This window comes from Pseudomonas sp. MS19 (assembly GCF_013277615.1).
Taxonomy (GTDB): domain Bacteria; phylum Pseudomonadota; class Gammaproteobacteria; order Pseudomonadales; family Pseudomonadaceae; genus Aquipseudomonas; species Aquipseudomonas marincola.
Genome location: NZ_VBTO01000008.1, coordinates 455290 through 512960, shown reverse-complemented (window position 1 = coordinate 512960; position 57671 = coordinate 455290). Strand labels below are relative to the sequence as shown.

The window sequence follows — 57671 nt, the reverse complement described above, 5'->3', positions numbered from 1 at the left end:
CGCTGGCACTGGTTCCGCAGATTGTTGCCGCCGTCAGCATTCCGGTGATCGCTGCCGGCGGAATCAGCGATGCAGCCGGCGTAAGCGCAGCGATGCAACTAGGCGCCGCAGGCGTGCAGGTTGGCAGCGCCTACTTGCTCACGCCCGAGGCAACTATCAGCAGCGTGCATCGCGCGGCCCTGCAAAGCCCAGACAGCGCTAAAACAACACTGACCACCCTGTTCAGCGGTCGTCCGGCACGCGGAATCGTCAATCAACTTATCCGGACTTTAGGCGCGCAACCTGACCAGGCACCTGAATTTCCACTGGCCAGCGCGGCCATTGCACCGCTGCGCAGCGCAGCCGAGAAACTCGGACGTGGCGACTGCTCACCGCTCTGGGCCGGGCAAAACCTGATGGGTTGCAAGGCCGTGCCCGCCGCACAGATCACTGCGGCTTTGGCTGCAGGATTAAGCATGTGAAGCTTTATCACGCCAATTGATAATGCTGGGCAGAGCGGATGCGCCTGCCTAGACTCGGCCTCATTAACAGGAGGCCCCACCATGTCCGAGACGCTGCTTAACGCCCGCAACCTCGCTTTCGAGCTCTATGAAGTGCTGGATGCCGAGGCCCTTACCCAGCGCGAGCGCTTTGCCGAGCACAGCCGCGAAACGTTCAACGCGGCAATCGATACCGCGCGCAGCATCGCCGAAAACCTGTTCGCACCGCACAACCGCAAGAACGATGAAAACGAGCCCGAATACGTTGATGGCGCGGCGACGCTAATCCCGGAAGTGAAGCCGGCGGTCGATGCGTTCCTTGAGGCTGGTTTTCTGAATGCCACCCGCGAATTCGACGTCGGCGGCATGCAGTTGCCCAATCTACTGTCTCAGGCCTGCTTTGCGCACTTCCAGTCGGCCAACATTGCGACCTCGTCGTACGCCATGCTGACGATGGGCGCGGCCAATCTGATCGAGGCGTTCGGCAACGAAGACCAAAAGCAGCGCTACCTGCAACCGATGATCGACGGGCGCTTTTTCGGCACTATGGCGCTCACCGAGCCACACGCGGGCTCATCGCTGTCGGATATCCGCACGCGGGCCGAACCAGCAGCAGATGGCACTTACCGGCTCAAGGGCAACAAGATATTCATCTCCGGCGGTGACCATCCGCTGTCAGACAACATTGTGCACATGGTGCTGGCGAAACTGCCGGATGCACCGCCTGGCGTAAAAGGTATCTCGCTGTTTATCGTGCCCAAGTTTCTGGTCAACGATGACGGCTCGCTTGGCAAGCGCAACGACGTTCTGCTGGCAGGCCTGTTTCACAAGATGGGCTGGCGCGGAACCACCTCAACAGCGCTGAACTTCGGCGATAACGGCGAGTGTGTAGGCTACTTGGTAGGTAAGCCTCATCATGGCCTTGCCTACATGTTCCAGATGATGAACGAGGCGCGGATCGGCGTTGGCATGGGCGCGGTCATGCTCGGCTATGCCGGTTATCTGTACTCACTCGACTACGCCCGTCAACGTCCGCAAGGCCGACTGCCAGACGGCAAAGACCCGACCAGCAGCCAAGTTGCGATCATCGAGCACGCCGACGTGCGACGCATGCTGCTGACCCAGAAAGCTTATGTCGAAGGCGCTTTTGATCTGGGCCTGTACGCAGCCAGATTGTTTGACGACACGCAGACGCTTGAAACCGCAGAGGCCCGCAGCAGCGCCTTGGAACTGCTCGACCTGCTGACCCCAATCGTCAAATCCTGGCCTTCTGAGTTCTGCCTCAAGGCGAACGAACTGGCGATTCAGATTCTCGGCGGCCACGGTTATACCCGCGAGTATCCGGTGGAGCAGTATTACCGCGACAATCGCCTGAACCCGATTCACGAAGGCACTCACGGCATCCAGTCGCTCGACTTGCTGGGGCGCAAAATCTCGATGAACAACGGGGCCGCGCTCAAACAGCTGGTCAAGCTGATCCAACAATGCTGTGAGCAAGCCAAAGGCTTCACCTCGCTTGACGCAATGCGCCAGCCACTTGAGCAGTTACTGGCACGCCTGTCGGCAGTCACCCTGGCGTTGCTGGGTGATTTGATGAGCGGCAAGGTCAATCAGGGGCTGGCGAACTCGGCCTTGTACCTCAAGGTGTTCGGCCACTGCGTGATTGGCTGGCGCTGGCTGGAACAGGCAATTCGCGCTGAGCAAGGTCTGGCGCACGGCAACCCTGCCGACACCGACTTCTATCAGGGCAAGCTACAGGCTGCGCGCTACTTCCTGACATGGGAAGTGCCAGCCTGCCAGCACGACCTCGACCTTTTGGAAGCGCGTGACGACACCTGCCTGAACATGCAGGACAACTGGTTCTGAAACAGCCGGACGTGGTGCGCCGGTTGTGACTCGCAACCGGCGCATCGCAAGCATTAGGTACAGTTTTCAGGCAATTGTTTACGCCAATTGCTAACCCAATTGCGGGGCCACAGGTTAGAATCAGTGGCACGCGCAATGCATAGTTTCATGGCGCGACCTTCCTCTGCATATGGAGTACGTGCCCTTGGATGCCAGCACCATCAACAGCCTGTTCATGATTGGTGCATTGCTGGTTGCGTTGAGCATTCTGGTCAGCGCCTTCGGCTCGCGCTTCGGCATCCCGATCCTGGTTATCTTTCTCGCGGTCGGCATGCTCGCCGGCGTCGACGGTCCGGGCGGCATCGTCTTCAACAATTATCCGCTGGCCTATCTGGTAGGCAACCTGGCATTGGCCATCATCTTGCTCGACGGTGGTATGCGCACCCGCGTGTCGAGTTTCCGCGTGGCGCTCTGGCCCTCGTTATCACTGGCAACTGTCGGGGTAATGGTCACGGCTGGGCTCACCGGCGTCGCCGCCGCGTGGCTGTTTGATCTGAGTCTGATGGAAGGCCTGCTGATCGGCGCAATCGTCGGCTCAACAGACGCCGCCGCCGTATTCAGCCTGCTCGGTGGCAGCGGCCTCAACGAACGTGTCAGCGCCACCCTGGAAATCGAATCCGGCAGCAACGACCCGATGGCGGTATTCCTCACTGTCACCCTGATCAGCATGTTATCAAGCGGCCAGACCGGCTTTAGCTGGGACTTGCTGATGCAGTTGGTGTTGCAATTCGGCCTGGGCGGCATATTGGGTCTGGGCGGCGGCTGGCTGCTGCTCAATCTGGTCAATCGCATGGCGCTGGCCAACGGGCTCTACCCTCTGCTGGTAGTCAGTGGCGGCCTGATGATCTTTGCCATTACCACTGCATTCGGCGGCAGTGGCATTCTGGCGATTTACCTGTGCGGTCTGCTGCTGGGCAATCAACCGATTCGCTCGCGCCACGGCATTCTGCACATGCTCGACGGCCTGACCTGGCTGGCTCAGATTGGCATGTTCCTGGTACTTGGCTTGCTGATTACACCGCATGAGCTGCTGGCCATTGCGCTGCCTGCACTCGGTTTGGCGCTGTGGATGATTCTGTTTGCGCGGCCGCTGTCGATCTTCCTCGGCCTGATGCCATTTCGCGCGTTCCACGACCGCGAGCGAGTGTTTATCGCATGGGTCGGTTTGCGCGGCGCCGTGCCGATTATTCTCGCGGTGTTCCCGCTCATGGCCGGGCTGCCGAATGCGCAACTGTTCTTCAACGTGGCCTTCTTTATTGTTCTGGTCTCGCTGCTTCTGCAAGGCAGCAGTTTGCCGCTGGCCGCCAAGTTACTGCGCGTGACTGTACCGCCAGAGCCAGCTCCGGTATCGCGCACCGGCCTTGAAGTGCACCCGACGAGCCAATGGGAATTGTTCATCTATCGTCTGGGCGCCGAAAAATGGTGCATCGGCGCGGCGCTGCGCGAGCTGAAAATGCCGCAGGGAACGCGCATTGGCGCCTTGTTCCGCAATCAGCAATTGCTCCACCCGTCAGGCAGTACCCGGCTCGAGGCTGGCGACATGCTTTGCGTCATCGGTCACGAACATGATCTGCCGGCGCTGGGAAAACTGTTTAGTCAGGCACCGAAGCGCGGACAAGATCTACGCTTCTTTGGTGACTTCGTACTTGAAGGCGATGCCGAACTTTCCGCCGTGGCCGCGCTGTACGGTTTAAAGGTCACTGAAGCCGACAGCAACCAGCAGCTGGGCCGCTTTATCGCGCAGGAAATCGGCGGTGAACCTGTCGTAGGCGATCAGGTCGAATGGCAAGGTTTGACCTGGACGGTCGCCACCATGGAAGGCAATAAAATTCGCAAGGTCGGGGTCAAGTTTCCGGAAGGTAGCCGCCCCAGCCCGGGTTTGTTTCTCTAACTGTTTATCACTCTGAGTCGCCAGATAGCGCCCATGCCATCAATTCGTAGCGTTGCTTTATCTATTCTTCTTGGCCTTAGCGTGGCCATGCCCATGGCCCACGCGGCGCAAACGCCTAAAAGCGAAGATGTCCAGCGCAGCCTGGAAACCATCAACGAGCGTAATCTGCCGGAAGCGGATGCGGCCGAGCTGAAACAGGTTCTGGAAAAAACCCTGAGCCTGCTCAATGACCAGAAGGACAGCGTCAAGAAACTTGACGACCTCAAGGCCCGGCTCGATGAAGCACCACGCCTGATTGGTGAGGCCCAACGTGAGCTGGCCCGTTTGAAAGGCAGCACGCCGACGCCAGTTCAGGAACGCTACGCCAACAGCAAAGTGTCCGACCTTGAGCAACTGATCAACGAGCGCAGTAATCAGTTGGCTCAATGGCAGAAAGACATTATTGAAGCCAATAGCCTGATCATCACCGCACAAACCCGCCCGGAACGTGCACAAGCCGAAATCAGCAGCAATCAGGTTCGCGCCCGCGAAATTGCCGGCATCCTCAAAGCCGGCAAGATGGATGGCAAAGCCCTCAGCAGCGAAATGCGCGACCAGCTCAATGCTGAAGTCGATCAGCTCAATGCGCAAACCGAGTTGCGCCGCCAGGAGTTGAGCGGCAACAGCCTGCTACAGGACCTCGGCAGCAGCCAGCGCGACCTGCTCGAAGTGCGCATCAAGCGCCTTGAGCAAGAGCTGATAGACCTGCAAACGCTGATCAATGACAAACGCCGCGAACAGTCGCAACAAACCGTTAGCGAGCAGTCGCTGGAGGCCGAGAAAGCCGGTTCAGACAAACTGCTCAGCCTTGAGAGCAGCTTGAATCTGAAATATTCAGATTACCTGCTGCGTGCGACTGACCGGCTCAATCAGCTTACCCAGAAGAACCTGCAAACCAAGCAGAAGCTCGACTCGCTTAATCAGATTGATCAGGCGCTGGACGAACAGATCAACGTTTTGCAGGGCAGTCTGTTGCTGTCGAAAGTTCTATATCAGCAGAAAAAAGCCCTGCCCTCTCTCGAGATCGACGCCGGCCTGAGTGACGACATTGCCGATATTCGCCTGTACCAATTCGAACTCAACCAAGCCCGCGAGCAGATCAGCAACCCCGACACTTACGTTGAAGATAAACTCGCCAAGCAGCCTGCCGAAGAAGTCACGCCCGAAGTCAAAAAATCGCTGACGTCACTGATCCAGACCCGTCGTGACCTGCTGGACCGACTCAATCGTGAACTGAACGCGGTCCTCAACGAGTCGATTACCTTGCAGTTGAACCAGAAGCAACTGCAAACCAGCGTTAAAACCCTGCGTGAGACGCTCGACGAGCAATTGTTCTGGATCCCCAGTAACAAACCGCTCGATATTTCCTGGTTCGAGGAAATGCCTGCGCGTCTCCAGCACCAGATATCCGAACTGCCCTGGCGCTCGAGCTCTCAAGAGCTGGGCGCAGGGCTGGTCGAGCGACCGCTGCTGTTCCTGCCCTTGTTGCTGCTGATCAGCTTCCTGCTCTGGCGCCGGGGGATTATCTACAAGAAGCTCAAGGAACTGCACCACGACATTGGCCACTACAAGCGTGACGGTCAATTGCACACGCCAATGGCGTTGCTGCTGAATGTCCTGCTGGCTTTGCCGGGTGCCTTGTTCTTCGGACTCTGCGGCTTTGCCCTGCAAATGGATGCACGCGGACAGAACGCCAACCTGGGTTCGGCGCTCTACGGCATGGCATTCGCGTGGTTAGTGTTTTATACCTGCTACCGGATTCTCTCTCCGGGCGGCGTTGCAGAACTGCATTTCCGTTGGGGCAAGCCCAATGTCGCGTTCCTGCACCGGCAAATTCGCTACCTCGGCCTTGTGGTCATTGCGCTGGTGGCGGTGGTTACCGTGGCCGAACGCCAACCGGCTGAGTTAGCCAATGACGTTATTGGCATCGGCGTGGTTATTTCCTGCTACGCCCTTATGGCGTGGCTGCTGTACAAACTGCTGATCAGCGGGCCTGCCCGCGAAAACTCATCGACCTTCCGCACCCTCATCGGCTGCTTGTTCAGTCTGCTGCCACTGGCGCTGATCATCGCCGTTGGATTTGGCTATTACTACACCGCGCTGAGGCTGACTGACCGACTCATCTACACCATTTACCTGCTGATATTCTGGGTCATCATCGAAGCCACGCTGATCCGTGGTCTGGCAGTTGCGGCCCGGCGCCTTGCTTATCAACGCGCTCTGAGCAAACGCCAGGCGCAAGAAGACTCCGACGGCTCTGACGTTGTTGTAGAGGAGCCCACGCTCGACATCGACCAGATCAACCAGCAATCGCTACGCCTGATTCGACTCGCGCTGGTGGGTACCTTCGTGGTTGGGTTGTATCTGGTCTGGGCCGATTTGATTTCAGTGTTCTCCTACCTGGATAACGTCACGCTCTACGAATACAGCACGGGCTCGGGCGCCACGGCCAGCGTTGTACCGATCAGCCTCAGCGACGTTCTCAGCTCGCTGCTGATAATCGGTATTACCATCGCGCTGGGCCGTAACTTGCCGGGCCTGCTGGAAGTGCTGGTGTTGTCGCGGATGAAACTTGCGCAAGGCAGTGCTTATGCCACCACAACCTTGCTCTCTTACGTCATTGTCGGCCTCGGCTCGGTTATTACCCTCTCAACCCTGGGCTTGAGCTGGGACAAACTGCAGTGGCTGGTAGCAGCCCTGTCAGTCGGCTTGGGTTTCGGCTTGCAGGAAATTTTTGCCAACTTCATTTCCGGTCTGATCATCCTGTTCGAGCGTCCGGTGCGAATTGGCGACGTAGTCACCATCGGCAACCTGTCCGGCACGGTAAGCCGTATCCGCATTCGCGCCACCACGATTACCGACTTTGATCGCAAAGAAATCATCGTGCCGAATAAAACCTTCGTCACCGACCAACTGATCAACTGGTCGCTGAATGACACCATCACCCGCGTGATCATCACGATTGGCCTGGCGTATGAGGCGGATCTTGAGTTGGCACGCAAGCTGATGATGCAGGCAGCCATGGATAATCCGCGGGTACTGCGCGACCCGGAACCAGTGCTGTTCTTCCTCAGCATTGGCGCCAGCACCTTCAATTACGAGCTGCGCGTGCATGTGCGCGAACTGGCTGATCGCAACGCCGCCACCGACGAGTTGTTGACCAAAATCGCCATGAGCTTCCGCGAGAACAATGTCGAGATGGCATTCAATCAGCTCGATGTTTCAGTGAAGAGCTTGAAAGGTCTCGAACTCAATTTGAAAACCGGCAAGACCAGCTTCGTCAGTGACGAGCCGGAGCAAAAACAGCCCGATGATCTGAACAAGCAACCGCCAGCGGTCGACCCGAACTAAGCATGGCGTTATTGTCGGTGTTAACGCCGTCGGCCTTCTTGCCGGCGGCCACAGTTTTGCTGGAGCGTGGTTTTGAAGTTACTCACCGACCTGACATTCGATAATCGCTTTGCCCGCCTTGGCGATAGCTTTTCGACCGAGGTCAATCCCGAGCCGATCAGTGACCCCAAGCTGGTAGTCGCCAGCTTGGGCGCAGCCACGTTGCTCGACCTTGACCCAAAGGAGCTGGATAACCCGCTGTTCACTGAGATATTCGCGGGCCACAAGCTGTGGAGTGAAGCCGAGCCGCGGGCGATGGTTTACTCCGGCCACCAGTTCGGCGGCTACACGCCGCGCCTTGGCGACGGTCGGGGCCTGTTACTCGGTGAAGTGCTCAATGACAGCGGCGAACACTGGGACCTGCACCTGAAAGGCGCAGGCCCGACGCCGTATTCGCGCATGGCTGATGGCCGCGCGGTGTTGCGCAGTTCAATCCGCGAATTTCTCGCCAGCGAGCACCTGCATGCGCTGGGCATCGCCACATCGCGGGCGCTGTGCGTGACCAGTTCGAGCACGCCGGTGTGGCGCGAGAAGCGTGAAAATGCCGCCATGTTGTTACGCCTGGCCCGCAGCCATGTGCGCTTTGGCAGCTTCGAGTATTTCTATTACACCAAGCAGCACGAACTGCTGAAACAACTCGCCGACCACGTACTCGACGCGCATTACAGCGAATGCCGAAGCGAGCCCGAGCCGTATCTGGCGATGTTCAAGACCATCATCGAACGCAACGCCGAAATGATCGCTTACTGGCAAACTTACGGCTTTTGCCACGGCGTGATGAACACCGACAACATGTCGATTCTCGGCATCACTTTCGATTATGGCCCTTACGCCTTCCTCGATGATTTCGACGCCCGACACATCTGCAACCACTCGGATGACACCGGCCGTTATAGTTTCAGCAATCAGGTGCCAATCGCCCAATGGAATCTCGCGGCGCTGGGACAGGCGCTGACACCGCTGGTCAGCGTCGATCAACTGCGTGAAAGCCTGGAGCTGTTCCTGCCGCTGTACGAGGCCCACTATCTGAACCTGATGCGCAAACGTCTGGGCCTGCTCACGGCCGATGATAACGATGGCGATCGCATCCGCACCCTGCTGCAACTGATGCAAAGCAGCGCGATTGATTACACCCGGTTTTTCCGCGAACTCGGAGACAGCACGGCAGAGGCTGCCTGCGCACGCTTGCGTGAAGACTTCACCGACCTTACCGGCTTCGATGCCTGGTCAGCCGACTACATCGCAAGAAGCCAGCTTGAGGGCGACACACAAGAGCAACGCCGCACGCGGATGCACGCTGCCAATCCCAAATACATTCTGCGCAACTATTTGGCGCAAGAGGCTATCGAGGCTGCTGAGGCGGGCGATTACGCGCCTGTCCGCGAACTGCATGAGGTACTCAGCAAGCCATTCGATGAGCAGCCAGGCAAAGAGCGCTACGCCCAGCGCCCGCCGGACTGGGGCAAACACCTCGAGATCAGTTGCTCATCCTGACATTGGCCTGAAAACGCTGCCGGCGGGCTTTATTCAGTCGCCGGCCAGCATCCAGTCCAGCCCCATCTGCACGTGTAGCTCGGTGCTGTCGTACAACGGCAGCGGAGCCTCGACACCCTCAAGCAGCAGGCCGATCTCGGTGCAGCCCAGAATCCCCACTTCGCAGCCCTGCGCTCGCATGTCTTCAAGGCACGCGAGGTAAAAAGCGCGGGACTCGTCAGTGAATACACCACGGCACAGCTCGGCAAAAATCACCCGATCAATCTCGCCAATCTGCTCTTCGCTGGGTATCCGCACATCAATGTCGAAGCGTTCCGCCAGCCGCAACCGGTAGAAATCTTCCAGCATGGTGAAGCGCGTGCCCAGCAAGGCAGCCCGCTTGATACCGGCATTCTGTAAAGCAAGGCCCACCGCATCGCCGATGTGCAAAAGCGGGATCGACACGGCCGCCTCGATAACAGGCGCCACTTTGTGCATGGTGTTGGTGGCCAGCAACAAAGCTGTCGCGCCGGCCTGCTCAAGGCGCTGCGCACTGTCGGCCAACAACGCCCCCGCGGCCTTCCAGTCGCCACTGCTTTGCAACGCTGCGACCTGAGCGAAATCCAGTGAATGCAAAAGCAACGGCGCTGAATGCAAACCGCCGGCGCGCTCGCGAACGCCCTGATTCAGCAGCCGGTAATAGCTTGCCGTGGACTCCCAGCTCATGCCACCGATTACGCCTAGTTGCTGCATCGCATCACCTCCGGGTAAAAACTGAAACTAACACCCGGGCATAAATGGGCCTAGTGACAGTTGCCACATATATCCAAAGTACAGCAGTTTTGGTTAATCCAAAATCGCATATAAACCTGCCCAAACATTCTTAGACTATCTAAGCAAAGCCCACTATCTTGGCGACCTTGTGCCGGCTCTCATCGCCAGCTCACCACTTCCACGGTTCAAGGTTGGGACATCAATGCTCGGGGTTTCATTGCCGTTGCTGTTTGTCGGCGCACTGCTGGTCTGGGTGTTGTTCGCCTTTGTTCGTGAGAAGTGGAGCCCGGATATCGTCGCTGCAATCGCAGTGGCAGCCCTGCTGATCACCCAACTGCTGACGCCCGCTGAAGTTCTCAGCGTGCTGTCCAACTCCGCCCCGGTCACCATCGCCTGCATGTTCGTGCTCTCGGCAGCACTGGAGCGCACCGGCTGCGTTGATGCGCTGGGCAACTGGCTGGGCAATCTGGTCGGCACCAGCCCGATTCGCGTGCTCACCGGCTTAACCCTGACCGCACTGGTTATTTCCGCCTGCCTGAATAACACCCCGGTGGTGGCGATTCTCACTCCGGTTGCGATTTCCCTCGCCCGCCGCGCTGGCACCATGCCGTCCAAGCTGCTTATCCCGTTGTCTTACGCAACCATTCTGGGCGGCACGCTGACGATGATTGGCACCTCGACCAACATTCTGGTCGACGGCGTGGCACGCAAGGCCGGACTTGCGCCCTTCGGGATTTTCGAGATCACCGGAGCCGGTCTGATTCTGGCAACTGCGGGCATGGCATACCTGTTATTGGTTGGCCGCCACCTGCTGCCAGATCGCGACACTCTTTCGCGCCAACTGCGCCCTGATCTCGACCGCACCTTCATGACCGAATTACTGGTGCCGCACGAGTCGCCGGTTATCGGTAAAACCCTCAGCGAAGCCAACCTCAATGGCGGCAGCGGCCTGCAAGTGCTCAAACTGTTCCGTGAGGCGCTGGAAATAACCGAGCCGGGTCACGACACCGTACTGGAAATGGGCGACCGGCTGGTGCTGCACGGTCAGGTCAAGAACGTGGTCGAGCTGCGCGAAAGCGGCCACCTGACGTTCAATCGCAGCGACGCATTCGAGACCATCAGCAGCCATGATGTCATTCTGGCCGAGGCCATCGTGGGCCGTAACTCTCGCTACAGCCATCGCCCGATGCGCGACCTCGACCTCACCGCCCGCTACGGTATTGCCGTGCTCGCCGTGCACCGTCAGGACGAGAATGTGCAAGGCAACCTCGATGACTTCGAGTTGCAGTTTGGCGATGTAATGCTGGTAGAAGGCACGCCCGCGCAGATCAAACGCTTTGCCGACAACGGTGAACTGATCAGCCTGCACGCCGTGCAAGAGCGCGCCTTCCGCCGTGATAAAGCGCCGATAGCAATTGTCGCAACATTGGCCGTGATGCTGCTCGCCGCCTTCGGCGTGATGCCGATTGAAGGCCTGGCCATAATTGGTGCGGTCGCAGTACTGGCAACTCGCTGCCTTGATGTCGAGGATGCTTACAAGGCCGTCGACTGGAAAATTCTCAGCCTGATCTTCGGCATGCTGGCAATCAGCATTGCCATGGACAAAGTCGGGCTGGTGAAGATACTGGTCGAGAACGTCATGGGCTGGCTGCCGTGGGCCGGGCCGCTGTTGATGCTGTCGTTCATCTACCTGTTCACATCGATACTAACCGAGCTTTTGTCCAACAACGCGGTTGCTGTATTGGTCACTCCAATCGCCATCGGGCTGGCGCAGCATCTGGGCGTCGACCCGCGCCCGTTTGTGGTCGCTGTGATGTTTGCCGCCAGCGCCAGCTTCGCCACGCCAATCGGCTATCAGACCAATACCTTTGTATATAACGCGGGCGGTTATAAGTTTACCGATTTCATGAGGGTCGGCATTCCGCTTAATCTACTGCTTTGGGTCGTCGCGACGATTGTCATCCCGCTATTCTGGCCACTTACGCCGCTGTAGCAGCCCTTGATATCGGCGCACGATGCCTGCACATTGCAGGTAATTCTTGTGGAGCCGAAGATGACACAACCGCTACTAATCCCCTGCCCCAGCTGCAATGGCCTCAACCGTATTCCGGCCGACCGGCTGAGTGATGCGCCGCGCTGCGGGCGCTGCAAAAATAGCGTACTGCTCAATACCCCGTTTGAACTGAACGCCAGTAACTTTGCGGCCCAGATTAAGGGCGACCTGCCTTTACTGGTCGATGTCTGGGCAAGCTGGTGCGGTCCGTGCCAGGCCTTTGCGCCAACTTTTACCCAGGCTGCCGCGCAACTGAGTGGCCGCGCACGTTTGGCCAAACTCGACAGTGAAGCCAATCAGCAACTCGCCGGCCAACTTGGCATCCGCTCGATCCCCAGCCTGATTCTCTACCGTCAGGGCAGTGAGCTGGCGAGAATCAGCGGTGCCATGAACATGACGCAGTTACTCGACTGGCTGAAACAGCAGAATATTTGAAGCCGACGTAAAGCGGTTAGCCGTTGCCAAATACCTCGTATACAGTTATCTGCAATTCTCAGGGTTAACGCTTATTCAGCGCCCTGCCCGCATTCGATAACAATAAATAAAGAGGCTGCACATATGCCAATGCCCGAGGCAATCGCCCGCCTGCTGACCGAAGAACAAATAGCCTTCGTAAAACGCAGCGGCCTTAAAGCCGAAGCGCTGCAACCGGGCTTTGTGCGCTTACGCATGCCCCTGGCGGGCAACACCAACCATATTGGCAGCATGTATGCAGGCGCTTTATTTACATTGGCAGAGATCCCTGGCGGCGCATTGTTCGTCACCAGTTTCGATGTAAAACGCTTCTTCCCGATCATCAAAGAGATGAACCTGCGATTCAGGCGCCCTGCCAGCAGCGATATATTCGTTGAGGCAACGCTCAGCCAAGAGCAGATAGTGGCGCTGCAGGACCAAGCCGAACGCGAAGGCAAGGCCGAGTATGAGCTGGCGCTTGAGCTAACCGACGAAACGGGGGAGATTGTGGCAGTGAGCCACGGTCAGTATCAGTTAAGGGCTTATTAATGCCAGACCCGATTTGGGTCTATTAGCGGCTAAGCCATGGAGCATAATAAATTTGCCGACTTGTCTCGGCAGGAGATTTTTACTGATGACCACGCACATCCTTATCGCCCACGACTTACGTGAAACCGCGAATCTGGCGTTGCAGCGCGCCAACCAGCTGGCAGCGCAGCACAATGCCAAATTGACGGTCTTGCACGTGCTCAACCCCAGCCAAAGCCAACAGCAGCATACCCAGGCCAAAAAGAGCCTGAACATGAGTATTGCTGAGTACGCGCCGGATTCCACGGCCCGGGTGATTATGGGCGGCAAGCCGTCTGAAGTGGTGCTGCAGCAAATAATCGACCTGGACTGCGACCTGCTGGTGTTGGGCGCTCACCATAATCGCCACGACTTCTTCAACGGCACCAGCCTCGACCGCATCGCCCGCAGAAGTACGGTGCCGATGCTGGTTGTCGCGCGCGATGAATTCAGCCCGTACAAACGCGCAGTCTCCGCCCTCGACTTCTCGGTGTGCTCGTGCTGCGCGCTGGAAAAGGCCTATTGCCTGCTCCCGCCCACCGCCGAGCTGCATGCATTGCATGTCTATTGCCCGGAGAAAAGCAGCGCGAAAAAGGACGAGACAGAGTTCCGCATGCAGTGCATGTTGATCGAACAACTGCTCAAAGATGAGCAGGAGAAACTGCCAGCAGAGGGCCCGAAGCTCACTCACAGCGTGCAGCAAGGCGGGATTTTGCGTGGTTTGCAGGAAGAGCTGAAAAGCCGGCGCGGCGAACTGCTGGTGCTGGGCAGTCACGGTCGCAGCGCATTGTCCCAAGCGTTGCTCGGCAGCCTTGCGCAGCACTTTCTGCACAAGGCGCCGTGTGACATTTTTGTGGTGCGCTAAACCGCTGTGATCTTGCCTGAGCCTGAATCATCAGGCTCAAACAACTGCGCGTTTACCGCTACTGCTGCAGCAGGTCGTGCAACTCGACAAACTGCAGGGTCAGCTTGTGTCGCGGCTCAAGGTAAATCAGCGGCGTGCAGGCCTGATGCGACTCGCGCATTTTCACCGAACTCATCAGGTTCACCGGCAACACCGGCAAGCCCTCTTCCACCAACTCATCCAGTAACTGCTGCGGCAGCGTGGCGCGAGGCTGGAACTGGTTGACCACGATGCCCTCAACTTCCAGGCCTTCGTTGTGGTCTTCCTTCAACTCTTCAATCTCAGCCAGCAAACCGTACAGCGCATTGCGCGAGAAACTGTCGCAATCGAACGGGATAAGCACGCGATCAGCTGCTATCAGCGCAGAAACGGTATAAAAATTGAGTGCCGGTGGCGTGTCCAGATAGATGCGGTCGTAATCTTCCGAAAGGTCATCGAGCAACTTTCGCAGCTTGTTGATCTTGTGCTTGGCCTCAAGCTTGGGCTGCAAGTCAGCCAACTCGGCCGTCGCCGTGACCACATGCAGGTTATCAAACGGGGTCTCGTAGATATCGACCTTGCCCTTTTTATTGAAAGGCCCGCTGGATAGCGTCTGTTTGAAGAAATCAGCGATGCCTACCGGAATTTCTTCCCCCGTAAGCCCGGTCAGATAATGCGTGGAGTTGGCCTGCGCATCGAGGTCAATCAGCAGCGTACGATAGCCCTGTGAGGCGCTGACTGCCGCAAGATTGCAGGCAATGCTCGACTTGCCCACACCCCCTTTCTGATTAAAAACTACACGCCGCATCTGATTCGCTCCTAATCCCTGAATTGACATCGATTCTATGCACATTACATGACAACGGCGAGGTTCCTCAGCAATTGAGCCCGACCGTTAGGCAAAAACTGGCGCCAAAGTTTGCGCAACCCCCCGGCCATCGAGATAATGCCAGCACTTTGCCAGGTAAATTTCGACAGCCCAACTCTCACATCCTTACTGAGAATTGGCTTAAACGCATGCAATTTGGCCGATGAACAGGACTGCCGCAGCTGACAAGGACGCCCGCAGGGGCGAGGAATTCCCTCCGTGATGCACTTCAAAATACAACAATGGCGAGCCTGGGCCCCCAGTCTGGAAAGCTCGCAACAGTGGCGTGACTGGTGTCAGGCGCCCGTGCGCGTGGCGGATGAGCAGCAGCAACCCGACGTTAGTTTTCTCGCGCCCATGCAGCGCAGGCGCTTAAGCCGGCTGGCGCGAATGGTGTTCAATGTTGCCTGGCCGTTAGCTGAATCACACCCCAGGCTGCCGCTCATATTTGCCTCGCGCCACGGCGAAACCCCGCGCACACTGGCGATTCTTCACGACCTGGCACGTGGCGAGCCGCTCTCTCCCACCCAGTTCAGCCTCAGCGTGCATAACGCAATTATCGGCCAGTGGTCGATATTGCGCGCCGACACCAGTGAGATGTCCGCCCTGGCCGCCGCCGGTGACGGCTTGGAACATGCGGTGCAAGAAGCTTGTCTATTGCTCCATGAAGGTGCACCCGCGGTGCTGGTGGTCATTGCAGAAGAAAAACCGCCGGCGCTTTATACATCGTTCATCGACGACATACCGTTCGCCTACGCCGTGGGGCTTTTACTCACACCAGGCGACGATTGGCAGCTGGGCCTGCAAACCGGCAGCGGCCCGCGCAGTGAGTGGCCGCACCCTCTGAGTTTGCTCCGGGCGCTTAACAACGACCAGCAGGAAATCACCCATTACTGGAGCCGCCGCCAATGGATGTGGTCACGCAAGCAAAAGTGAGCGCTTACAGCCCACCCTATGCATGGCGACTGGTTGCCACAGCGCTGAGCTTTTTGATCTTTGGTTTGGGCGGCATGATCTTGAGCGTGGTGGTGTTCCCAATCCTGAATTTGCTGCCGGGCGACGCCGTCAGTCGTCGTACGAGAGCCCGACGAGTCATCAATAAAAGCTTCTCCGCCTTCGTGCAGATCATGTACCGCCTGGGGGTTCTCACCTATTCGGTCGAAGGGGCCGAACACTTGGGAAAGCCGGGCCAGTTGATCATCGCCAATCACCCCTCGCTGATTGATGTAGTCGTATTGATCTCGCTGATTCGCAACAGCAATTGCGTGGTCAAACAAAGCCTGTGGAACAACCCTTGTATGCGCAGCCCGATCCGTGCGGCGCAGTACATCAGTAACAGCGGCAGCGTGGAAATGCTCGATGAAGCGGCAGCAGCTCTGCAAGGCGGGCAATGCCTGATCATCTTCCCCGAGGGCACCCGCACCACACCCGGCAAGCCGCCCGAATTCCACCGGGGTGCTGCGGCCATCGCCATCCGCGGCGCTCACTGCGTGACGCCGGTGACCATTCACGTAACACCGACCACCCTGACCAAAGCCGAACCGTGGTACAGCATTCCCGCCCGGCGCGTGCACATCCAACTCCGTGTGGGTGCAGACATCGACCCGCAACAATTCAAGGCCGCTGCGCCGGCGCCGATAGCCTCGCGCAAGCTCAATGATTACCTACATCAATACTTCATAAAGGAGCTCGCAACAGATGAGCGAATTACAACACGAAATTAAAAACCTGATTATCGACTCGCTGGGGCTCGAAGACATGTCGGCTGAAGACATCGCGACCGACCAGCCGCTGTTTGGTGATGGCCTCGGCCTCGACTCGGTAGATGCCCTCGAACTGGGGCTGGCGATCCAGAAACGCTTTGGCATCAAGATCGATGCAGAGGACAAGGACACGCGCCAACACTTCGCCAATGTGGCCAACCTGGCGGCTTTTGTATCTGCACGCCAGGCCGTTTGAGAGCGCTAAAACATGCAAAATCGTGATGAAATTTTTAGCACCCTGCGCGACTCCCTTGTCGAGTTGTTTGAACTCGACGCCGCCGACATCAGCCCCGAGGCCAACCTGTATCAGGACCTTGAAATCGACAGCATCGACGCGGTCGACCTGATTGATCACATCAAGCGTAAAACCGGCAAGAAAATCGCCGCCGACGAATTCAAGTCGGTACGCACGGTCAGTGACGTGGTCGAAGCCGTGTACAAACTGGTTAACCCAGAGCGCGCATGAGCCGATTGTTAGGCCTCGTTCTGGTAGCGGCAGGACTGGCGTATCCATTTGCGGTGTACTTCGGGATCGAGCACCTGTCGCCCAGAGTATTTGCCTTGCTGCTCGGCGCACTGTGGATCGCCCGCCTGCTGACAGCACAGCAACGGCCAGGCGGGCGCTGGATGGCGCTGGCCGCGTTGCTGTGCTGCGTGGTACTGGGCATTGCCGGTGAACCGGCATTACTGCGCTGGTATCCGGTGTTACTGAACAGCATCTTGTTGTGCGTATTCCTGCTCAGCCTGCGCTACGGCCCGCCGCTGATCGAGCGGCTCGCACGCCTGCGCGAACCCGAACTGCCGGCTGAGGCCGTGCGCTACACGCGAGTGGTAACACAGGTCTGGGCTGGGTTCTTTTGCTGCAACGCGCTAATCGCGGCAGCGCTGACATTATGGGCGCCACTGGCTTGGTGGACGCTGTACAACGGCTTTATTGCCTATTTATTGATGGGCCTGCTGTTCGCTGTTGAATGGCTTGTTCGCCAACGCGTAAGAAGAATTGCATGAAATGGATTGCCCTTGAGGCATTGCTCCTCGAGCCGGATGCTCAGCGCAGCATTACCCTTGAACCTGCACTCAATCACCAGCAGTTCTGCCAGCAGGCGTTACAGCTGGCAGGCTACTTTGCAGCTCACAAGATTCAACGCGTAGCGCTTCATCTGGACGATGCAGCCGAACTGGCGATTGCACTGTTTGCCGCCTGGCAAGCGTCTGTCACAGTGCTGCTCCCCGCTGATGCGCAACCCCAGACCCGCGCCCGACTCGCAAGCCAGACAGACCTCTGGCTGGATGCCCTGCCAGACACTCAAGGCTGTACACCCGCGCAAGCCAGCCCCCTCGCCACAGATGCCTGCCTGCTGACGCTGTGCACTTCGGGCTCCAGCGGTGAACCCAAGCTGATCGACAAAACGCTTACGCAATTGGCCAACGAAGTCGCTGCACTCGAACAACTCTGGGGCTCGGAAATTGGCAGCGCCGCCGTTATCTCCAGCGTCTCGGCGCAGCACATTTACGGCTTGCTGTTCCGCGTGCTTTGGCCGCTGTGCGCAGGGCGCGTATTTCTTCGCCAGACGCTGCCATTCAGTGAAGACATGCAGCGCGCCAGCCTGCCTCACTCCGCGTTCATTTGGGTGGCCAGCCCCGCTCTGCTCAAGCGCACCAGCGATAATCTGGACTGGTCAGCGCTGAGCCGCATACGCAAGATTTTTTCATCCGGTGGCGCACTCCCCGAAGAGGCGGCTGCTTATCTGCAAGCGCGCTTGCAGCAGTTCCCAACCGAAATTTATGGCAGCTCCGAGACCGGCGGAATTGGCTGGCGGCAGGGTGGCCAGCACTGGCAACCGTTCGCCGGAGTAGCCGTTAGCTGCAACCCGCAAGGGGCGCTCAGCCTGACCTCGCCGTACTTGCCAGCCGGACACCGTGAAGAAACCGCTGATGCCGTGCAGATTGAAGCCGATGGCCGGTTTCTGCTCGGTGGACGCCTCGATCGCATCATCAAACTCGAAGAAAAACGCATCTCGCTGCCCATGCTGGAAAACACCCTGATTCAGCATCCGTGGGTAACAGATGCCCGGGTGGGCGTGCGCCAGTTGGGCCGTGCCGTTGTCGGCGCGCTCATTGCGCTAAGCCCTGCCGGCTTGCATGCCCTGCGCAATCAGGGCAGACGAGCCACCACTCAGGCGTTGCGCACTCATCTGTCGAGCCATGTGGAGCCCATTGCCCTGCCTCGCCAATGGCGGCTTTACACCGAGTTGCCGTACAACAGTCAGGGAAAGCTGGCGCAAAGCCGCATTGAGCAGTTGCTCGCGGCGCCAAGGCCGACTCAGGTAATACCGGACAGCATTGAACAAACAACTGACGGGCTGCTGATAAAGCTTCAGGTTCCGGTTGATCTCGCGCACTTCAGTGGCCACTTCAGCCGGGCGCCAGTAGTGCCAGGCGTGGTGCAGATAGACTGGGCACTGCATCTGGCCCGGCAGTTGATTGCGGATCTACAGCCCCGGTTTACCGGCATGGAAGCACTTAAATTCCAGCAGTTGATGCGTCCGGGGGACCGCGTCCAACTGTCACTGCGTTTCGATGCAAACCGCAGTAAGTTGTATTTCTCTTTCACTAACAGCAATGCTCCGTGTTCATCCGGACGCATTCTTCTGGCCCAGCATGCATAAGCCCTGCGCAGTCATCCCGGTGTACAACCACGAACATGCGCTGATGCATGTGGTCGAGGCCTTACGCGCAGCAAAATTGCCCTGCATTCTGGTCAATGACGCCTCAAGCCCGGCCTGTACAGCGGTGATTGAAACGCTCGCCAGCCAGCCCGATTGCTACGCCGTGCACCTGCTGCACAATCAGGGAAAAGGGGGCGCCGTGATGGCGGGCCTGCGCGAAGCGCAACTGCTGGGATTCACCCACGCCTTGCAAGTAGACGCCGACGGCCAACACAACCTCAATGACATCGCGGCGTTTCTGCAGTGCTCGCGCGAGCACCCGCTCGCCGTTATCTGCGGGTATCCCGAGTACGACGCCAGCGTGCCCAAGGGCCGTCTTTATGCACGCTACCTGACTCACGTGTGGGTCTGGATCAACAGCCTGTCATTGCAGATACGCGACTCCATGTGCGGCTTCCGCGTTTATCCGCTGGCGAGTACGGTCAGTTTAATCAACCGGGTCAATCTGGGCAGGCGCATGGATTTCGATCCGGAAATTCTGGTGCGCATGGCATGGCAAAACCAACCCATGGAATGGCTGCCGACCCAGGTGCATTACCCGCTGGACGGCCTCTCGCATTTTCGTCTGGTTCACGACAACCTGCTGATCTCGAAAATGCACGCCAAGCTGTTCTTCGGCATGTTGCTGCGAGCGCCGAAAATCATCTGGAGCCGGGGCCGACGATGAACCGACCAGAAAATGACCAGCACTGGGCCGCCCAACAGGAACGCGGCAGCCTGTGGATGATGAAATTTACGGTCGTGGCCACGCGGACTCTCGGCCGACGATTGATCAGCCCGCTGCTGTATTTGATCGTGCTGTATTTCTTCATATTCGGTGCCAAGGCCAGACGCAGCATTCGCCATTATCAGCTCAACCTGATGCACTGGAGCGGTAAAACCCCGCCTCCAAGCCTGCGCTCAGTGTTTGCCCAGTTCATGGCATTTGCCGACGCTTTACTCGACAAACTGGATATCTGGCGCGGCAAACTCAGCGCCCGCGATATTGATCTGATCGACCCGCACAACCTGCGCGGGCTGATGCACGCGCCACGCGGGCAAATGCTGGTGGGCGCGCATTTGGGCAACCTTGAAGTGTGTCGCGCGCTGGCTGAATTGGGCGACAAGGTGACCATGAATGTTCTGGTGCACACCAAACACGCCGAACAATTCAACCAACTGCTCGGTGAAGCCGGTGCCCGCAACATGCGCCTGATTCAGGTCAGCGAGTTGAATCCGGCGACCATGCTGCAACTCTCGGAACGAATTGAGCGCGGCGAATGGCTGGCGATCGCCGGTGACCGCATTCCGCTGCACGGCGGGCGCCATGTCACGGTCGACTTCCTCGGCAAGCCGGCCGCTTTTCCGCAAGGTCCCTGGCTGCTGGCCGGACTCCTCGATTGTCCGGTGAACTTGCTCAGCTGCGTGAAAATCGCCGGTCGTTATCAAATCTTGCTCGAGCCTTTTGCCACGCGAGTGCAATGGAAGCGCAGCAACCGCGACGCGGTCATCCGCGAGTGGACCCAACGCTTCGCTGATCGACTGGCTGAACGCTGCCTGGACGCACCACAACAGTGGTTCAACTTTTATCCGTTTTGGAATTCAGATGACGACACATCAGCCTGAACCGGTGATTTTCGGCGAGACTCACCTCTCGATCGAGAACATTGTCGCGCTGGCAAAGCAACGCGCCAGCGCTCACCTGCAAATGGACGCCGGGTACCGCGAAAAAATCGCCAAGGGCGCACGTTTTCTCGACACCCTGCTGGATAAAGAAGGCGTGATCTACGGCGTTACCACAGGCTATGGCGACTCCTGCGTGGTCGCCGTGCCGCTGGATCAAGTCGAAGCCTTGCCGCGCCATCTCTATACATTCCACGGCTGCGGCCTGGGTAAATTGCTCGACCCGCAAGCAACGCGCGCAGTGTTGGCGGCTCGCCTGCAATCACTGTGCTTCGGTGTTTCCGGGGTGCGCGTCGAGCTGCTTGAACGTCTTCAGGCTTTTCTAGAACACGACATCCTGCCGCTGATTCCCGAAGAGGGTTCGGTCGGCGCCAGCGGTGATCTGACGCCGCTGTCTTACGTTGCCGCGACCCTCAGTGGCGAACGCGACGTGCTCTACAAAGGCCGTCAATACAGCGCCCTTGAAGTGCACCAAATGCTCGGTTGGACGCCGCTGACATTGCGCCCGAAAGAGGCGCTGGCGTTAATGAACGGCACCGCCGTGATGACTGCGCTGGCGTGTCTGGCCTACTCGCGGGCCGACTATTTACTGCAACTGGCAACGCGCATCACCGCGCTGAACGTGGTTGCGCTGGAAGGCAACCCGGAACACTTTGATCAACGCCTGTTTGCGGCAAAACCCCATCCGGGACAGATGCAAGTCGCGGCATGGCTGCGCGAAGACCTCGCCATTACCGGCCCAACCCCCGCACTGCATCGCCTGCAAGACCGCTACTCGCTGCGTTGCGCGCCCCATGTTTTGGGCGTGCTTGCCGACAGCCTGGGCCTGCTGCGCCAATTCATCGAAACCGAACTGAACAGCGCCAACGACAATCCCCTGATCGACGCCGAAACCGAACGAGTGATGCACGGCGGTCACTTCTACGGCGGCCATATCGCCTTTGCGATGGACAGCCTGAAGAACCTGGTGGGTAACGTCGCCGATCTGCTCGACCGTCAGCTCGCATTGTTGGTCGATAGCCGCTACAACCACGGCCTGCCAAGCAACTTGTCCGGAGCTCCCGCCGCCACGGCGATGATCAATCACGGCTTCAAGGCCGTACAGATCGGTGCCAGTGCGTGGACCGCCGAAGCCCTGAAAAACACCCTGCCCGCCAGCGTCTTTTCACGCTCGACCGAATGCCATAATCAGGACAAGGTCAGCATGGGCACCATCGCCGCGCGTGATGCCTTGCGCAGCCTCGAGTTGACCGAACAGGTTGCCGCCGCCACCTTGCTGGCGGCCAATCAGGGAGTCTGGTTGAGAATGCGCGACAACTCGCGGCCACTGCCCGAGCCACTGCTGAACATGCGGGAACAACTGGCTGCCGATTTTGCGCCGGTGATCGAAGACCGCGCCCTCGAAGGCGAGCTGCGCTTGTGCCTGACCCGCATCCGCGATCAGCATTGGAGGCTTTATGCGCAGTAGTGGCGTGTTGCAGGTTGATTGCGAAGTCGTCGTACCCTTCTTTGATATCGACATGATGGAGGTCGTCTGGCACGGCCACTACGTGAAATACCTCGAAATGGCGCGCTGCGCTCTGCTCGATAAAATTGGCCATAACTACACGCAAATGCGCGACGCCGGTTATGCCTGGCCAGTGATTGATCTGCAGCTGCGCTATATCCGCGGCGCGACGTTTGGCCAAAAGCTGATCGTGCGCGCCGATCTGGTCGAGTGGGAAAACCGCCTGAAAATCCACTACCTGATCAGCGACTTTGCAACCGGCGAGCGCATGACGCGCGCCAGCAGCGTGCAAGTGGCAGTTGAAATCGCCAGCCGCGAAATGCAGATGGCCTCACCACGGGTGTTTGTGAACGCCGTTGAGGCCGCGCTGCCATGAGCCGCTTTTACTTGCGCGTAGTCTGCATGCTGGGCTGCCTGCTACTGGTTCCGCTGGCGCAGGCGTTTGACCTCAATGACCTGAGCAGACAACTCGGCAAACACCCGGTTGTGCGCGGCCCGTTCGTTCAGGAAAAACATTTGCGCGCCATGGCCCGGCCTCTCACCAGCCGCGGCCTGTTTGTATTGGCCGCCGATACCGGGCTGCTGTGGCAACTGAAAACCCCTATTGCGCAGGACTACCGGATCAACGCAGACGGCATCGCCAAGCGCACGGCCAATGGCTGGCAAGTGCAGCCCGGCAACAATGCCGCCGCGCAGCAAAGTCGGCTATTTCTGGCACTGCTGCGCGGTGACCGCACAGGGCTTGAAGCCGACTTCACCTTGCAGCTGGAAGGCACAAGCGATGACTGGACGCTAACCCTGACGCCGCGAGCGCTGCTGCTCCAGCAGATATTCAGCCACATCGAGATTCAGGGTGCGACGCTTGTGCAGCGTATCGAGCTGTTTGAAACACAGGGCGACCGCACGTTATTAAAGCTCCCGGACAGCCAGGCCAGCGATGCGCTAACCGCAGACGAGCGAGACGCCTTTGCAGACTGAGCGCACACTGCCGCGCCTGTTCGGCATAGGCCTCTTGGCGTTGTTGTGCCTTGCAGCATGGCAATGGCGCAGTGGGCCGCCCGTGGCCGCCAGCTTGTTGGCGTTGCTGCCCGGCAATCAGATTGATGGCGAAATCCGCGCGGCGGAACAGCGCATACAAGAGCCACTCAACCGCGAGCTGCTATTGCTGGTCGGCCACCGTGAACGGCGCGAAGCCATTCAACTGACGCAAGCCATTGCCGGACAACTGCGCAAGAGCCAGCATTTTTCCGCCGTTCAATGGAGCGTGCGCAATGACTTGTCAGACCTGCGCCAACAACTGCTGGCGCAGCGCCTGGCGTTGCTACCGGCGGCAGAAAAATCGCTGCTGATCAATCAGCCCGATGAGTTTGTCCAACGTCGCGCTGGCGAGTTGTTCGATACCTTTGCAGGTTTCAGTCTGGTGCCCCTCGAACAAGACTGGCTGGGCCTGACAGCCAAGGCGCAAACCACGCTCAACCCGCACAGTAATGTTCAGGTCGACCTCGGCAGCGGCGCGCTGCTGATCAACGACAACGCCATGACATGGGTACTGGTACGCGCGCAGAGCCACGGCGATGCGTTTGATCTGCAGGCCCCCGCTAAGGTCGCCGCAGATGTCGCCAAGGCCCGTGAGCAGGCACAAGCCGCTGGCGGCCAACTGCTCGCCAGCGGCGGTGTACTTTATGCCAACGCCGGCCAGACCCAAGCCACACGAGAGATCAGCCTGCTCGGCGGCGCGGCCATTGTCGGTTTAATTGCGCTGCTGCTGTTCGCCTACCGGCGCCCCCGTGTGCTGTTGAGTTTGCTGCCCGTTGCGGTGGCGCTATTGGCGGGCACCAGCGCCTGCGTGCTGTGGTTCGGCCAGATCAATGCGCTCACCCTGATTCTTGGCGCGAGCCTGATCGGCGTGGCCATTGATTACCCGCAGCACTATTTGAGTAAATGCTGGGCGCAGCAGCAATGGCAGAGCTGGAGCGCGATGCGTGCAACCCTGCCCGGACTGACCCTGAGCCTTGCGACCAATCTGCTGGGTTACGTCGCGCTGGCCTTCACACCCTTTCAGGCATTAACTCAGATCGCAGTGTTCTCGGCCGCCGGTTTGATCGGCGCCTATCTGTGCGCAATCTGCCTGCTTCCCGCCTGTTTCAAGGGGATGCAACTGCAACCTGGGCGGAGTTTACTCAATCTCGCCAACGGCCTGTTGGCAGCGCGCTTGTGGTGCATTAAAAAAGCTCGCTGGCCAATGATTATCGGCGTGCCGTTGTTTTGCCTGGGCGGTATCGCGCAACTGCACACCCAGAACGATCTACGCCAGTGGCTGGGCAAGGAGCCCGAACTCGCGGCGCAAGCGCAACGGATTGCCGAACTTACCGGGCAACAGCCCACCAGCCAGTTTTATCTGGTGCGGGCGGCAGACGAGCAACAACTACTCGCGCGTCAGGCGGCCTTGAGCGAGCGCCTCGATGCACTCGTCAGCAACAATCAACTGCGCGGCTATCGCTCGCTCAACCAACTGATATTGCCTGACGAGCAGCTCGATAATTTGCACAAAGCCTTGCAGGCTCTGCCCCAACACTGGCAACCATTGCTTGATGCGGGTATTGCCGAAGCCGCGCTCAATGCCGAAGTCGAAGGTTTGCTGCATCAGCCACGTCCGAGTCTCGATGAGACTCTTAAACAAACACTGGCAGAGCCATGGCGTCCATTGTGGATGGGCAAAAGCGCCAGCGGCGTGAGCGGACTGGTCAGCCTCGACGGACAAACAGCCACAGCCTTGCTTGATGACGCCGCCAACGGGCTTGAAGGTGTCGAGCTGATCGACCGGCTGGGCGAACTCAACGCGTTATTCACCGAGACGCAAATCAGCGCCGCCACACTCAAACTGATTTCCTGCGCCGCCATTGTCGTGTTGTTGTGCATTCCATTTGGCCTGCGTGGCGCATTGCGCGTCGTCAGCCTGCCACTGCTCGCGGCAATCACCGCCCTCGCCTGCTTGGGCTGGCTGGGCCAACCACTGACACTGTTCAGCGTTTTCGGCCTGCTGCTGATCACAGCCATTGGTATCGACTACGCCATTCTGATGCGCGAATCTGTGGGAGGCGAAGCGGTGAGTCTGATCGGCACACTGCTTTCAGCATTGACCAGTTGGCTGTCGTTCGGCCTGCTGCTGTTCAGCAGTACCCCAGCGATTGCCAACTTTGGCCTGACCGTGAGCCTGGGCCTGCTGTTCAGTTTTATCTACTCGCCATGGGCGACCCCGGGCCAGCCTTCTGCCCCGTCTCAATCAGCCGATATCAATCAGGCAAGGACGCAACATGCAGCCAGTTGAAACACTCAAGCGTACGGTCGTCGTCATTGGTGCAGGCCCCGCCGGCGCCATTGCCAGCGCCCTGCTTAAACGCAATGGCCACGATGTACTGGTGCTTGAGCGCCAGCGCTTCCCGCGCTTCTCCATTGGCGAAAGCCTGCTCGCGCACTGCCTCGACTTCATTGAGGAAGCCGGCATGCTTGAGGCTATCGAGTCAGCCGGATTTCAGGTCAAGCATGGCGCTGCATTTGCTTGCGGCGAGCGCTCTGCCGACATCGACTTTCGCGACGGATACACGGTCGGTAAAGGCTCAACCTTTCAGGTCGAGCGGAGTCGATTCGATAAAATCCTGGCGGATGAGGCGCAGCGCCAAGGTGTTGAGATTCGCTATGAAGAAGAGGTGGTTGCCGCTGACTTCTCCGGGGCCACGCCGCAACTGCGGGTCAAGCGCCTGACAGATGCGCAGCAATACCTGATCGACTGTGAATTTGTGCTCGACGCCAGTGGCTATGGCCGCGTGCTGCCGCGCTTGCTGGACCTCGAACAACCTTCGAACTTCCCGGTGCGCAAGGCCCTGTTCACCCACGTTGAAGACCACATCGACAGCCCGGCCTTCAACCGTGAGCGAATTCTTATCAGCACCCATCCCGAGTTGCGTGATGTCTGGTATTGGACCATTCCCTTCAGCAACGGTCGCACCTCTATCGGCGTGGTGGCGGACGCTTCGCGCTATGCAAGCCTCGGCGACAACCCAGAGGCCAGCCTGCGCGAATTGATCAGACAAGCGCCCTCACTCGACGCGATTCTGGCCAATGCCGTATGGGACACACCCGTGAGCACACTGGGCGGCTACTCGGCCAATGTTAAGCGTATGCATGGCCATGGCTTCGCATTGCTGGGCAATGCGGCCGAGTTCCTGGATCCGGTATTTTCCTCGGGCGTGACCATTGCCATGCGCTCGGCCAGCATGGCGGCAGCGGTGCTGCATCGTCAGTTAACTGGTGAGCAGGTCGACTGGCAGCGCGAATTTGCCGAGCCGTTAAAGAAAGGCGTGGATACCTTCCGCGCTTATGTGGAGGGCTGGTACGACGGCTCATTGCAGGACGTCATCTTCTTTGAAAATGCCGCACCGCAAATCCGCCGCATGATCAGCTCGATCCTTGCAGGTTATGCATGGGATGAATCCAACCCTTACGTAAGCGACCCCAAGCGCCGGCTCAATGTGCTGGCTCAATTGTGTGCGCCCAAGCAGCAAGGACTGTGATGAACCCGGCCGCGACTTACATTGGAAAGACCCGCTTCGGTTTCTGGTTTCTGCAAAGCCACGCCTCGCGGGTGCCGTCGTGAAAATGCGCATTCTCTGCATCAGCCTGTGCCTTGTGCTGAGTGCTTGCGCCGCCCGCACGCCATTGCCGCAAGGCGAGCCGCAGCTGTATACATCGCTGCCGGTGTCGATGCATGTGCAACGCCAGACAAACGATACGACTGAGGACTGGCTACTGGTCATTCAGCCGCAGGCACAGGGGTCGCGCTGGTCGCTGTTCGACCTTATCGGCACACCACTGGCGCGCCAGCAACTGAGCGCTGGCCAGTGGCACGACGAAGGCCTGTTGCCGCCCAATGATGAAACCCGTGAATTATTTTCAGCCCTGTTATTTTCACTCAGCACAGTGCCTGGCCTGAGGGATAATTACCCCGCAGACAGCTGGACCGGCAGCGCCATGCAACGCACGCTGCGCCCTGATTGGCGGGTGAGTTACAGCGACGAATTACATTTCACTTTGGAGAAAGGCGAACACGTGCGATATCAGTTCAGCCCACTAGCCGACGACGAGAATCCTTGATGCCCAGTTACTTAAACGCCTTGGGGGTGATCTGCTCACTCGGCACAAGCTGCGAAACGGTTGCAGCGGCGCTGTTCAAGGGCGATACCTCCGGTATGCGCAAGCACAGTGGCTGGGTCACGGACCAGGCGCTGACTATCGGCGCGGTAGACGCTACGCTGCCGCCGATGCCGGCCGGCATGCAACACTGCGCGAGCCGCAATAACCAATTGCTGCTGGCCGCCGCATTGCAGATCGAGCCGCAAATTCGCCTGGCAATTGAACGCTTCGGCAGCCACCGCGTGGCTGTTGTCATCGGCACCAGCACCTCGGGAATTGATGAAGCCTCGCAAGGCATTGCGGCTTTCGAGGCAGCAGGCGCGTTACCTGCGGATTACAACTACGCGCAGCAGGAAATTGCAGCGCCTGCCGCGTTCCTGAGTGAATGGCTAGGTTTGAGCGGCCCGGTGTATAGCATCTCCACTGCGTGCACCTCGAGCGCCCGGGCGTTGCTCAGCGCTCATCGTCTGCTCAGCCAGGGGATTTGCGATGTGGTGCTGTGTGGCGGTGCAGACAGCTTGTGCGGTCTGACCCTGAATGGCTTCAGCGCACTGGAAGCGGTCACCGTCGAGCGCTGCAACCCGTTTTCAAGCAATCGCCAGGGCATCAATATTGGCGAAGGTGCTGCGTTGTTCATAATGACACGTCAGGCCAATGATCCATCATCGCGATCCATTGCCTTGCTCGGCGGCGGCGCCTGCTCCGACGCGCACCACATCTCGGCGCCCGAACCCAACGGACTGGGCGCCCAGCAAGCCATGCACAAAGCGCTGCAGGCCGCCGGTCTTGCAGCGAGTGATATCGACTACCTCAACCTGCATGGCACCGCGACGCTGCACAACGATGCAATGGAATCACTCGCCGTACAGGCGGTTTTCCCCGACGGAGTCTGTAGCTCATCGACCAAACCCCTCAGCGGCCATACGCTTGGCGCGGCCGGGGCGTTGGAGGCGGCGTTCTGCTGGCTGACGCTTAGCGAACACAATCGTCAGCAATTGGCGCCTCCGCATATCTGGGATGGCCAGTTCGACCCGCAGTTACCGCGCCTGCAGTTTGCCAGCCCGGGTTATGCATTCACCACACCCGCGCGCGTTGCGATGAGCAACTCATTCGCCTTTGGCGGCAGTAATGTCAGCCTGATTCTGGGAGTTGTTTGATGAGTCTGTTTTCTGTGGCGGACCTCGTTCCCCACTCGGGCGACATGCTGTTGATTGACGAGGTTATCCGCTTTGGCGTCGATGACATCGAAACCCGTGTTCTGGTTAAAGCCGGTGGCCTGTTCAGTCAGGCCGACGGCAGCATGCCCGCCTGGGTCGGTGTCGAACTCATGGCGCAAACCATCGCCGCCTTTGCCGGATGCCATGCGCGCACAGCCAATGAGCCGGTGGCGCTGGGATTTTTGCTGGGTACACGCAAGTACACCTGCAATGTCGAGGCTTTTGCAGCGGGCACAGCCTTAACCATCAAAGCGCTGCGCTCGCTGCAGGACGACAACGGCATGGCGGTTTTCGAGTGCGAAATGACCGGCCCAAAAATCCTTGCCAGCGCCCGCCTGAACGTATTTCAGCCACCCAATGCAAGCCAATACTTAGCAGAATCCGGCGAGGCCAAAAAACATGTCTGACCCTATCTTGGTAACCGGCTCCAGCCGCGGAATTGGCCGCGCCATCGCGTTGCGTCTGGCACGCAGCGGGCATGATCTGGTGCTGCATTGCCGCAGCCGCCGTGAAGACGCCGAACAGGTGCAAGCCGAAATCGTCGCGCTTGGCCAAACCGCGCGCATCCTCCAGTTCGATGTGGCAGACCGCACGGCCTGCCGCGAACAACTCGAGGCGGACATCGAAACTCACGGCGCCTATTACGGTGTCGTGTGCAACGCCGGCCTGACCCGAGACGGCGCCTTTCCGGCGCTCAGCGAGGACGACTGGGATCAGGTGCTGCGCACCAATCTCGACGGTTTCTATAACGTCCTGCACCCGCTGACCATGCCCATGATTCGCCGCCGCAAAGCCGGGCGGATCGTCTGCATCACCTCGGTTTCCGGGCTTATCGGCAATCGCGGCCAGGTCAATTACAGCGCCTCGAAAGCCGGGGTAATTGGCGCGGCGAAAGCCCTGGCGATTGAACTCGGCAAGCGCAAGATCACGGTCAATTGCGTCGCCCCCGGACTGATCGATACCGACATGCTCGATGACCATGTACCGATTGATGACCTGCTCAAGATGATCCCGGCGCAACGTCTCGGCACCCCGGAAGAAGTCGCGGGCGCCGTTAACTTTTTAATGTCTGAGGAGGCGGGCTATATCACCCGCCAGGTTCTCGCAGTCAATGGAGGTCTGTGCTGATGCCAGGGTGTAAACGCGTCGTGGTCACCGGCATGGCTGGCGTCAGTTCGCTGGGTGATGACTGGGCCACTATCGAAGCCAACTTCCGCGCCAATCGCAGCGGCATCCGGCGTATGGATGAGTGGGATCGCTACAGCGAATTGAACACCCGCCTCGGCGGCCCCATCGATAATTTCAGCACGCCCAAACACTGGACCCGCAAACAACTGCGCAGCATGGGCCGGGTTTCCAAGTTGGCGGTGTACGCAGCTGAGCGGGCGCTGGAACATGCGCAGCTACTCGGCGATCCGTCCATTCAGGATGGGCGCATGGGCGTGGCGTGCGGCTCTTCAACGGGTAGCACCGATGAGATCAAGGCGTTCGGCAACATGCTGCTAAATTCGGTGGCGGACGGCCTCAACGCTAACTCCTACATCCGCATGATGCCGCACACTACGGCGGCCAATATCAGTATTTTCTTTGGCCTCAAAGGCCGCCTGATTCCCACCTCAAGTGCTTGCACCAGCGGCAGCCAGGGCATTGGCTATGCCTATGAAGCGATCAAGTTTGGCCGCCTGCCGATGATGCTGGCCGGGGGCGCAGAAGAGCTTTGCCCAACCGAGGCAATGGTCTTCGATGCGCTTTACGCCACCAGCCTGCAGAACGATACGCCGCAGAGTGCGCCACGCCCTTACGACAACAGCCGCGACGGCCTGGTGATCGGTGAAGGAGCTGGCATGCTGGTGCTCGAAGAGCTTGAGCATGCGCTGGCCCGTGGCGCGAAAATTCATGCTGAAATCGTCGGCTTTGGCAGCAATGCCGACGGCATGCATATTACCAAGCCCGAGCAGGCGACCATGCGCGGGGCGATGGAATTGGCCTTGCAGGATGCCGAGTTGGAACCGCAGGCCATCGGTTACGTTAACGGCCACGGCACCGCCACCGAACAAGGCGACATCGCCGAGACGCTCGCCACCAGCAGCCTGTTTGGCGAGAGCATGCCGATCTCATCGCAAAAGAGCTTTCTCGGTCACACTCTCGGTGCCTGCGGCGCGCTTGAGTCATGGTTCTGTATCGAGATGCTCAACAGCAACCAATATGTGCATACCCTCAACCTTGCTCAGGTAGACACTCGCTGCGGCCCGCTTGATTATCTGCGCGATGAGTTCCGGACGATGCACAACGACTACGTGATGAATAACAACTTCGCCTTCGGCGGCGTCAACACCTCGCTTATTTTCAAACGCTGGCGCTGAGGGTTTCGGCACGCGACGAATTCAGACAGCATTAAAACAATACCCAGCAATATTCACTCAAAAACGTGGAGCACGTGACATGGGCAAGATGATCGAGATAAAGGCCACTGACGGCACCGCCACTTTCGGCGGCTATCTGGCTCTTCCAGCCAGCGGCAAAGGACCGGGGGTGGTAATTGGCCAGGAAATTTTCGGGGTCAACTCCAACATGCGCGCCGTCGCCGACTTCTACGCCGAAGAAGGCTATGTAGCCTTGGTACCCGACCTGTTCTGGCGGCTGCAGCCGAACATCGAGCTGGGCTATAGCGAAGACGACTTCAAAGTGGCCATCGACCTGTTCCAGCGTCTGGATATTGATAAAGCCATCGAAGACATCGACGCCAGCCTCAGCGCACTCAAGGCAATGCCCGAAGTTGAGGACTCAGGCTTGGGCTATGTCGGTTTCTGTTTGGGCGGTAAGCTCGCCTGGCTGACCGCCACGCGCACATCTGTGGCGTGCGCCGTCGGCTATTACGGCATGGGCATCGAACATATGCTGGATGAGGCGGACCAACTCAAGGGCCGACTGGTGCTGCACTTCGCCGAGAATGACGGCTACTGCGACGCCGCCGCACGCGCGCAGATCAGCGAGCGCCTGGCCAGCAACAACAAGGTTGAAATCTACACTTACCCAGGCGTCGACCATGCTTTTGCCCGGGCAGGTGGCATGCATTACGACAAGCCATCGGCGCAGATGGCTCACGAGCGCAGCATTGCCGCACTCAAGCGCGAGATCGGCCCTCACTTCGACCTGTCCGCCCTGTGGGAAGAACACATTCTGCATGAGTTCGGCAATCGCGATGTTCCCGCGACCATGGCGACAATGGTTGCTGAACCCTATGTAAACCACATCCCAACCATGACTGGCGGTGTTGGGCAGAAGGACTTGAGCCGCTTCTACCAGAACCACTTCGTCCACGGCAATCCGCCCGACATGAAGCTGATTCCAATCTCACGCACCGTGGGCGCGCTGCAGATTGTGGATGAATTCATCATGTGCTTCACCCACACCACAGCCATCGACTGGATGCTGCCCAACGTTGCGCCGACCGGCAAATACGTCGAGATTCCGATGTTGGGTGTGATCAAGTTCCGTGGCGATAAGCTGTGCCATGAGCACATCTACTGGGATCAGGCCAGCATACTGGTGCAGATTGGTCTGCTCGATCCGAGCGGCTTGCCAGTGGCTGGCGCGGCGTCAGCGAAGAAGTTGCTTGATGAGCAGCTGCCATCGAATACGCTGATGGCCAACTGGCCTCTGAGCGAAGGCAAGTAACGCCTGAAAGATGTACAACGCTGATGCGCGATGCGGTTGTAGAACCGCATCGCGCATTTTTGTTTACTGGTGATACTGCGCAGACAACTCGTGTACGGCTTCTAGGAATGCGCCAGCGTGGGCTGGATCGACTTCCGGGGTGATGCCGTGGCCAAGGTTGAACACGTGGCCGCTGCCGTTGCCGTAGCTCGCCAGAATGCGTGCAACTTCCTTGCGAATGGCTTCTGGCTTGGCGTACAGCACGGTTGGGTCCATGTTGCCTTGCAGTGCAACCTGAGCGCCGACACGCTTGCGCGCCTCGCCAATGTCGCAGCTCCAGTCCAGGCCCAGTGCGTCAGCGCCGGTTGCGGCGATCGACTCCAGCCACAGGCCACCGTTTTTGGTGAACAGAATCACCGGAATCTTACGGCCTTCATGCTCACGGATCAGGCCGTTGACGATCTTCTGCATGTACGCCAGCGAGAACTCCTGATACGCCGCGGACGACAGGTTACCGCCCCAGGTATCGAAGATCTGCACAGCTTGTGCGCCTGCCAGAATCTGCCCATTGAGGTAGGCGGTAACCGACTGCGCCAACTTGTCGAGCAGGCCGTGCATGGCTTCCGGGTTGTCGTAAAGCATCGCCTTGATCTTGCGAAAATCTTTCGATGAGCCGCCTTCAACCATGTAAGTCGCCAGCGTCCAGGGGCTGCCCGAGAAACCAATCAGCGGCACACGGCCATTCAACTCGCGGCGAATGGTGCGCACTGCGTCCATTACATAGCCGAGGTCTTTCTCCGGATCTGTCACTTGCAGGGCTTCAACATCGGCGGTGGTGCTGATGACTTTCTTGAAGCGCGGACCTTCGCCCGTTTCAAAGTACAGGCCCTGACCCATCGCGTGCGGGATGGTCAGAATGTCGGAGAACAGAATGGCCGCGTCCAGCTGTGGATAACGGTCCAGCGGCTGCAGGGTGACCTCGCAGGCAAACTCCGGGTTCATCATCAGGCTCATGAAGTCGCCTGCCTTGGCGCGGCTCGCGCGGTACTCCGGCAAATAGCGACCGGCCTGACGCATCATCCATACCGGCGTCACGTCTACAGGCTGCTTAAGCAGGGCGCGGAGGAAGCGGTCATTCTTCAAGGCAGTCATGTGCACAGTTCTCTATCAGTCATTGGGTTTCGGCTTCGCATCCTGCGGCGTCACACTCACTGCATCCTTGCAGTCGCCGGCACGAGAAAGATCTGCGCGCATTTTCGCAGACCCCAATACAAAAGGCACGGCGAGTGCCGTGCCTTTTGTCTATCGTGACGATTTGCCGCGTTACAAATTGTCGCGCGGGCTCAGACGCCGAGGTAGTCGAGGATACCTTCGGCGGCATTGCGGCCTTCGAAGATCGCCGTCACAACCAGATCAGAACCGCGCACCATGTCGCCACCGGCGAAGATTTTCGGGTTGCTGGTCTGGTGCTTGAACGTGCTCTGCTCCGGCGCAATCACACGGCCCTGGCTGTCAGTCTGGATTTCAAACTGTTCAAACCAAGGCGCCGGGCTTGGACGGAAACCGAAGGCGATCAGTACCGCTTCTGCGGGAATGATTTCCTCGGAGCCCGGGATCGGCTCAGGGCTGCGACGACCGCGTGCATCAGGTTCGCCGAGACGCGTCTCGACAACCTTGACGCCTTCGACCTTGTCTTCACCGACAATTGCGATCGGCTGACGGTTGAAGAGGAACTTCACGCCCTCTTCCTTGGCGTTCTTCACTTCTTTACGCGAGCCGGGCATGTTGGCCTCGTCGCGGCGATACGCACAGGTAACCGACTTGGCGCCCTGACGAATCGAGGTACGGTTACAGTCCATGGCGGTATCACCACCACCGAGCACCACAACGCGCTTGCCCTTCATGTCGATGAAGTCTTCTGGCGCCTTCTCGAAACCCAGGTTGCGATTGACGTTGGCGATGAGGAAATCCAGCGCGTCATACACGCCAGGCAAGTCTTCGCCGGGGAAACCGCCCTTCATGTAAGTGTAGGTGCCCATACCCATGAACACGGCGTCGTATTCGGCGAGCAGCTGTTCCATGCTGATGTCTTTACCGATTTCGGTATTCAGACGGAACTCGATACCCATGCCGGTAAAGACTTCGCGGCGATTGCTCAGCACGGTCTTTTCCAGCTTGAACTCGGGGATACCAAAGGTCAGCAGACCGCCGATTTCCGGGTTCTTGTCGAACACCACCGGGGTCACGCCATTGCGCACCAGTACGTCGGCACAACCCAGACCCGCCGGGCCTGCACCGATAACGGCAACACGCTTGCCGGTCGGCACGACGTTGGACATGTCCGGACGCCAGCCCATGGCGAAGGCAGTGTCGGTGATGTACTTCTCGACCGAACCGATGGTTACCGCGCCGAAGCCATCGTTAAGGGTACAGGCCCCTTCACACAGACGGTCTTGCGGGCAAACGCGGCCGCACACTTCCGGCAGCGTGTTGGTTTGATGCGACAGTTCGGCAGCCGCCAGAATGTTGCCTTCGGAGACCAGCTTCAACCAGTTGGGGATGAAGTTGTGGACCGGGCATTTCCATTCGCAATACGGGTTACCGCAACCCAGGCAACGGTGCGCCTGATCAGCCGCGACCGCAGGCTTGAAGTTGTCGTAGATTTCGACGAACTCTTTTTTACGTTGACGCAACAGCTTCTTCTTCGGGTCTTTACGCCCGACTTCGATGAACTGGAAGTCGTTATTCAGACGTTCAGTCATTTCAAAACCTCTCAACAGCTACGCGCACTCAGGGCATCACGCAGCAAGACAATCACGGGTAGCGTGCAATCCCCGCGCACGGGGATTGTCGCCTGAAGCTGTTTTATTGCGGGTTGGCCAGCGTGCTGGTGAGCAACGACTTGAGGCTTGCCGCCTTAGGCTTGACCAGCCAGAACTTGCGTACGTAGTCATCCAGGTTTTCCAGCAGGTTATTACCCCAGGCGCTGGAAGTCTCTTTGACGTACTCGCTCAGCACACCTTGCAGGTGGCTGCGGTAGGCTTCCATCGCTTCACTGTTGATGCGCTGGATTTCTACCAGTTCGTGGTTAACCCGGTCATAGAAGCTGTTGTCCAGGTCCAGCACGTAGGCGAAACCGCCGGTCATGCCCGAACCGAAGTTGTAGCCGGTTTTACCCAGTACGCAGACAAAGCCGCCTGTCATGTATTCACAGCAATGGTCGCCCGTGCCTTCAACAACGGTGTGCGCGCCAGAGTTACGTACGGCAAAACGCTCGCCGGCGGTACCTGCTGCAAACAACTTACCGCCGGTTGCACCGTACAGACAGGTGTTGCCGATAATGGCGCTGTCTTGGGTGGCGAACGGGCTGCCTTCTGGCGGCGTGATGACCAGCTTGCCACCGGTCATGCCTTTGCCGACGTAGTCGTTGGCATCACCTTGCAGATACAGGTTCAGGCCACCGGCGTTCCACACACCAAAGCTCTGACCAGCAGTGCCTTTGAAGCGGAACGTGATCGGCGCCTTGGCCATGCCCTGATTGCCATGCGTGCGGGCGATTTCGCCGGAGACACGCGCACCAACCGAACGGTCGCAGTTGCAGATGTCCATGTCGAACTCTGCACCCGTTGCACCTGCAATCGCTGGTTTGGCCATCTCGACCATCTTCTCGGCCAACAGGCCTTCGTCGAATGGCGGATTGCGATCAACCAGACAGAACTGCGGCTTGTCGGCCGGAATGTGGTCACTGCCAAGCAGCGGAGCCAGATCGAGGTTGCCTTGCTTGGCAGTCTCGCCCGGCAGCATTTCGAGCAAGTCAGTACGCCCGATCAGTGCTTCAAGGCTTGGTACGCCCAGCTTGGCCAGCCACTCGCGCGTCTCTTCTGCCACGTAGGTGAAGAAGTTCATGACCATTTCAACGGTGCCGATGAAGTGATCCTTGCGCAGCTTGTCGTTCTGGGTGGCAACACCGGTCGCGCAGTTGTTCAGGTGGCAAATACGCAGGTACTTACAACCCAGCGCAATCATTGGCGCCGTACCGAAGCCGAAGCTTTCAGCACCGAGGATTGCTGCCTTGACCACATCAAGACCGGTTTTCAGGCCACCATCTGTCTGCACCCGGACCTTGCCGCGCAGGTCGTTGCCGCGCAGGGTCTGGTGCGTTTCAGCCAGCCCCAGCTCCCACGGAGCGCCCGCATACTTAATCGAGGTCAGCGGTGATGCACCGGTGCCGCCATCGTAGCCGGAGATGGTGATCAGGTCGGCGTAGGCCTTGGCCACACCGGCGGCGATCGTACCCACGCCTGCCTCGGCAACCAGCTTGACCGAAACCAGTGCAGTCGGGTTGACCTGCTTGAGGTCGTAAATCAGCTGCGCCAGGTCTTCAATCGAGTAGATGTCATGGTGCGGCGGCGGCGAAATCAAGGTAACGCCAGGCACTGCATAACGCAGACGCGCGATCAGGCCGTTGACCTTACCGCCCGGCAACTGACCGCCTTCACCCGGCTTGGCGCCTTGGGCAACCTTGATCTGCAGCACTTCGGCGTTGACCAGATATTCCGGCGTAACACCGAAACGACCCGTCGCAACCTGCTTGATTTTCGAGCTGCGGATGGTGCCGTAACGCGCCGGATCTTCACCACCTTCACCGGAGTTGGAGCGCGAACCCAAACGGTTCATCGCTTCGGCAATGGCTTCGTGAGCTTCTGGCGACAAGGCACCCAGCGAGATACCCGCCGAGTCGAAGCGCTTGAAGATCGATTCCAGCGGTTCAATCTGATCCATGCTCAGCGGCTTGTCGGCCAGCTTGAGCTTGAGCAGATCGCGGATCATCGCCACTGGACGCGTGTCGACCAGTGCGCTGTATTCCTTGTACTTCTCGTAGCTGCCTTGCTGCACGGCAACCTGCAACGTGTTGACCACGTCCGGGTTGTAGGCGTGGTATTCGCCGCCGTAAACAAACTTCAGCAAACCGCCCTGCTGGATTGGCTTGCGGTTGTTCCAGGCCTCGGCAGCCAGCAACTTCTGCTCGGCTTCGATATCGACGAAACGCGCGCCCTGAATCCGGCTGGCAACGCCACGGAAACTGACATCAACCACTTCGTCAGACAGGCCGACAGCTTCAAACAACTGCGCACCGCGGTACGAGGCAACAGTCGAGATACCCATCTTCGAAAGGATCTTCAACAGGCCTTTGGAGATGCCTTTACGGTAGTGTTTGAACACCTCGTAAAGATCGCCCAGAACCTCGCCAGTGCGAATCAGGTCGCCCAGCACTTCGTAAGCCAGGAACGGATAAACCGCAGAGGCGCCGAAGCCCAGCAACACAGCGTAGTGATGCGGGTCACGCGCGGTGGCGGTTTCAACCAGAATGTTGCAATCGCAACGCAGGCCTTTCTCGGTCAGGCGGTGGTGCACGGCGCCCACAACCAGCGAGGCGTGCGCCGGCAATTTGCCCGGCTCGATATTACGGTCGCTCAGCACCAGCAATACTTTGCCGCCGCGCACAGCTTCTTCAGCCTGATCGGCCATGTTGCGTACAGCAGCTTCGAGGCCGACGCTTTCGTCGTAGTTCATGTCGATGTGGAAGCGCTCGAACCCGGGAGTGTCCAGGTTCATCAGGGCGCGCCACTTGGCCGGCGAGATCACCGGTGAGCTGAGGATTACGCGAGTGGCGTGCTCCGGCGACTCTTCGAAAATATTACGCTCAGCGCCCAGGCAGATTTCCAGCGACATGACGATCGCTTCACGCAGCGGGTCGATCGGCGGGTTGGTCACCTGCGCGAACTGCTGACGGAAGTAGTCATACGGCGAACGCACGCGCTGCGACAGCACGGCCATCGGCGTGTCGTCGCCCATCGAACCGACCGCTTCCTGACCCTGCTCGCCGAGCGGACGCAGAACCTGATCACGTTCTTCGAAGGTGACCTGATACATCTTCATGAACTGCTTCAGACGCGCAGCGTCATAGAAGTCGGAACCATGGTCGTGGTCATCCATGGTGGCACGGATGCGCTTGCCGCTCTTGCGCAGCCACTGCTTATAGGGGTGACGCGACTTCAGACGGTTGTCGATGTCTTCGGCGTTGAGCACCTGACCGGTTTCGGTATCGACGGCCAGAACCTGACCTGGCCCAACGCGGCCTTTGGCAACAACGTCTTCTGGCTGGTAGTCCCATACGCCGATTTCCGACGCCAGGGTGATGTAACCATTCTTGGTGGTGACCCAACGCGCCGGGCGCAGACCATTACGGTCGAGCAGGCACACCGCGTAACGGCCATCGGTGAGAACCACACCGGCCGGACCATCCCAAGGCTCCATGTGCATGGAGTTGTATTCGTAGAATGCGCGAAGATCGGCATCCATGGTTTCGACGTTCTGCCACGCTGGCGGAATGATCATCCGCACGCCACGGAACAGGTCGATACCACCGGTGACCATCAGCTCGAGCATGTTGTCCATGCTGGAAGAGTCAGAACCCACGCGGTTAACCAGCGGGCCGAGTTCGTCCAGATTAGGAATCAGGCCGTTGGCAAACTTGGTGCGACGCGCCTGCGCCCAGTTGCGGTTACCGGTGATGGTGTTGATTTCACCGTTGTGCGCAAGGAAGCGGAATGGCTGAGCCAGCGGCCACTTCGGCAGGGTGTTGGTCGAGAAGCGCTGGTGGAACACACAGATAGCAGTCTGCAGACGCTCGTCGCCGAGGTCCGGATAAAACTGCTGCAAGTCAGCCGGCATCATCAGACCTTTATAAATAATGGTCTTGTGCGAGAAGCTGCAAATGTAGTGTTCGGTGTCTGCGGCGTTGCTCACCGAGGAACGGCGGCGGGCGCAAAACAGCTTGATGGCGAAATCCTGATCGCTGAGTTCGCCACCGCCGATGAACACCTGCTCAATCTGCGGCAGACGTTCAAGCGCCAGCTTGCCCAATACGCTGGTATCGATTGGCACGACGCGCCAGCCGATCACCTGCAGGCCAGCTGCTTCGATCTCGTGATTCATGTTGTCGCGAGCAGCCTGTGCCTTCACGGGATCCTGGTTGAGGAACACCATGCCGACAGCATATTGCTTGGGCAGCTCGACAGCGAATTGCTCTTGGGCGATAGCGCGCAAGAAGGTATCAGGCTTCTGCATCAACAGGCCGCAACCGTCACCGGTCTTACCGTCGGCATTGATCCCACCGCGGTGGGTCATGCAGGTAAGCGCTTCAATGGCTGTCTGCAACAGGTGATGGCTAGCCTCGCCTTCCATATGGGCGATCAGGCCGAAGCCGCAGTTATCCTTGAACTCATCAGGACGGTACAAACCTGCTTTCATAGGGACTCTCACCAGGCTGCCTATCTCAAGGCAATTTCTTTTAATTCAATAACTTACCATACACACAGGGTCAGACCCCTGCTATGGGCAGGCAAAAGGGAGGTTATTGTACATATCCACCTAGGTCGTCACAAATTTTAGTGACGAGGGCATGCAAATTTATGTCGCGAAAACGAACGATTAGACTAGCCGGCCGTGTTAAAGACCCGCCAGTCACTTTTATTCGCGCAACTCACGCCCGGCGATTAGCGCGCCTTGGAGATCTCAAACTTGATGCTCGCCATCGTCCGTGGCCACGGCTTTCCTGCCTGGATCTTGGCTGGCAGGCCACTCAACGCCGCCTTGGCCGCTTCGTGTGTCGCAAAGCTGCCATAAGTCACCACATACAGCGGCTTACCATCGTGCAGCTTCTTGAAGTAGTGATACTCGGAGCCGTACTGATTAACCATGGCCTGAGCATTACTTTCAACGCTGGTGCCCAGCACTTGCAAGGTATAACGCGCACCGGACTGCGCCGCATACCAACCGCTGGCAGCCGGGGCTGCTGCCGGAGCGGCGGCTGGCGCTGCCGGGGTTTTGGCGACTGGCGCAGGCGCCGGGGCCGCTGGTTTTGCCGGAGCCGGAGCAGGTGCCGGAGTCGGCGCTGGAGTTGGAGTAGGCGCAGGGGCCGGCGCTTCAACCGGCGTCGGCACACGGGTATCGACCAACAAGTTACCTTGCGGCTCCTCTTTGGCCATATCACCGTCTTCGGCATCGCTGCTGCCCGCGGCAGAAGCCAGCGGCTCACGAATGACCGGCTGGGCATCACCCGCCAATGGCGAAGGCATGGCCTGACCGGAGCCTGCGAATTCGATCGCCGGCGCACCGCCAGCGGCATCGCCCTGCGCAACCTCAGGCTTGGCGGCCTGCCCCAAAGGAATCTCGACCTCAGTGGCTACTGGCGCTTCAGCCGGAGAACGATCCTGCAACATCCAGGCAGCAAGTACACCTACTGCGACGACGCCGAGGGCCAACATATGTTTTTTAGGCAATTTGAAACCTGCTGAAGAGACTTTGGCTGCTTTTTTGTGCGCCAACTGTGCTTCGATCAACACATCCTTGGCGACCTGATTGACCAACCCCGGCCAGCCTTGAGACTGCTCGTAGATAGTGGCCAGCTGCGCTTCGGTGAACACGTCGAGATCACGCCCGGCGCCTTCAACCCGCTGAGTCAGGTACTCATGCACCTCTTCTTCTTCGTAAGGCTGCAACTCGATAACGTGGTAGCACTCCTCGCCATCGGCAAGACGCTCCAGACGCGGCATGACATCCGCTTCAGCAAACAGGAACACGTGCGGACGGCCGTCACTGTTGCCCGCCGCCATCGTCAGCAAGCTGGCGAGATCGGCTTCACCGAGGCGCTGCGCATCATCGACCAGAATGTAGACTTCCTGACCAGCGACACCCAACTGACCGACTTGCGCGAGAATGCCATCAAGATCGCTTTGCTGGATTTGCAGCCCCTGAGCAACCTGCTGCATGACGCTGGCTTTTTCAGCCTTGTCTTGCGCGCTCACCACAACGCTGAGCACCGACTGCTTGTTGGTGCTGGCAACGAGCGCCTGACGCAGCAGGGTTTTGCCGCTGCCTTCCGGCCCGCTTACAACCAATAAAAGCTGGCTGTAGCGTGCAAGATGGTGCAGTTGGCCCAAGACAGGTTTGCGCTGGGCCGGGAAGAATTTGAAACCCGGTACGCGAGCCGCAAACGGGTCGTGACTGAAATGGTAGTGATCGAGGAAGCCCTCGTCGGCATGCAGACTGGTCATGGTGTTCTCATTAATTCTCAAGCTGATTGACTAGCGCGACGTAGTCTGCGCCAAGCGTGGCATGCAAAATTTCATGCGCAAATTCACTCGTGACCAGCGCATCCCCAAGATCACGCAATAAAACCAAACGTAACTGGCCATCGAGCACCTTCTTATCGACAGCCATATGCTGCAAAAAGTGCTCGGGCGTCATGTCTTTTGGTGGAACAACTGGCAAATTCGCAGCGATAAGCAGACGAATCCCACGATTTCGCTCAGCTTCTGTAATCCAACCGAGGCGATGGGACATTTCCAACGCCATCGCCGTACCGGCAGCAACCGCTTCACCATGCAGCCAAACGCCATAGCCCTGCTCGGTCTCGATGGCATGGCCAAATGTGTGGCCTAGGTTAAGCGTTGCACGCACGCCGTTCTCACGTTCGTCTGCCGCCACTATACGCGCCTTGGCCGCGCAAGAGCGCTCAATTGCAGTGGTCAGCGCCTGCTGATCAAGGCTTAACAAGGCCTGCATGTTTTCTTCGAGCCAGGTCAAAAATGGCTCATCACAGATCAGGCCATACTTGATGACTTCAGCCAGACCGGCGGACAGTTCACGCGCGGGCAGCGTTGTCAGGCTCTGGGTATCGATCAGAACGGCCTGAGGCTGATAGAAGGCCCCGACCATGTTCTTGCCCAGCGGATGATTGATACCGGTCTTGCCACCAACCGATGAATCAACCTGCGACAGCAGGGTGGTTGGCACCTGAATGAAATTGACCCCGCGCTGGTAACAGGCAGCCGCAAAGCCTGCCATGTCGCCAATAACACCGCCGCCCAGGGCAATGACTGTGGTGCGGCGGTCATGTCGGGCACCGAGCAGGCCATCAAAGATTAACTGCAGGGTTTCCCAGTTTTTAAAGGCTTCGCCATCCGGCAAGATTACTTCGGTGACCGAATAGCCGGCCAGAGACTGCTTGAGCGCCTGCAGATAAAGCGGCGCGACTGTCTCGTTGGTAACGATGGCGACTTGCCGTCCGACAATATGCGCTGCGAGCAAATCTGCCCGCGCCATCAGGCCTGAACCTATATAAATCGGATAAGTACGCTCACCGAGATCGACCTGAAGTGTTTGCATAAAGCCCCCGGATGGAAAAGGCCCCTAGTGTACTGCCACAAAAATGCCCTGTTCAATTTAGCGCGCATGTTTTCTCACAATGCAGGCGAATTGAGCAGGGCTTTTTTGCTAAAAACAGCAGTTCAGGGTACTGCGATCAACTGACTGGCGCTTAACGCGGCGATAAAGCCTCGAGGCGCTCAAGAATTTCCTGCACCACAAGGCGCGGCGGACGTTCGTCAGTTTCGATGATCACATCGGCGATTTCGCGGTAAAGCGGGTCGCGCAGGGCGAGTAAATCGCGCAATACTTTGCCAGGGTCCGGCGTACGTAACAGCGGACGGTTACGATCACGCGCAGTCCGCGCAATTTGCTGCTCAACCGAGGCATGCAGATAAACCACACGGCCGCCGTTATAGAGAGCCTTGCGGTTCTCATCACGCATCACCGCCCCGCCCCCGGTGGCAAGCACCACGCCATCCTCAACGCACAAATCGGCAATGACTGCCGATTCGCGCTCGCGGAAACCCTGCTCACCTTCAACATCAAAGATCCAGGGAATATTGGCACCGGTACGTTGCTCGATCTCCTTGTCGGAGTCTTTAAAGGGCAGTCGTAACTCTTTAGCCAGCAAACGCCCGATGGTGCTTTTACCAGCTCCCATCGGGCCAACAAGTATCAGATTTCGCACTTACTCAACGGCCCACCGCAACTGCTTGAGTGTTCATGATGCGTGGGGTCAGGAAAATCAGCAACTCAGACTTCGAGTCCTGCACGATATCCCGACGGAACAAACGGCCGACATAAGGCACATCACCGAGGAATGGCACTTTCTCGACAGCCTTACGTTGAGTGTTGGAGAACACACCACCGATCACGATGGTTTCGCCATCCGACACCAGTACCTTGGCAACCACTTCGTTTTTGCGAATCGTCGGCGTGCCGTTTACCTGGTTGGCAAAGTCGGCCTCGTCCTTGTTCACTTTAACTTCCATGATGATGCGGTTGTCCGGGGTGATTTGCGGCGTCACTTCAAGCGAAAGAGCAGCTTCCACGAACTGAGTAGTGGTTGCACCGCTGGAGCTGGCTTCCTGATACGGAATCTCCGAACCCTTGAGGATGCGCGCCGTTTCTTTATCCGAGGTCACAACCTTGGGCTGGGAAACCACTTCACCGTTACCGGTCTTCTCCATGGCGGTCAGCTCAAGGTCAAGAATGGTGTTGTCAGTGATGAAACCGATACCCAGACCCGCTGTACGATTGGCAACGCCCAGATCCACGAACGGTACGTTCAGACCCACGTCATCACCGGTATTACCCGCCTCATCGCCTTGGTCGTCGTTACCGTAAAGGTTCCATTTACCGCCGCCAATAACCTTGGCACCGCCCCAACGTACGCCCAGCGACTTGTCGTAATCGACGCTCGCTTCAACGATACGTGCCTCGATCATTACCTGACGCACGGCCACGTCGAGCTGGGTCACGATACGGCGCAACTCGTCCAGACGCGTTTGAGTCTGGTAAGCGATGATGCTGTTGGTACGGTCATCGACAGTGATCGAGCCACGCTCATCAACAGAACCATCGGCGCTGGTGACCGACTGGAACAGCTTGGCCATGTCTGAAGCTTTGGCGTAGTTGACCTGAATCAGCTCGCGACGCAGCGGCGCCAGTTCGGCGATTTGCTTCTGCGACTCCAATTCCTGACGCTCGCGCGCCGCAATTTCATCGGCTGGCGCAACCAGCAGTACGTTACCGACTTTACGCTTGTCCAGACCTTTGGTTTTCAGCACCAGATCCAGCGCCTGATCCCAAGGCACATTCTGCAAGCGCAGGGTGATGTTGCCGGCAACCGTGTCACTGGCAACCAGATTGAGGTCGGTGAAGTCCGCAATCAGCTGCAGCACCGAACGCACGTCGATATCCTGGAAGTTAAGCGAAAGCTTCTCGCCGCTGTAAGCGAAACGATCTTCTTTGCGCTTTTCCTGATCAGCCTGAGTCAACGGCTTAACGCTGATGGTCAGCTTGTTATCCGTCTGGTAGGCGAGGTAATCGTAAAAGCCGGTCGGCTCAATGACCACGGTCGTGGAATCACCGCTGCCGCTCGAGTTAACGAACTGCACCGGCGTGGCGAAGTCTTTAACGTCGAGACGCACGCGCAGTGATTCAGCCAACTGAGTCTTGGCGAAGTTCAGGCGAATCTTGCCGCCCTGCTCCTGAATATCCGGGCTCACAGACGGGTCGGACAAGGTGATGACTACGTTGCCTTCACCCTGATCGCCACGCTGGAAATCGATATTGCGGATCGAACGAGTCGCCGCACCGTAAACCTTCGGAGCCGAGACCCGCGGCTGTGAGGTCACAACCGGCGCAGCAGGGGTTGCAGCCGCGCGAGCAACTGGCGCTGCCGCAGTGCCGGCACCCTCACCAATCAACACATACATGTTGTTGCCTTCAACACGGGTGCTGTAAGGCGCCAAGTTGGTCAGGTTGATGATCATGCGCGTGCGGTCATTGGCCTCAACCACGGTCACGCTGCGCGCATTACCCACACCCAGCTCACGATTCTTGCTGCCGAGCTTGTTGGTAACACCCGGCAAATCGAGCGCGATACGCGCAGGCTGCTCAATGGTGTAGCCACGCGGAGCGGCAACAGGTTCGTCAAACTGCAGTTTGAGTTCAACACGACCGCCCGGAAGCGATGCAACATCGAGATTCTGGAGGTCTGCTGCAAGCAGCACTGGCGATACCAGTGCGGCGAGCAGAGACACGCCTAGACGGGTTAGTGGCTTATTCATTCGCAGATTCCGTTTGGCAGACCGGTTATTTTTTTTCATCTTCACTCCGCTCATTTAAGAGCGCTCCTTTAGGGAGAGGCTACGCGGTCGTTCTAGCCAGCCACCTTCACCATCTGGAACGATTTCAATCACATCCACTTTGGAGTTATCAATCGCGACAATTCGCCCGTAGTTACGTCCCAGGTAATCCCCGACACGCACCCGGTGCACACCGCCAGCGCCGCTGACCAACGCGAACATTCCCCGGCTGTTCGAGAGCGTGCCGACCATTTCAAATACTTCAATATTGAAGCCTTCCAGAAACTGCTTAACCCGCGTTTCATCAGGTTTGATCAGCTTCGATCCTTTCGCCCGATTGACCAGCTCGATTTTCACCGGCGGCTGGAACGGGCTTCTCAGGCCTGCAGCTTTATAGGTAAAACTTTCATAAGGCTGGAAGATCGGCAGCGGCTCAATTGTGCCCTTCGGCTTGGCGCGCACCTCATCCATATACGATTGCAGGTCGGAGAAATCACTGCTCGAACCGCAACCACTAAGCCCCACAAACGCCACTAGCATCACGAGCTTTGAGTACTTCATTTCTCAAGCCCCTTATCGTTATAACGGTAGGTCTTCGCCAAAATCGACATGCGCAATTTGCTGGTACCGGTTTTCTCGGCCGGCACCACATCAAAGTCATGCAGCGTCACAATTCGCGGCAAGCTGGCCACACCACTGACGAACGTGGCGAGGTCGTGATAAGAACCGACGACACGGATCTGAATCGGCAGCTCGATGTAAAACTGTTGGGCTACCTCTGGCAGGAGTTTGATTTCTTCAAACTCAAGACCACTTCCCAGACCGGTGCGGGTTATGTCTTCAAGCAAGCCCGGAACTTCGGTATCACTTGGCAACTGCCGCAGCAGGGCACCAAACGATGTTTCCATCTCGGCCATCTGAGCCTTGTAGGCCTCAAGATTGGCAGCCTGGAACGCCTTGGCAGAGAACTGCTGCTTGAGCGTCTCTTCTTCCATCTGGCGCCGTTCCAGATCAGCCTGCATGTCTTTCAGGTGAAAGTTGTAACCCAAACCCAGCACCACAATGGCAAGCAGCAGGCTGGCAATAAACTTGACCGGGCCAGGCCATGAGCCGAGGTTATTCAGGTCAAGATCGTTGACATCTATCTTGCGTAGGCTGTCGAGCGAATCATTCAGGTTCATGGCTTCGCCTCCTCGCCGGCAAGGGCTGGCTGGGTCTGTTGCACGGTCAACTGGAATACGTTGGCCTGATCCAGCTCTGGCGATACTTCAGCCTGCGGATTCGGGCCAGCCGCTTTAACCTCGGTGAGGTTGGGTGCGGTCAGCCAATCCGATGCATCCATGTTGCGCATCAAGTTGGAAATGCGGTTGTTCGACTCTGCAGCGCCGACGACCGCAATGTTCTTGCCGGTCATTTTAACGCCAGTGAAATACACGCCATCAGGCAGGGTTCTGACCAGTTGATCGAACACACGACCGATAATCGGGCGGTTGCCCTGCAGGTCCTGAATGATCTTCATCCGTTCCAGCAGTTGTTGGCGACGCTTTTTCAGCTCGCTGATTTCTTTGATGCGGGTATCAAGGACTGCGATTTCCTTACGGACAAAATCGTTACGCGCATTTTGTCGCTCGATTGCACTGTCCAGAAACTGCCCACCCAAAAATACCGCGCCTGCGGCAACAGCAAATACACCGGCTAACGTAACCAGGAACCGCTGCTTGCGCTCTTCTCGGAGCTGCTCGCGCCAAGGTAGAAGGTTAATCCGCGCCATTAATCGAAACTCCTCATTGCCAGACCACAGGCAATCATCAATGCCGGAGCATCACTGGCCAGAGCGCCCGCATTGACCTTGCTGCTCAATGCCATGTCGGCGAATGGATTCGCCACCTGGGTTTGAGTGCCAAGGCGCTGCTGAATCAAGCGATCAAGATCAGGAATGGACGAGGTGCCACCCGCCAGCAAGATGTAATCGACATCGTTGAATTGTCCGGCAGCAAAGAAGAACTGCAACGAACGCGAGACTTGCTGCACAACCGCCTCTTTGAACGGCTGCAAAACCTCGCTGTCATAGTCATCCGGAAGACCGCCTTGCTTCTTCGCACGTCCAGCTTCCTCAACAGACAAGCCATAGCGACGCTGAATTTCTTCAGTCAGCTGCTTGCCGCCAAAGAGCTGCTCACGGGTGTAGATCGTGCGGCCTTTATGCAGAACGCTGAGCGTGGTCATGGTCGCGCCGATATCAACGATTGCGACCGTTTGATCGTTGTCGCCACTGCCCAATTGCTGCGCCAACAGATCGAACGAGCGCTCCAGCGCGTACGCTTCCACGTCGACGACCTTGGCGGTCAAGCCGGCAAGTGCCAGTGCAGCCTCACGAACTTCGACGTTCTCTTTACGGCAAGCCGCCAGCAAAACTTCAACTCGCTCGGCATTTCGCGGCGAGACGCCCTGCACTTCGAAATCAATCGAGACTTCTTCGAGCGGATAGGGAATGTACTGATCGGCTTCAATCTTTAACTGGTTCTCAAGATCGTCATCAGTCAGACCGGCTTCCATCTCGATGGTCTTGGTAATAACTGCAGACCCAGCGACTGCAACCGCAGCAGTCTTTAGATTGGTTTTTGCTTTTACCAATACTCTGGATATGGCCTGACCGACCCCCTCGAGCTCGGCGATGTTTTTCTCAACCACAGCATTTGGTGGGAGCGGCTCTACAGCATAAGCCTCTACTTTGTAGCGGCTTCCTGAGCGACTCAATTCGAGGAGCTTGACTGAGGTTGAGCTGATATCAATCCCCAGAAGCGTATTCGCTTTCTTATTGAAGAGCCCTAGCACGACCGTTTTCCTATTGGCATCCGCTACTTACGGAGTAATTATGTTTTTCCACATTAAATAACAGTCTTGACATAAGAGCAAATAGCTCCTCGGCAAAAAAAACCCTTATAATGTGATCAGTTTTTCGTTACGCCCCAATCTATTTCTTAACTCATTCTTTTATCTGGAAATCTAAACATTTTGATGCGCTTGCTGAAATTCTTTTGCTGGTCATGCGTTGCCATTTCCTGTGGACTGGTACTCAGTTTGAGCGGTGCGTTCCTCTATCTAAGCCCGAGCCTTCCTTCAGTTGACTCGCTACGCAGCATTCAACTGCAAATTCCTCTGCGAATTTTCAGCAGCGACGGCAAGCTGATTGCCGAGTTTGGCGAGATGCGTCGTTCGCCTATCACCTTCGCTGAAATCCCGACTGACTTCATCAATGCCTTGTTATCGGCAGAAGACGATAACTTTGAGCACCATTATGGCGTCGACCCCAGCAGCTTGATGCGCGCTGCCACGCAAATTTTGAAAAGTGGTCAAATCCAGACTGGTGGCTCGACCATCACCATGCAGGTCGCGAAAAACTACTTCCTTACCAGTGAGCGTAGCTTCTCCAGGAAAATCAACGAGATTTTGCTGGCTTTACAGATAGAACGTGAACTGAGTAAAGATGAGATTCTAGAGCTTTACGTCAATAAAATTTATCTGGGCCAGCGCTCCTACGGGATCGAGGCAGCGGCGCAGGTTTATTACGGCAAGTCCATGAAGGACCTGACCCTCGCCCAAATGGCCATGATTGCCGGCCTGCCGAAAGCACCTTCACGCTTCAACCCACTGGTAAACCCGACTCGCGCCAAAGAACGCCGCAACTGGATTCTGGGCCGCATGCTGCACCTGGGTAAAATTGATCAGGCGCGCTACGACGAAGCAGTCGCCGAGCCGATCGACGCCACTTACCATGTGCAGTCACCTGAGCTCAACGCGCCTTACGTAGCTGAAATGGCGCGGGCTGAAATGGTTGGCCGTTATGGCAGCGATGCCTACACCGATGGCTTCAATGTCACCACCACCATTCCCAGTGACTTGCAGCTGATTGCCAACAAGGCCGTTCACGAAGGCCTGATCGCCTATGACCAGCGTCATGGCTACCGCGGCCCGGAAAAGCAGTTCGCCAATCTCGACCTGCAAGGCTGGCAATCAGAGCTTGCCAAGCAAACCGTTCTCGGCGGCCTTGAGCCCGCCATCGTCACTCAGGTAGTGCCCAGCGGCCTGATGGTACTGACGCGCGAAGGCAAAGAGGAAGCGGTCGCATGGGACAGCATGAAGTGGGCGCGCCCTTTCATTAATACCAACAGCATGGGCCGCAACCCGCAGAAACCTGCCGATGTCGCCAAAGTCGGCGACCTGATCCGCGTCGAGCGTAAGGAAGATGGCAGCCTTAACTTTGTTCAATTGCCTCTGGCACAAAGTGCGCTGGTGTCCTTGGCCCCAAATACCGGCGCAATTCAGGCACTGGTTGGCGGCTTCTCGTTTGAGCAAAGCAACTACAACCGTGCAATCCAGGCCAAGCGCCAGCCAGGCTCGAGCTTCAAGCCATTCATTTACAGCGCCGCACTGGACAAGGGCTACACCGCCGCCACGCTGATCAATGACGCGCCGATTGTGTTTACCGATACCGGCAGCGATCAACCGTGGCGCCCAAAGAATGACAACAACACATTCCTTGGCCCCATACGCATGCGTGAAGCACTTTATAAGTCACGCAACCTCGTCTCGATTCGCTTGCTGCAAGCCATTGGCGTGCAGTATGCCCGCGACTACGCAAGCCGCTTTGGTCTGCCACTCGAAGATTTGCCACGCAACCTCTCGCTGGCACTCGGCACGGCTGACCTGACGCCGATGCAAATCGCTGGCGGCTGGTCGGTATTCGCCAACGGCGGCTATAAAACTGAGCCATACCTGATCCAGCGTATTGAAGACCGCACCGGCAAGGCCGTATTCATTGCCAATCCGCCGAGCGTTCCAACCGCCGAGCAGAAGGCCGACTCCAGCCTTGACCCGGACGAACTCAAGTCTGCCGATATTGCCAATCCAATCGCGGCGCCAGGCATCCAGAGGATTTCCAGCTCGACAGACTCGCAGCCAAAGGCAGACGACGAGTTGCCTGTGGAGGAACCTGCGATTGCAGAGCAGATTATTGATGAGCGCACCGCCTACATCATGACCAGCCTGCTGCAGGACGTAATCAAACGCGGCACAGGCCGTCGCGCCCTGGCGCTGGGCCGTGATGATCTGGCAGGCAAGACCGGCACCACCAACGAGTCGAAAGACAGCTGGTTCTCAGGCTACAACGCCGACTATGTCACCACTGTCTGGTCTGGCTTTGATCAGCCTGAAACCCTCGGTCGCCGTGAGTACGGCGGCACAGTGTCATTGCCGATCTGGATGAGCTTCATGGGCGCGGCACTAAAAGACAAGCCAAGCCATGAACTGCCAGAGCCAAGCGGCATTCTTACCCTGCGCGTAGACCCGGTCAGCGGGCGAGCAGCAGCGCCGGGAACGCCTGGCGCCTACTTTGAGTTGTTCAAGAGTGAAGACACGCCGCCTACCATGGGCGAGCTTGACCCGAATCTCGGCATTCCGGGCAGCCCGCTGCCGGCAGACGAGTCCGCACCAATCGACTTGTTCTGAAGTTAGTGCCGCCGCCATGAGTGCAATGCTCATGGCGGCGGCATCAAAATTGCACAGAAATAACAGTACCTAGCGCCCCTCTTACTCTTCACCTGAAACCTTGCATCTCAACGACTTCCCACAGTCCGCATCAGTTCAAGTGCGCGCTTTTTATCCATAGCGCTCAGGACTGGCTCAATGCGCCTGAACTAAAACCTCAGATCTACAGCCAGAAAACCTGAAACCAACTCAAACCAGTAGTTTTCTGGTTGCGAACTCTTTGCAAATATATGAAACATTATAGAAACAATCTTTCGTGCACAGAATTATATTAATGCATCACCGAACCACCACTTAAGTTCTGCTTTCGGCGATTGCAGGAAAATTCTCACTCCAAACCCCACGCATACTACAAGCACCACGGAATCGGCCTAATTATCAATTTAAGCCTCACTGTTAAAGTTGCCTTGAGCGTTAATAGTCTAAGCGCATTAGAAGTAGACGCCTAACACGTTGAAACTTGTTAACAATTTACTTGAGGCTTTTATGAAAAAATTAATCCTGACCGGTGCTGTATTAGCTGCAATGACAACCATGGGCGCCGCCCACGCTGTTACCAGTCCTAATAACACTGGCCAAATCAAATTCACCGGCGCTATCGCAGCAGCCTCATGCGACATGAATGTTGTCGTGAGTGGTGTGGTACAGCCAGGCGGCGTTGTTGACCTCGGCGTATGGACAATTAGCGACGTGTCGGCGGTAGGCGGCTTCGGTAACGCAGTCAGAATTCAGCTGCAGCCAGACGTGGCAACTTGTGACGTGGACCCAGAGGGCCTGACCACAGCCTTTATCAAAATTGACACCGCTACAACAGCCAGTGCAAACACTGACGTTGTAACCTCGCCTGAAACATCACTCACCAACGTGGGTGTTACCTTCACCATGGAAGACGATTCATCCATCGTTAACCAGCCAGGCTCGGCCCTGACTATGGCTAGCGACCCTAACGTTGACGCAACAACTGGTGCTATCAAATTCAAGGCTCGTCCTTATGCACTCAGCCAGTTCATCAATGGCGGCATCATTGGTGGCTCGGTCAACTACACCGTTGCTTATAACTAAGTAAACCGTGCTTTTATACGGCGCAATTCTGCGCCGTATATTTCATTAAAAAAATAACTCAACAAACCTGCTCTAAGTGCATGCTTGAGGTTTTATGTATTCCTATCTAAAAATAAGTCTATTCGGACTGCTATTCATAAGTGACGGAGTACTGGCCGCTAGCAATTTCAACACAGACTTCATTCAAGGCAAGTTCAATCAAAACACCGTTGACGATGCGCTTAATAAAGGCATCAACGATAAAGTCATTTATACGGTCAGCTTGAATGGTCGCACGCAGGGTAATTACTACTTCACCCGCAAAGCAGGTCGCCTGGTATTTGATGAGTCATTTCTGCAAAAAATTGCGCCTAGCCTCAATGCAAAAGCAGCGCGTGAGCTCAGAGCTGCTGCGAGCCTGGATCCACGCTCGCACGATTACAGCTTTACCGAAAACCTGGAAAACGGAACGCTTGAACTCTGGTACAGCGATGAGCTCATGGGCCGGGGGGTTGATCGTTATGCAGGCATGGAACTATCACCTTCGATCAACAGCACCACCTTTGACTACAACCTGGGTGGTAACTACTTCAAGAACGACGACACTAATGAGTCCGACGAAGCCATGCCGTTTAATGGCCACTTGCGTTCGAACTTTCGGGACAACATATTTAATCTGGATGCGTCCAGTACAGACTTAACTGATGAAAGCCTCGATATAGACAACATCAGCATCACCCGACTCTTTCCCAAACTTAAAAGTGAAGTCACTGTAGGCGAAACCTACACCAATACCCGCTACGGCGAAAACTTCAGCTTTGCAGGTGCGCAAATTGGTTATGTGACAGACCTGACTAGCCTCCGCGACCAGATGTACACCCCAAACATCCAGGGCTTCGCCGCCACCAACGCAACCGTTGAGGTGTATCAGGACTCACGCCTGCTATTCACCAAGGCCGTGGCCGCCGGTAATTTTGTGCTCGACGAAGTGGTGGGCTTGTCCAACCAGACACTGCGCGTAGTGGTGAAAGAGGCCAACGGCCAGGAACGCACTTTTTTCTACGATAACTCAGTGATTCCGGGCCTGCTCACACCAGGCAGTATCGACTACGAAGTGAGCGCCGGCCGCTACCGTTTCAGCGACCATGAATACGGCGACAACTTTGTCAGCGGTGAATACTCCTTCGGTACCGACCTCGTCACACCGTCGATCAACAGCATCATCGCCGAGAGTTACCAAAACGTAACGTTTGGCGCCGCTTTTCCGCTACAGAACCTGGGCGCTGTCGGGGTTGCGATGAGCAACTCACGCTACCGGCATGACGGCGACACCGATGTCGGCCAGAGCTACAACATCAATTACTCGAAGTACCTCAACAACGGCATTGATATTCAAATTGCGGGCTATCGCTACGCCACTGAAGATTACTTTGAATTCAATGACGCGATGGATGACAAGTACGGCGAGAACAATTTTCTCGGCTCTTTGCGCAGCCGCTATACCGCCAGTATTACCGGGCGCGACCCGCTCATGGACAACCAGCTTTCACTTAATTATCTGAAGGAACAGTACTGGGGCGAGAACCCGTCGCAAAGTACCTACTCGTTCAGTTATGGCGGTTATACACGCTGGCTTAGCTATACCGTTTCACTCTCACGTTCTTATGACGAGGAAACCGGTGACGCCGACAACAGCCTGACCCTAAGTTTGGACATCCCAATCGGCAATGATTATTCCTCGAGTGTTTACAGCCGATATACCAATCTTGACAACGAATCAGGCAACAGTGAAACAACAGAGGTTGGCTTGAATGGCTACTCAGGCGACAACAGCTACAACGTCGGCGTAACCCACGACAGCTCCGGCAATGGCGAAACCATATCTGGCGGCGTCAATCACTCCGGCGATCGCATTAGCGGCCAACTGTACGGCAGCACCAGCCCGGATAACCGCTCCGCTAGCGCCTCGATCAGCGGCAGCGTGATGTTCGCCCAGGGTGCAGTCCTTGCTACAAGCCGCCAATCGAAAACCTTCGCAGTGGCACAAGTGGATGGCGTCGAAAACGCCAGCGTAAACGGCACCGAAACCCAGGATAACGGCTACGCGCTGATACCGCTGAACGATCAATACGATCCGCAAGAAGTTCGTTTGAATGTGTCATCGCTGAGCAACAACGTGGTCGCAGATGACACCGTGGTCAATGTACGGCCACGTTCCGGCGCAGTGACTCTGGTGCAGTTCAAGACCAAGGCGGTCAAGTACTTCAACGCCGTGCTCAAAGACCAGAACGGCGAGTTACTCGGCTTCGGTACCGAAATCCAGAGCGACAGCGGCGAGCACTACTTTACCGGCAACAACGGGCGCCTGTTTATCCGCGTGAAGCTTGGAGATGGCTCTGAACTCGGGCCTTCCACACTGAAAGCGGTAGGCGGCTGCAGCTACGCCGTGGATCCAACAGCTATCAAGTCGCAACTTGATGAAGACTATATCGATTTAGGAACACTGCAATGTCAACTCAACGGCAAGCCAACTGCACCCAGCGCAAAAGCCACATCGCAAAAAAATTAAGCCTCTGCGCATGCGTCATGACGCTGTTGTGCTCGACAATGGCCAATGCAGCCTTTTCGCTTAATCGTACGCGGGTAATCGTGCCGGAAGGCTCTTCAAGCTCAGTGCAAGTTACAAACAACAGCGAGCTTGAGTACGGCCTGCAGGCGTGGCTTGAAAACGAAGACGGCAACGACGCCGGCAGCTTGGTTGTGGTCAGTCCGCAAATTCAAAAAGTTGCGCCTGGCAGCAAAGTTGTATTGCGCCTGATGACGTTCTCCCCGCCCTCAGACCGCGAACAACTTTATTACCTGAACGTACAGGAGTTGCCACCCAGCGATAGCGCGGCGGACAAGAACAAACTGTCCATGGCTATCCGTACCCGGATCAAGGTGTTGATTCGCCCGGCAGAAATTGCAGGCGACCGTAAAGACGCCGAAGCCAAGGTAACCGCGACACAAACCCGTGAGGGCCTGAAGCTGGTCAACACTACGCCTTACTATTTCTCGATTCCGCAAATCGTGGTCAACAAAAAAGGCATTAAAACCCCTGAAACAGCGGTCTTTGCCCCATTCCAGACCACGGTATTGCCACAGATAAAGCAAAAGACCTCGTCGATAGACATCATGTATCTGAGTGACTTTGGCGACGTCAGAAAATCGCTGATCTTAGTCAAATGATCAACATGCCAATCTTGATCAGCTCCGCGGCTGGCTGGGCCTGATGATGCTCAGAACACTCAGCATCATCGCTATGAGCATGACACTGCTCATGAGCCAATTAGCGCACGCCGGCCTGTTCATTGATCGCACCCGGGTCATCGTCGTGGCGGGCAGTTCCAGCGCATTCGATATTGGCAACGACACCCAAGCGCCTTACGCGATGCAGGCCTGGGTGACAGACCCTGAAGGTAATGAGCCAGGGCGCAATGTTCAGGTCAGCCCGTCTTTTTCGATGATTGCAGAAGATAGCAAGCAGCCCCTGAGGTTGGTCAGCTTTGCCGAAGAGAGCAAGCAAGAACAGCTGTATTACCTGTATGTGCAGGAAATACCGCCGAAAGCCGAGGCCGCTAAAAGCGAGAGCCTGATGCAGATTGCCCTGCGCTACAAGATCAAGGTGTTCGTCCGGCCCGAGTCAATTAGCGAGGAAAGGCGCGGCGCAGAAAATCAGCTGGTGGCCAAGTACACCAGCACGGGGCTTGAGCTCACAAACCCAACGCCTTACTACTTTGCGCTAACCCAATTCGAGATTGGCAAAAAGGTTTATCACAACGATGAGATGGGACTGTTCAAACCATTCAGCACGGTTGAGATAGACAACGTAAGCAACCACGCAGACGAGATAAACATTAGCTACCTCAGTGATCGTGGTGGGCTTAGAACAACACTAATCAAGGCTGAATAGTCACTGAGGACACGATGAAAAAAATGGAATTGTACAGCCCTGCAAAATCCGCACTTATCAGCCCGGTGTTGTACGGCCTGCTTAGTTTGCTATTCAGCGGTTCTGCTCACGCCGCATCAGACCGTCTCTGCGTACCTGATGATGGCGCCTCACAGATACAGTACAACGTGACTGATGCTTTCAACTCGTCTGAGAACGAAGCCGGCAATATTGTTATCTATCGCACACAGCAGGACAGCGGCGGCAGACGAACGTTTACCTGTACGTGTAGCAATACCAACGCAAGCGTTCTGCATTATTTCAGCGCGCAATCACCATTCTCTTATTACGCAGCCGACAACCTTCAATGGTTGAAGGTTAATCCGTCGTTCTCCACGGCAGTAGAGATTTACGTCTACAACTCAACTGGTGGCAGCGTTCAGAAAAACTATCACAGCGTGCCTTTCACCGGCGTTACCAACAACGTTTCGGCTGAGTGCAATACAACAGGTTCTGCCAGTACAGCCACCAAGGGCAAGGTATCGGTCAAGCTTGAAAAGCGCGTAGTCGGCACGCTGGCTTTCAATGGCACGGTAGCTCGGGTCTGGCACTACCGGCGGCCAAACTATGTCAACCCTGGCGACCCGGTCTCCGCTATTGTTAACTTGAAGATTGACGTGGAAGTGCCGGCAAATTGCGCGTTGCGTGCGGGCTCGGTATTGACTGTGCCGTTCGGAACCTTGCAATCCTCGCAGTTTAACGGCGTTACCTACCCCAACCCACCGAACAACTTCACACCCAAGCCCGTAGATCTGGCTTTCGATTGTGACTTCAGCTCAGAGATCCTTTCACTGCAGTTGAACGCCGATCAGGACGCGCCGGGCCAGGGAATTAAAGTACAAGGGCGCACCGATCTTTCGGTCATCATCACCGATGAAGACGGCACGGTTTTGCCACCGAACCAGAAGGCCGGTGAAGTCGTGGTCGACAGTGATATGAAAACCTCCACCCTGCACCTCAAAGCCCACCCAAGCAATCCTTCAGCGACCCTGCCAACGCCCGGCGAATTTACCGCTACGGCCGTGATCCAGCTGGACATCAAATAACACCGAAGCGCCGCTCGACCTGCCCCAAAAGACTACTGCGCAAGATGCAAAAAGCCCCCTGAAGGCGAACCGTCAGGGGGCTTTTTGTTGAGAGACCAATAACTATTTGGTCACTCGCATCAACTCACTTTCAGCCTTTGAACACATCGTCCACAGACTGCAGCGGGTAGTGCTTCGGATACGGCAGTGTGGCCACACCGCTCTCGATGGCAGCTTTGGCGACTGCGTCGGAGATCAGCGTAATCAGACGTGCATCCATCGGCTTCGGAATGATGTATTCACGGCCGAATGACAACTCGATGCCGCCGTAAGCCTCACAGACTTCCTTAGGCACTGGCAGCTTGGCCAGTTCACGCAGCGCGTTGGCCGCCGCGATTTTCATCTCTTCGTTGATACGGGTTGCGCGAACGTCCAACGCACCACGGAAGATGAACGGGAAGCCGAGAACGTTATTGACCTGGTTCGGGTAATCGGAACGACCGGTTGCCATGATCACGTCATCACGGGTGGCATGCGCC

General features: G+C 57.4%; 48 protein-coding genes (2 of these 48 only partly in view). 34 read left to right on the top strand and 14 right to left on the bottom strand.

Annotated features, from left to right (window positions below; translation table 11 throughout):
- The 5 genes from FEZ62_RS09565 to FEZ62_RS09545 form a co-directional block, all read left to right on the top strand.
- Positions 1–461, top strand: partial view of a nitronate monooxygenase gene (locus FEZ62_RS09565; protein WP_172927492.1) — the end only. It extends 583 nt beyond the left edge of the window; the window shows 461 of its 1044 coding nt (coding positions 584–1044); its start codon lies off the left edge, out of view; its stop codon occupies positions 459–461.
- Between the two features lie 81 nt (positions 462–542).
- Entirely contained in the window at positions 543–2345 is a 1803-nt protein-coding gene (locus FEZ62_RS09560; RefSeq protein WP_150547810.1) for an acyl-CoA dehydrogenase, read from the top strand.
- Positions 2346–2529: 184 nt separating this feature from the next.
- The gene (locus tag FEZ62_RS09555) at positions 2530–4275 is read left to right on the top strand and encodes a potassium/proton antiporter (protein ID WP_090510237.1); all 1746 of its coding nucleotides are present in this window, start codon (positions 2530–2532) and stop codon (positions 4273–4275) included.
- 33 nt (positions 4276–4308) lie between these two features.
- Entirely contained in the window at positions 4309–7665 is a 3357-nt protein-coding gene (gene mscK / locus FEZ62_RS09550) for a mechanosensitive channel MscK (RefSeq protein WP_172927491.1), read from the top strand.
- Between the two features lie 72 nt (positions 7666–7737).
- On the top strand, positions 7738–9198 hold the full coding sequence (locus FEZ62_RS09545) for a protein adenylyltransferase SelO (protein ID WP_172927490.1): 1461 nt from the start codon (positions 7738–7740) through the stop codon (positions 9196–9198).
- A gap of 33 nt (positions 9199–9231) precedes the next feature.
- Here FEZ62_RS09545 and FEZ62_RS09540 read toward each other — a convergent pair whose 3' ends face one another.
- Entirely contained in the window at positions 9232–9930 is a 699-nt protein-coding gene (locus FEZ62_RS09540) for an aspartate/glutamate racemase family protein (protein WP_172927489.1), read from the bottom strand.
- Positions 9931–10153: 223 nt separating this feature from the next.
- Here FEZ62_RS09540 and FEZ62_RS09535 point away from each other — a divergent pair, with 223 nt between their 5' ends.
- The 4 genes from FEZ62_RS09535 to FEZ62_RS09520 all read left to right on the top strand — a co-directional run bounded on the left by FEZ62_RS09535 (position 10154) and on the right by FEZ62_RS09520 (position 13889).
- A complete protein-coding gene (locus FEZ62_RS09535; protein WP_069898341.1) occupies positions 10154–11944 on the top strand; it encodes an SLC13 family permease in 1791 nt (596 codons plus the stop codon).
- Between the two features lie 60 nt (positions 11945–12004).
- Positions 12005–12439, top strand: a complete 435-nt coding sequence (gene trxC, locus FEZ62_RS09530; RefSeq protein WP_069898342.1) for a thioredoxin TrxC — start codon at positions 12005–12007, stop codon at positions 12437–12439.
- 123 nt (positions 12440–12562) lie between these two features.
- Positions 12563–13006 (top strand): YiiD C-terminal domain-containing protein, encoded by a 444-nt coding sequence (locus tag FEZ62_RS09525; RefSeq protein ID WP_172927488.1) that lies wholly within the window; start codon positions 12563–12565, stop codon positions 13004–13006.
- An 85-nt stretch (positions 13007–13091) separates the two neighbouring features.
- The gene (locus tag FEZ62_RS09520) at positions 13092–13889 is read left to right on the top strand and encodes a universal stress protein (protein WP_090510223.1); all 798 of its coding nucleotides are present in this window, start codon (positions 13092–13094) and stop codon (positions 13887–13889) included.
- A gap of 58 nt (positions 13890–13947) precedes the next feature.
- On the opposite strand, the gene FEZ62_RS09515 is transcribed toward FEZ62_RS09520, so the two are convergent.
- Positions 13948–14715: a ParA family protein gene (locus FEZ62_RS09515; protein ID WP_069898345.1), complete on the bottom strand. Its 768-nt coding sequence runs from the start codon at positions 14713–14715 to the stop codon at positions 13948–13950.
- 279 nt (positions 14716–14994) lie between these two features.
- Here FEZ62_RS09515 and FEZ62_RS09510 point away from each other — a divergent pair, with 279 nt between their 5' ends.
- From FEZ62_RS09510 to FEZ62_RS09420, 19 genes are all read left to right on the top strand, one after another.
- A complete protein-coding gene (locus tag FEZ62_RS09510) occupies positions 14995–15711 on the top strand; it encodes a beta-ketoacyl synthase chain length factor (protein ID WP_172927487.1) in 717 nt (238 codons plus the stop codon).
- A complete protein-coding gene (locus FEZ62_RS09505; protein ID WP_150547816.1) occupies positions 15684–16499 on the top strand; it encodes a lysophospholipid acyltransferase family protein in 816 nt (271 codons plus the stop codon). Before FEZ62_RS09510 ends, FEZ62_RS09505 begins: the two co-directional genes overlap by 28 nt.
- On the top strand, positions 16474–16734 hold the full coding sequence (locus FEZ62_RS09500; RefSeq protein WP_069898348.1) for a phosphopantetheine-binding protein: 261 nt from the start codon (positions 16474–16476) through the stop codon (positions 16732–16734). The genes FEZ62_RS09505 and FEZ62_RS09500 overlap by 26 nt, the downstream gene beginning before the upstream one ends.
- Before the next feature lie 12 nt (positions 16735–16746).
- Positions 16747–17004, top strand: coding sequence for an acyl carrier protein (locus tag FEZ62_RS09495; protein ID WP_069898349.1), 258 nt, complete (start codon positions 16747–16749; stop codon positions 17002–17004).
- A complete protein-coding gene (locus FEZ62_RS09490) occupies positions 17001–17546 on the top strand; it encodes a hypothetical protein (protein WP_172927486.1) in 546 nt (181 codons plus the stop codon). The genes FEZ62_RS09495 and FEZ62_RS09490 overlap by 4 nt, the downstream gene beginning before the upstream one ends.
- Complete coding sequence (locus FEZ62_RS09485; RefSeq protein ID WP_172927485.1) at positions 17543–19207, top strand: AMP-binding protein; 1665 nt, start codon at positions 17543–17545, stop codon at positions 19205–19207. The genes FEZ62_RS09490 and FEZ62_RS09485 overlap by 4 nt, the downstream gene beginning before the upstream one ends.
- Positions 19200–19934 (top strand): glycosyltransferase family 2 protein, encoded by a 735-nt coding sequence (locus FEZ62_RS09480; RefSeq protein WP_172927484.1) that lies wholly within the window; start codon positions 19200–19202, stop codon positions 19932–19934. The genes FEZ62_RS09485 and FEZ62_RS09480 overlap by 8 nt, the downstream gene beginning before the upstream one ends.
- Positions 19931–20872 carry a glycosyl transferase gene (locus tag FEZ62_RS09475; RefSeq protein WP_172927483.1) on the top strand — a complete coding sequence of 314 codons (942 nt, stop codon included), beginning with the start codon at positions 19931–19933 and terminating at the stop codon, positions 20870–20872. The genes FEZ62_RS09480 and FEZ62_RS09475 overlap by 4 nt, the downstream gene beginning before the upstream one ends.
- Positions 20853–22397, top strand: coding sequence for an aromatic amino acid ammonia-lyase (locus FEZ62_RS09470; protein ID WP_172927482.1), 1545 nt, complete (start codon positions 20853–20855; stop codon positions 22395–22397). The genes FEZ62_RS09475 and FEZ62_RS09470 overlap by 20 nt, the downstream gene beginning before the upstream one ends.
- Positions 22387–22812, top strand: coding sequence for an acyl-CoA thioesterase (locus FEZ62_RS09465; protein WP_069898355.1), 426 nt, complete (start codon positions 22387–22389; stop codon positions 22810–22812). Before FEZ62_RS09470 ends, FEZ62_RS09465 begins: the two co-directional genes overlap by 11 nt.
- A complete protein-coding gene (locus FEZ62_RS09460; RefSeq protein WP_172927481.1) occupies positions 22809–23414 on the top strand; it encodes an outer membrane lipoprotein carrier protein LolA in 606 nt (201 codons plus the stop codon). Before FEZ62_RS09465 ends, FEZ62_RS09460 begins: the two co-directional genes overlap by 4 nt.
- Positions 23404–25764: an MMPL family transporter gene (locus FEZ62_RS09455; protein WP_172927480.1), complete on the top strand. Its 2361-nt coding sequence runs from the start codon at positions 23404–23406 to the stop codon at positions 25762–25764. The genes FEZ62_RS09460 and FEZ62_RS09455 overlap by 11 nt, the downstream gene beginning before the upstream one ends.
- Entirely contained in the window at positions 25751–27007 is a 1257-nt protein-coding gene (locus FEZ62_RS09450; RefSeq protein ID WP_172927479.1) for an NAD(P)/FAD-dependent oxidoreductase, read from the top strand. Before FEZ62_RS09455 ends, FEZ62_RS09450 begins: the two co-directional genes overlap by 14 nt.
- An 85-nt stretch (positions 27008–27092) precedes the next feature.
- On the top strand, positions 27093–27587 hold the full coding sequence (locus FEZ62_RS09445) for a hypothetical protein (RefSeq protein WP_172927589.1): 495 nt from the start codon (positions 27093–27095) through the stop codon (positions 27585–27587).
- Entirely contained in the window at positions 27587–28783 is a 1197-nt protein-coding gene (locus FEZ62_RS09440; protein ID WP_172927478.1) for a beta-ketoacyl-[acyl-carrier-protein] synthase family protein, read from the top strand. Before FEZ62_RS09445 ends, FEZ62_RS09440 begins: the two co-directional genes overlap by 1 nt.
- Positions 28783–29250, top strand: a complete 468-nt coding sequence (locus tag FEZ62_RS09435; RefSeq protein ID WP_172927477.1) for a hotdog family protein — start codon at positions 28783–28785, stop codon at positions 29248–29250. The genes FEZ62_RS09440 and FEZ62_RS09435 overlap by 1 nt, the downstream gene beginning before the upstream one ends.
- On the top strand, positions 29243–29971 hold the full coding sequence (locus FEZ62_RS09430; RefSeq protein WP_172927476.1) for a 3-ketoacyl-ACP reductase FabG2: 729 nt from the start codon (positions 29243–29245) through the stop codon (positions 29969–29971). The genes FEZ62_RS09435 and FEZ62_RS09430 overlap by 8 nt, the downstream gene beginning before the upstream one ends.
- Positions 29971–31206, top strand: coding sequence for a beta-ketoacyl-ACP synthase (locus FEZ62_RS09425; RefSeq protein WP_172927475.1), 1236 nt, complete (start codon positions 29971–29973; stop codon positions 31204–31206). The genes FEZ62_RS09430 and FEZ62_RS09425 overlap by 1 nt, the downstream gene beginning before the upstream one ends.
- A gap of 79 nt (positions 31207–31285) precedes the next feature.
- Positions 31286–32521, top strand: coding sequence for a dienelactone hydrolase family protein (locus tag FEZ62_RS09420; protein WP_172927474.1), 1236 nt, complete (start codon positions 31286–31288; stop codon positions 32519–32521).
- Between the two features lie 63 nt (positions 32522–32584).
- On the opposite strand, the gene hemE is transcribed toward FEZ62_RS09420, so the two are convergent.
- From hemE to FEZ62_RS09365, 11 genes are all read right to left on the bottom strand, one after another.
- On the bottom strand, positions 32585–33652 hold the full coding sequence (hemE, locus tag FEZ62_RS09415; RefSeq protein ID WP_069898364.1) for a uroporphyrinogen decarboxylase: 1068 nt from the start codon (positions 33650–33652) through the stop codon (positions 32585–32587).
- A 191-nt stretch (positions 33653–33843) separates the two neighbouring features.
- Positions 33844–35262 (bottom strand): FAD-dependent oxidoreductase, encoded by a 1419-nt coding sequence (locus tag FEZ62_RS09410; RefSeq protein ID WP_069898365.1) that lies wholly within the window; start codon positions 35260–35262, stop codon positions 33844–33846.
- Positions 35263–35365: 103 nt separating this feature from the next.
- Positions 35366–39814 carry a glutamate synthase large subunit gene (gene gltB, locus FEZ62_RS09405; protein ID WP_069898366.1) on the bottom strand — a complete coding sequence of 1483 codons (4449 nt, stop codon included), beginning with the start codon at positions 39812–39814 and terminating at the stop codon, positions 35366–35368.
- 245 nt (positions 39815–40059) lie between these two features.
- Complete coding sequence (locus FEZ62_RS09400; RefSeq protein WP_172927473.1) at positions 40060–41619, bottom strand: AAA family ATPase; 1560 nt, start codon at positions 41617–41619, stop codon at positions 40060–40062.
- Between the two features lie 10 nt (positions 41620–41629).
- Positions 41630–42733 (bottom strand): 3-dehydroquinate synthase, encoded by a 1104-nt coding sequence (gene aroB / locus FEZ62_RS09395; protein WP_069898368.1) that lies wholly within the window; start codon positions 42731–42733, stop codon positions 41630–41632.
- 151 nt (positions 42734–42884) lie between these two features.
- Complete coding sequence (gene aroK, locus FEZ62_RS09390) at positions 42885–43403, bottom strand: shikimate kinase AroK (protein WP_075723228.1); 519 nt, start codon at positions 43401–43403, stop codon at positions 42885–42887.
- A gap of 4 nt (positions 43404–43407) precedes the next feature.
- Complete coding sequence (gene pilQ, locus FEZ62_RS09385; protein ID WP_172927472.1) at positions 43408–45510, bottom strand: type IV pilus secretin PilQ; 2103 nt, start codon at positions 45508–45510, stop codon at positions 43408–43410.
- A 54-nt stretch (positions 45511–45564) separates the two neighbouring features.
- A complete protein-coding gene (gene pilP, locus FEZ62_RS09380) occupies positions 45565–46089 on the bottom strand; it encodes a type 4a pilus biogenesis lipoprotein PilP (protein ID WP_069898370.1) in 525 nt (174 codons plus the stop codon).
- A complete protein-coding gene (pilO, locus tag FEZ62_RS09375; protein ID WP_069898371.1) occupies positions 46086–46709 on the bottom strand; it encodes a type 4a pilus biogenesis protein PilO in 624 nt (207 codons plus the stop codon). Before pilO ends, pilP begins: the two co-directional genes overlap by 4 nt.
- Positions 46706–47299 carry a PilN domain-containing protein gene (locus tag FEZ62_RS09370; RefSeq protein WP_069898372.1) on the bottom strand — a complete coding sequence of 198 codons (594 nt, stop codon included), beginning with the start codon at positions 47297–47299 and terminating at the stop codon, positions 46706–46708. Before FEZ62_RS09370 ends, pilO begins: the two co-directional genes overlap by 4 nt.
- The gene (locus FEZ62_RS09365; RefSeq protein WP_069898373.1) at positions 47299–48363 is read right to left on the bottom strand and encodes a pilus assembly protein PilM; all 1065 of its coding nucleotides are present in this window, start codon (positions 48361–48363) and stop codon (positions 47299–47301) included. The genes FEZ62_RS09370 and FEZ62_RS09365 overlap by 1 nt, the downstream gene beginning before the upstream one ends.
- A 180-nt stretch (positions 48364–48543) precedes the next feature.
- Between FEZ62_RS09365 and FEZ62_RS09360 the strand changes: the two genes are divergently transcribed.
- From FEZ62_RS09360 to FEZ62_RS09335, 6 genes are all read left to right on the top strand, one after another.
- The gene (locus tag FEZ62_RS09360) at positions 48544–51036 is read left to right on the top strand and encodes a penicillin-binding protein 1A (RefSeq protein ID WP_172927471.1); all 2493 of its coding nucleotides are present in this window, start codon (positions 48544–48546) and stop codon (positions 51034–51036) included.
- 525 nt (positions 51037–51561) lie between these two features.
- Positions 51562–52137, top strand: coding sequence for a type 1 fimbrial protein (locus FEZ62_RS09355; RefSeq protein WP_172927470.1), 576 nt, complete (start codon positions 51562–51564; stop codon positions 52135–52137).
- Positions 52138–52231: 94 nt separating this feature from the next.
- A complete protein-coding gene (locus FEZ62_RS09350) occupies positions 52232–54685 on the top strand; it encodes a fimbria/pilus outer membrane usher protein (RefSeq protein WP_172927469.1) in 2454 nt (817 codons plus the stop codon).
- A 17-nt stretch (positions 54686–54702) separates the two neighbouring features.
- Positions 54703–55344 (top strand): fimbria/pilus periplasmic chaperone, encoded by a 642-nt coding sequence (locus tag FEZ62_RS09345; RefSeq protein ID WP_172927468.1) that lies wholly within the window; start codon positions 54703–54705, stop codon positions 55342–55344.
- 91 nt (positions 55345–55435) lie between these two features.
- Positions 55436–56068 carry a molecular chaperone gene (locus FEZ62_RS09340; RefSeq protein WP_172927467.1) on the top strand — a complete coding sequence of 211 codons (633 nt, stop codon included), beginning with the start codon at positions 55436–55438 and terminating at the stop codon, positions 56066–56068.
- 14 nt (positions 56069–56082) lie between these two features.
- Positions 56083–57153: a fimbrial protein gene (locus FEZ62_RS09335; RefSeq protein ID WP_172927466.1), complete on the top strand. Its 1071-nt coding sequence runs from the start codon at positions 56083–56085 to the stop codon at positions 57151–57153.
- Positions 57154–57283: 130 nt separating this feature from the next.
- On the opposite strand, the gene FEZ62_RS09330 is transcribed toward FEZ62_RS09335, so the two are convergent.
- Positions 57284–57671, bottom strand: partial view of a malic enzyme-like NAD(P)-binding protein gene (locus FEZ62_RS09330; protein WP_069898381.1) — the 3' portion only. It continues 881 nt past the right edge of the window; 388 of the gene's 1269 nt are visible here — the last part of the coding sequence; its start codon lies off the right edge, out of view — the gene reads right to left on this strand; it ends in the stop codon at positions 57284–57286.

What these genes read in the sequence shown, in the direction of transcription:
- FEZ62_RS09560 (WP_150547810.1), top strand. Translation starts at nt 543, where the DNA reads ATGTCCGAGACGCTGCTTAACGCCCGCAACCTCGCTTTCGAGCTCTAT.
- mscK (WP_172927491.1), top strand. Translation starts at nt 4,309, where the DNA reads ATGCCATCAATTCGTAGCGTTGCTTTATCTATTCTTCTTGGCCTTAGC.
- FEZ62_RS09540 (WP_172927489.1), bottom strand. Translation starts at nt 9,930, where the DNA reads ATGCAGCAACTAGGCGTAATCGGTGGCATGAGCTGGGAGTCCACGGCA.
- FEZ62_RS09535 (WP_069898341.1), top strand. Translation starts at nt 10,154, where the DNA reads ATGCTCGGGGTTTCATTGCCGTTGCTGTTTGTCGGCGCACTGCTGGTC.
- trxC (WP_069898342.1), top strand. Translation starts at nt 12,005, where the DNA reads ATGACACAACCGCTACTAATCCCCTGCCCCAGCTGCAATGGCCTCAAC.
- FEZ62_RS09525 (WP_172927488.1), top strand. Translation starts at nt 12,563, where the DNA reads ATGCCAATGCCCGAGGCAATCGCCCGCCTGCTGACCGAAGAACAAATA.
- FEZ62_RS09520 (WP_090510223.1), top strand. Translation starts at nt 13,092, where the DNA reads ATGACCACGCACATCCTTATCGCCCACGACTTACGTGAAACCGCGAAT.
- FEZ62_RS09515 (WP_069898345.1), bottom strand. Translation starts at nt 14,715, where the DNA reads ATGCGGCGTGTAGTTTTTAATCAGAAAGGGGGTGTGGGCAAGTCGAGC.
- FEZ62_RS09505 (WP_150547816.1), top strand. Translation starts at nt 15,684, where the DNA reads ATGGATGTGGTCACGCAAGCAAAAGTGAGCGCTTACAGCCCACCCTAT.
- FEZ62_RS09500 (WP_069898348.1), top strand. Translation starts at nt 16,474, where the DNA reads ATGAGCGAATTACAACACGAAATTAAAAACCTGATTATCGACTCGCTG.
- FEZ62_RS09495 (WP_069898349.1), top strand. Translation starts at nt 16,747, where the DNA reads ATGCAAAATCGTGATGAAATTTTTAGCACCCTGCGCGACTCCCTTGTC.
- FEZ62_RS09490 (WP_172927486.1), top strand. Translation starts at nt 17,001, where the DNA reads ATGAGCCGATTGTTAGGCCTCGTTCTGGTAGCGGCAGGACTGGCGTAT.
- FEZ62_RS09485 (WP_172927485.1), top strand. Translation starts at nt 17,543, where the DNA reads ATGAAATGGATTGCCCTTGAGGCATTGCTCCTCGAGCCGGATGCTCAG.
- FEZ62_RS09480 (WP_172927484.1), top strand. Translation starts at nt 19,200, where the DNA reads ATGCATAAGCCCTGCGCAGTCATCCCGGTGTACAACCACGAACATGCG.
- FEZ62_RS09475 (WP_172927483.1), top strand. Translation starts at nt 19,931, where the DNA reads ATGAACCGACCAGAAAATGACCAGCACTGGGCCGCCCAACAGGAACGC.
- FEZ62_RS09470 (WP_172927482.1), top strand. Translation starts at nt 20,853, where the DNA reads ATGACGACACATCAGCCTGAACCGGTGATTTTCGGCGAGACTCACCTC.
- FEZ62_RS09465 (WP_069898355.1), top strand. Translation starts at nt 22,387, where the DNA reads ATGCGCAGTAGTGGCGTGTTGCAGGTTGATTGCGAAGTCGTCGTACCC.
- FEZ62_RS09460 (WP_172927481.1), top strand. Translation starts at nt 22,809, where the DNA reads ATGAGCCGCTTTTACTTGCGCGTAGTCTGCATGCTGGGCTGCCTGCTA.
- FEZ62_RS09450 (WP_172927479.1), top strand. Translation starts at nt 25,751, where the DNA reads ATGCAGCCAGTTGAAACACTCAAGCGTACGGTCGTCGTCATTGGTGCA.
- FEZ62_RS09445 (WP_172927589.1), top strand. Translation starts at nt 27,093, where the DNA reads ATGCGCATTCTCTGCATCAGCCTGTGCCTTGTGCTGAGTGCTTGCGCC.
- FEZ62_RS09440 (WP_172927478.1), top strand. Translation starts at nt 27,587, where the DNA reads ATGCCCAGTTACTTAAACGCCTTGGGGGTGATCTGCTCACTCGGCACA.
- FEZ62_RS09435 (WP_172927477.1), top strand. Translation starts at nt 28,783, where the DNA reads ATGAGTCTGTTTTCTGTGGCGGACCTCGTTCCCCACTCGGGCGACATG.
- FEZ62_RS09430 (WP_172927476.1), top strand. Translation starts at nt 29,243, where the DNA reads ATGTCTGACCCTATCTTGGTAACCGGCTCCAGCCGCGGAATTGGCCGC.
- FEZ62_RS09425 (WP_172927475.1), top strand. Translation starts at nt 29,971, where the DNA reads ATGCCAGGGTGTAAACGCGTCGTGGTCACCGGCATGGCTGGCGTCAGT.
- FEZ62_RS09420 (WP_172927474.1), top strand. Translation starts at nt 31,286, where the DNA reads ATGGGCAAGATGATCGAGATAAAGGCCACTGACGGCACCGCCACTTTC.
- hemE (WP_069898364.1), bottom strand. Translation starts at nt 33,652, where the DNA reads ATGACTGCCTTGAAGAATGACCGCTTCCTCCGCGCCCTGCTTAAGCAG.
- FEZ62_RS09410 (WP_069898365.1), bottom strand. Translation starts at nt 35,262, where the DNA reads ATGACTGAACGTCTGAATAACGACTTCCAGTTCATCGAAGTCGGGCGT.
- gltB (WP_069898366.1), bottom strand. Translation starts at nt 39,814, where the DNA reads ATGAAAGCAGGTTTGTACCGTCCTGATGAGTTCAAGGATAACTGCGGC.
- FEZ62_RS09400 (WP_172927473.1), bottom strand. Translation starts at nt 41,619, where the DNA reads ATGACCAGTCTGCATGCCGACGAGGGCTTCCTCGATCACTACCATTTC.
- aroB (WP_069898368.1), bottom strand. Translation starts at nt 42,733, where the DNA reads ATGCAAACACTTCAGGTCGATCTCGGTGAGCGTACTTATCCGATTTAT.
- pilQ (WP_172927472.1), bottom strand. Translation starts at nt 45,510, where the DNA reads ATGAATAAGCCACTAACCCGTCTAGGCGTGTCTCTGCTCGCCGCACTG.
- pilP (WP_069898370.1), bottom strand. Translation starts at nt 46,089, where the DNA reads ATGAAGTACTCAAAGCTCGTGATGCTAGTGGCGTTTGTGGGGCTTAGT.
- pilO (WP_069898371.1), bottom strand. Translation starts at nt 46,709, where the DNA reads ATGAACCTGAATGATTCGCTCGACAGCCTACGCAAGATAGATGTCAAC.
- FEZ62_RS09370 (WP_069898372.1), bottom strand. Translation starts at nt 47,299, where the DNA reads ATGGCGCGGATTAACCTTCTACCTTGGCGCGAGCAGCTCCGAGAAGAG.
- FEZ62_RS09355 (WP_172927470.1), top strand. Translation starts at nt 51,562, where the DNA reads ATGAAAAAATTAATCCTGACCGGTGCTGTATTAGCTGCAATGACAACC.
- FEZ62_RS09350 (WP_172927469.1), top strand. Translation starts at nt 52,232, where the DNA reads ATGTATTCCTATCTAAAAATAAGTCTATTCGGACTGCTATTCATAAGT.
- FEZ62_RS09345 (WP_172927468.1), top strand. Translation starts at nt 54,703, where the DNA reads ATGACGCTGTTGTGCTCGACAATGGCCAATGCAGCCTTTTCGCTTAAT.
- FEZ62_RS09340 (WP_172927467.1), top strand. Translation starts at nt 55,436, where the DNA reads ATGAGCCAATTAGCGCACGCCGGCCTGTTCATTGATCGCACCCGGGTC.
- FEZ62_RS09335 (WP_172927466.1), top strand. Translation starts at nt 56,083, where the DNA reads ATGAAAAAAATGGAATTGTACAGCCCTGCAAAATCCGCACTTATCAGC.